The sequence below is a fragment of the Sphingobacterium bovisgrunnientis genome, from assembly GCF_009829085.1.
Taxonomy (GTDB): Bacteria; Bacteroidota; Bacteroidia; order Sphingobacteriales; family Sphingobacteriaceae; genus Sphingobacterium; species Sphingobacterium bovisgrunnientis.
Genome location: NZ_WUQY01000025.1, coordinates 1 through 57,671, shown reverse-complemented (window position 1 = coordinate 57,671; position 57,671 = coordinate 1). Strand labels below are relative to the sequence as shown.

The following is a 57,671-nucleotide window of genomic DNA, read 5'->3' as shown; positions in this document are numbered from 1 at the left end:
ATATATTTCCCATACCTAAATAGCCAAAATTACCAGTAAAAGAAAGTGAAGGATAATAATTAGAAACAATGGATTTACGATTTAATTCTAATAATTCACTTTGTTTATTCAAAAGTGCAATTTCAGTACGGCTATTTACATCGGCAGTCTCATAAATTTTCTCTAACGAAATATCAAAAGTCTCTTCTGGCAACACAACATCCTTTGTGATTTCCATACCAATTGCAAATTTCAACGCATTCTCTTGCAATTCTAATGCATTCAATACTTGCTGTCTTTGTGATTCTAAATTGTTTACAGCTACCGAAGTACGATCCAAATCAATTTTCTTACCAAGACCTGCATCTACCAAACCTTTAATTACATCGCGTGTCTTCTTTGTGCTTTCAAGGTTTATATCTAATGTTTTCAGTTGCAATTGTGTCTGAAATACTTGGTAATAAGAATTCGCTACCTTTTCGATAAGATTCTCTTCTGTAAGCGTATTATTTATCTGATAAAACTCACGAGTAGATTTAGCGGCCTTTAAGCCTGTGAATAAAGATTGGTTAAAAATCTGTTGTGATACAGATACTGCAGCGTTTGTTTGCCATTTCTGACCGAATGCTACCATTATTGTTTCACCTGGCTCCCCTCCAAAAATTTCTGCTGGTAAAGCGCTCTTTTGTAATAATGGATTATAAGTAAGTGTTCCGCTAGCATTGACCTGCGGTAATGCACCAGCACGCACTTCATCAATCAAATATTCGGAATTCTCTAATTCCAAAGCTGATTTTTTAGCATCGGCTTTGTTTTGCAACGCATATTTTATAGCATCTTGTAAAGTCAAAACCTCTTGCGCACTTGCATAAGAAGCACTGAACAGACCGGCTAATAAAACAGCTATTATTCTGATCCTTTTCATTTTATATATTAGTAACAATTCGTTCTTCAAAAATTAAATTGACAGCCTTCTTCTGACTATCTAATATTTTATTGATATTATCAATGTTTGGAATTCCACAAACAATATCCCTTACCGTATGATTCAACGCTAAGCCTTTTATTACACTGCGCAAGATAGCGGTAGACTCGTCCACATTTTCCATCTTTAAGCTTCCATCCAAGACAGCTTTGTTCATGAGCGATTGCAAAACTTCCAAATCTCTACATTCAATTTTCTCAATAAATTCTGTAAATGATTCATCTCTTATCCAATCAAGATTCTCGTTGATATACAACATGTAATGTTTACGCATATGCTCTGCACGAAAATCTAATAATGCAAATAAGCTACCCAAAAGGTCGCCATCGTAACTTTTAACTATCTCCTGTTCTTTTGCTAATAACGTATTTGAAATCGAGCAAATCACATCTTTTATTAAAGCAATCTTGTCAGGATAATAATAATACAGATTCGCTTTTGTGATTTTTACGTCATCCGCAATCTCATTCATGGTAGTTTTTGAAAAACCATAATGCGAAAAACGACGTATTGCAACCTCAATAATTTCCTCTTTTCTTTTATCCATTTTATATTTTTAACTTTTGACTTTTACAAAAGAATGTTCAAAAATACAAAAGGTTTAAATAGAATGTAGCATTGCATTAAAAAAATACAATTCCTTGACAAAAAAGTTTTGTTAAGTTTATAAACTGTTAGGTAAACAGTTTCAAGAATTTACGTTTATCCAGTTTGTATAATCTGGCAGCGCGATAGGAAACGCCCGTTTGAAATTCTTCTAATTCTTTGAGATAACCCAAATTGCTCATACGCTTTCTAAAGTTACGTTTGTCCAACGTCTCCCCTAAGATAGCTTCGTATATTTGTTGCAACTGTGTTAAAGTAAATTTTTCGGATAATAATTCGAATGGTGCTGTAGAGTAATTCAAATTACGTTTCAGTTTCTTAAGACCCAAACTTAGGATGTCATTGTGGTCAAAAGCTAATTCTGGGACATCATTCACATCAAACCATTTAGCTTGACGCATGTAATTTGTGACTGGCTTCACCTTATTCTTGACATCATCATAGCGAACTAATGCCATATACGCCACGGTAAGAATACGTCCTTCAGGGTGACGTTTTAGTCCTGCCATGGCAGCCAATTGCTCCAAGTAGATGTTTTTTAGTCCCGTATGTTCGTAAGCAATACGATTTACAGCCTGTTCCATCTCTTCTTGTTTGTCCACAAAATAACCAGGCATAGCCCACCAATCACGGTAAGGATATTCATTTCTTTCATTCAATAAGACCTTCAATTTACCTTCATGAAAAGTGAAGATCAAACAATCAACTGTAAAAAATGATAACATGATTTGCCCTATTAATTATTACAATTATAAATGGCGATTTATATGAAATCGACTCACTTACATTATTAAATTTTAATTCCTAAATACTGTATAATAAATAATACAGTGAAAGTTAATCACACATATTCTTCATAGGATAATCTTGATTAACAGCGACAAGATGAATAAAAATTGCCAAACAAACAAAAAAATATCCATAAATATTTAATAGTGTAAAAAATACACATTATATTCGTGGGAACTTAATCTAAATTACTTTGAAAAATATTAAAAGAATTGGAGTTTTTACATCAGGTGGTGACGCACCTGGCATGAATGCCGCAATCAGAGCGGTAGTGAGAACTGCTATTTATAACAATATAGCTGTTACTGGAATTTATCATGGATATCAAGGCTTAATCGATGGTTCTTTTGTAGACATGAACCGTCGCTCAGTAAGTTCAATCATACAAAAGGGCGGTACAATATTAAAATCAGCTCGTTGCTTAGAATTTAAGACCAAAGAAGGTAGACAAAAGGCTTACGAAAATCTTAAAGCAGAAGGAATAGATGCTTTGGTGGCTATCGGCGGTGACGGTACTTTTACTGGTGCAGATTTTTTCTCTAAAGAATTTGACATTCCTGTAATGTGTATACCAGGAACTATTGATAACGATCTATACGGCACAGATTATACATTAGGATACGATACTGCAAATAATACCGTAATCGAGGCTATTGACAAAATTCGTGACACAGCGTCCTCGCACAATCGCGTTTTCTTCGTAGAAGTAATGGGTAGAGATTCGGGATGTATTGCATTGAATGCCGGTGTAGGTGGAGGAGCAGAATCCATCTTACTGCCTGAATTAAATTCGGGTATCGACAACCTAATAGAAGAATTGGAGTTTGCGGAAGCACGCCAAAAAACATCTATGATCGTCATCATCGCAGAAGGTGATAAAAATGGTGGTGCATACAACGTAGCAAAAATTGTAAAAGAAAAAATTAATCATCTTGACATAAAAGTTAGTATCTTAGGGCATTTGCAACGTGGAGGTTCTCCATCGAGCTTCGACAGAGTACTCGCTACACGCATGGGATATACTGCTGTAAATGAATTGTTGAAAGGCAATACGCGTGGCACTATTGGTATCCGTGGCAACCAAATGATAATAACTCCATTAGAAGAAGCGTTAAACAATAAAGAGTTCAAATTGGACGATGAATTGTTAGAAATCGCAAACATTATGAACAAATAATATTCCATATGATTTTAGTAATTTTCACTGGATCGAGATATGCTGATTGGCGACTTGCCGAAAAAGGAAGACTGTTACACGGTTTTCGAACTGCTGGTATAAACTCGTATATTCAGGATGAAAATTTTATCAATCAATTGTTGAATAAAAACACAGATTTGCTTTATAACGCCGAAAAGATTCGAAAAATATTCTTTTTCGGTGCTGGGGCATCTTCCAAAGAGCGACAAGATAAGATAGTTCGCGTCTTTTCTAATTTTTTCAAAAATGCAAAAGTAAAAGCAGCGCATGACTTGGATGCCTCTGCCCTATCTACTTTTGGCGATGAAAAAGGCATCGTAGCAATTATGGGTTCTGGATCAAATGCGGCGTACTACACAGGCAAAAAAATTATACCCAACAATTATGGATTGGGTTATATTTTGGCTGACGAAGGATCGACAAACTGGATCGCGCAACAAGTATTACGCGATTATTTGACAGACGCAATGCCTCAAGGTTTTCGCGAAAAAATAGATGATAAATACAATTTGGATAGAAAGTACATTTTAGAAAAGCTGTATAATAACCCTAATCCGAATATTTTTCTGACATCGTTTGCGGATTTCTTCTATGAAAATCGCTATGACACGTACTTATCTAACATCATTAAGCGCGGCATAGATCTCTTTATCACTACCTATATATTGCCTTTATTGGATCAATATCCTGATTCTCCGATAAGTTTGACGGGATCTGTAGCCCACAATTACCAAGAGTGGCTTATGGAATTTGCGAAAGAGTACCATTTAAATATTCAAACAATAAATAAAGAACCTATACAAAATCTAATAAAATATTACATTAATAAAAATTAAGAAAATGAAAATTGGAATTAACGGATTTGGCCGTATTGGTCGTTTAGCTTTCAGAGCTGCTGTGAATCGTGCTGATATCGAAATCGTAGGTATCAACGATTTAGTAGAACCAGATTACATGGCTTACATGTTGAAATATGATTCTACACACGGTAAATTTGATGGCACTGTAGAAGTAAAAGATGGCAACTTAGTTGTTAACGGTAATACTATACGTGTGACTGCTGAAAAAGATCCAGCTAACTTAAAATGGGACGAAGTAGGTGCTGATGTTGTTATCGAATCTACTGGTCTTTTCTTAACACAAGACACTGCGCAAAAACACATTGATGCAGGTGCGAAAAAAGTTATCATGTCAGCTCCAGCTAAAGATGATACGCCTACATTCGTAATGGGTGTAAACCACAAAGAATTGACTGCTGATCAAAATATCGTTTCTAACGCTTCATGTACTACAAACTGTTTAGCGCCTATCGCTAAAGTATTGAATGATAAATTCGGTATCATTGAAGGTTTGATGACTACTGTTCACGCAGTAACTGCTACACAAAAAACGGTAGACGGTCCTTCAGTGAAAGACTGGAGAGGTGGACGTGGTGCTTACCAAAACATTATCCCTTCTTCTACAGGTGCTGCTAAAGCAGTAGGTTTAGTATTACCAGAATTGAAAGGTAAATTAACTGGTATGTCTTTCCGCGTACCTACAGCTGACGTTTCAGTAGTAGATTTAGTAGTTCGTTTAGAAAAAGGCGCTTCTTATGAAGACGTTAAGAAAGCGATGAAAGAAGCTTCTGAAGGCGAATTAGCAGGTATTTTGGGTTACACAGAAGATGAAGTTGTTTCTTCAGATTTCTTAGGTGATGCACGTACTTCAATCTTTGATGCTCAAGCTGGTATTTCATTGAATGACAACTTCGTGAAAGTAGTATCTTGGTACGACAACGAATGGGGTTACTCAAACAAAATCATTGACTTAGCGCAAGAAGTTGGTAAATTTATTAAATAAGTAAACCAGTCTTTACATACAAAAAGCATCTGAAATTCAGATGCTTTTTTGTTTAAAATAATTTAAACTTATAATTTATTGGTAGTAGCGTTTTAAACTATTCAAACCTACGAATAAAACCACAAGCAAATAATACCAATGAATAGGTATTTTGACTCTATAAAGCGTATCTAAGCCCCAAAGTGAACCATCGCTTCGGCATCACAACAGCTCCTGATTCTTGGTATGAAGCATTTGCAATATTCGTAATATCTGTATACACGTTCCACTGCTTCAACTTGTAACCTAATCTTACATCCGATACAAAATAGGGATCATTTAGTTCCCGTTTAATCCAACGATTACCCGTACTAAACTCCCAATATGGCGCACTATAGATTATTCGAAGCAAAGCTTGATGTTTCAAACTCTCTAGCACATATTTCGAAATAATTCCAGTTTGATACGTCAACTCTTCCGGCGATAGATTATTGTAACCCAAACTATACTTAAGTGTTCTGTCTTGTTGTAAAATATACGTACGACTTACAGAAACACTGACACCATGCATCTTCTGATTTCCTAAATTTGAAGGTTGAAATGGAATTTTACTGACTTCAGTAGGATCAGTAGTATTTCCAGCATTCTTAGTCCAGTCTACAAAATCATTAATATCACGGTAAAAGTAACGTATTTCCAATTGCGTTTCACCTATTTTACCTTGTAAGGATGACTCATACTGCCACGCATATTCCGATCGTAATTCAGGATTCCCAATATTAGCTGGTTGCTTGAGGTACAAATCCGTAAAAGATGGTACACGCTGACTTTTGCCAACATTTACATTCAATTTCCAATTCGGAACAAATTGATAACCTACATCTACCCCCGGAAATAATTCCCAACCATACTGACTGTTATAATTACTGTAAGTACCCAAATGCAACGTAATTTTCGGAAGCAATGTAGTTCTGTATTCTAAATAAGAACCAAAATTTTCGCGATCGTGATTCCCCAAATTCGTACTTTTAATATCCTCGTCTCGTACTTCCAATCCTAGTCCAAAATCACCAATATCCGTAGTCAATCTACTATTCAACTCGAATGACAAAGCGTTGTTCTTATGTTCTGAGCGCGCTTTACTCAGATCATTTCGGAAATAACGGTAATCGTCTGTGTTATATCGATTAGAAACGCGTGGGCTGATGTAAAACTTCTCACCTATATAATGTTTTGTGGAAAAATGAGCCATAAAAGTCTTCACCAATTCATAGGATTCCTTGTCGCCTGGCGCAGCATAATAACCATTTGCTCCAAATTCATTGGCAATATAACCAGCTGACCAATCTAATGAATTTGATTTATTTACCTCAAATGCACCTTGGTAATAAGCACGTATATCTTCTGTGGAACTATTATAACGCTGTCCATTGGATTTTTGGGTGGAGAAAGAAATCAGATTGTGGAATTGCTCATTTCCGACTTGACCAACGACTTGAGCTCCTCCACCCCAATACTTCCCTGTCCCATCCCCCTCTTCTTTATTTTCAAAAGAAGAACCGCTTTGTAAATGTACAGACAGCGAATTATTCGTGAAAGATTTCGTCACGATGTTAATCGCGCCCGTAAGCGCATTAATACCATATACACGCGCCATAGGTCCACGCAATACCTCAATGCGCTTGATAGCATCCAAGGCTACCGGAATATTCATGGTATGATGACCAGTCTGCGGATCAGAAATTTTTATGCCATTCAGCAAAATTAAGGCTTGTTCAAATGTTCCGCCGTCAATACTTATGTCCGCCTGCGTACCAAAAGGTCCACGCTGGCGGACATCCACGCCATTCATATAGGCAAGCACCTCATTTACAGATTTCACAGAAAGTTTGGCAATTTCTTCTTTCGTAATGATTTCTATATTCTTATTTCTTTCGTTAAATGGAATTTGTAGCCTATTTTCTGCTATTACAACTTCGGAAATAGAATCCGTTCGTAAAACTTTATTTTCCTGACCAAAGGAACTTTGTGCTAACAAAACGCTACAAAGAATTAAACTCGATTTATACATTTGCATATAGCTAATAATTATTTTTAGTGCTGCAAAAGTGCTATCTTTCGAGTCAAATAACTTAGTCCAGTTTAAATATAATGATTAGTCCAGTTTTACAAAGTATACTCACTTTTATAAAATTAAATAAACAAGATTCCACAGCACTTTATTTACAAATTTCGCAGGGAATCATTAATGCCATTCATACCAAAGCGATTAAAACTGGTGAAAAACTTCCAGGAACTCGGACGCTAAGCGAAAAACTGTATGTTCATCGCCAGACTACAGTAGCTGCATACGAAGAGCTTTCCGCTCAAGGTTGGGTAGATATTATACCTCAAAAGGGTGCTATTGTTTCGTCGAAAAAGATAAAATCTAAAACACAGCAACTCATAGAAACAACCAACACTCCTACAAAAACTGCATTCCCTGTAGAGACAAATTATGTGTTGGACTCACCTTATCAATCCATACAGACGGATTTGTATTTTACCGACGGAACTCCGGATTATAGATTAAATAATTTGAAAAGTTTAAATCAAATTTTCAGTGCAGCTTCTAGCAAAAAAAGAACTTCCAGACAGCTAAACAAAGATTTATTTACAGAAAGTAAGAGTTTGAAAAATCAAATTCAAAACTACTTATATATTACAAAAAGATTAGCCATTCAAACAAATCAAATTGTCACTTTTCAGAATAATCAACTGTCTATTCAAAATATTTTTCACACTCTCCTTAGATCAAACGACAAAGTTATTGTCCCTCAACTTGGCAATTTTGAAGTCAATATGAAGTTAAAGGAAAGACCGGTGGACTTAATCACAGTCAAGACAAATTCGCAAGGAATTGATATACATCATTTGGAAGAGATTCTCCAAAACGAGACAATTCGTGCACTTTACATTCAAACAAATAGCCTATACCCAACGACAACTGCTCTATTACAAACCAATAAAAGTAAGCTGCTGACCTTGTCTCAACAATATCAATTTGCAATAATTGAAGATGACAATAATACGGATTTCGTGTACACAAAGACGCCGCCAAACACCTTAAAAAGTATAGATGCACAAGGTTGGGTTATTTATGTAAATTCTTTTAAGAATTTATTGCCACATCCTTATGATCTCGGATTCGTTATTGCACCAGAAAATTTGATTACGGAACTTTCAAAAGTTAAAAAAATAAGTCAGTCCACATCAACTTACTTAATTGACGAAACATTAGCAGAATTCATCAAAGAAGGATTTCTACTACGACAACTCGAAAAATTGACTAAAATATACCATAAGCGTCGGGATAATTTTTCTTTGCTCTTGGAACAATATCTAGAAAAAAATCTTCAGTTTGAAAAACCAGAAATGGGATTGGCATTTTGGATTCAATTTAGTAAGCAAATACCATTATTATCTATTGCTAAATATTGTCTATCGAAAGGCCTTACTCTTCCAAATTATTTATTGTACCAAAATCAAAATTTAACGGGAATGCGCTTGGGGTTTGCACATTTAACAGAAACTGAAGCGGAAGAAGCAATAAACTTATTGAGTAAAGCTATTTATGAAGATATATATAAGTAAAAACTGTCTGCTATCCAAAATAGATTCCATAATAAAATCGAAATCACTTTATAATATAGCAGACAGTTAAAATATTTTATTTTCCTTCTAATGCAGAAAGCAATCCAGCTCTATACGAAGCGTCCTTTTCACCTATTTCAAAAGATCTTTTGTACAAATCCAGTGTTGCAAACACTTCAGCTGGTTCAGCTACAGCATTGTCAAAGAATAATTTAAAGCTATACGTAGACTTTGTACTTAAATCTACAGCTACTGTGTTCGACGAAAATACTGTTGGTAAGATGGTTGAACTCGCGAAAGCTCCAGCTGATTGCGCTCCAAATATTGTTGCTAAAGATTTCACTAAAGCATCCGATTCTGCGCCAATTGAAGACAGTTTGATCGCACCTTTTACAAATCCATCTTCTACAGGTCTACCTTGTCTATTCACACCTGGTGTGATATTTTTGAGAACTTCGACTTGCAAACCTACCGTATCTTGCTCAAAAACTGATTTTGCAACATACACATGTGACGAATCTGTTTGAGACTCATCCACAATACGTAAAAACAACTGTTGCTTGACTGCAGCCTTGTCGTTTGTTAATTTCTCTAAAGAAGGGGCTGTATTGCCAGACTTCTCTGAATTAGTGGAATTACCACAACTCGATAAAATCAAAGCAGTGATTACGCCTGTTGCAAATATGGATTTTATAGCTTTCATAGTTTTACTTTACTAGTTAAAGCATTCAAATTACAATAAAGTTTTATTTAATTAAAGCATTATATAAAATTTCAACTGGATGATATGATTTACGCGCTGCACCATCTTTAATTTGGTGACGACACGAAGTACCTGCTGCCGCAATAATTGTATCCGCATTCGCTGATCGAACTGCTGGCAACAATACCAATTCCGCTACTTTCATCGAAATATCATAATGCTCCTTCTCGTAACCGAATGATCCTGCCATACCACAACAGCCCGAAGGAATTACTTCCACCGTGTAATTTGAAGGAAGTGATAATACCTTTTCGGTATATCCAACCAAATGAAAAGCCTTTTGGTAACAGTGACCATGTAGTTTTATATGTTGCTTTTCTGCCGAAAATTGCTCCGCATGAATGTGACCTTTATCGATTTCTTGCGCTAAAAATTCATCTACCATGAAAGTATTAGCTGCAATTTTTTGTGCATCAATTTTCAAATCTGCGTCTACCAACGTCAAATACTCATCACGGAAAGTTATTATGGCTGAAGGCTCAACGCCCAAAAGTGGCGTCTCTGCCGATATTTTATCTTTCAACATCGACACATTCGTGTTTGCCAGTTTTTTCGCGGCTTTCACGAAACCTTTTGATAAATACGTACGTCCACTTTCTTTGTGTGGTGCAAATAAAACCTCATAACCCAAAGCCGTCAATAGCTTGTAGGCTGTTTGTCCAATACTAGTGTCGTTATAATCCGTAAATTCATCACAGAACAAATACACTTTGCGCTTAGATGTCGGTGTATTTTGTTTCTTCAACCACTGTTTCAATGTAGTGCCCGAAACTTCAGGCAATGAACGATAAGGCGCAAAACCAACAACTTGCTTGATGATACCTGACGTAAATTTATTTTGTGAGAAAAAGTTGTATAAAGGTGATACTAATGAGCCCAATTGTTGGGATTTCGTAAAATTAGCAATGACTTTCGAACGGAACGGCGCGCCATTCGCATCGTAATAATGCTGTAGAAATTCCGCTTTCATCTTAGCAACATCCACACTCGAAGGACATTCTGTTTTACAACCTTTACAGCTCAAACACAAATCCATCACTTCCTTTATCTCTTCGTGATCAAAACGATTTTGTTTTGTCGAATTTGTCAAAAACTGACGCAACATATTGGCACGTGCACGTGTCGTATCTTTCTCATTACGTGTCGCCATGAACGAAGGACACATTGTACCACCTGAAATTTCAGTCTTACGACAATCTCCAGAACCCGAACACTTCTCTGCTAAACGCAGAATGCTTTCATCTTTTGTGAAATCAAAATATGTTTTGATTTCTTTACCATCCACGACTTTATCATAGCGCAAGGACGTGTCCATTGGTGGCGTATTGACAATCTTATTGGCGTTGAAAATTCCTTTAGGGTCGAAGATATTTTTCACATCCTGCAACAAGGCGTACACCTTCTCACCCAATACTTTTCCGATGAATTCACCGCGCAAACGTCCATCGCCATGCTCACCACTCAATGAACCATTGTATTTCACCACTAAATCTGTTGTTTTCTCCAAAATCGAGCGAAATTGACGACGACCTTCTGGAGATTTTAGATTAACAAAAGGCTCAATATGCAATTCGCCTGCTCCTGCATGCGCATAGTACGAAGCATGAACACCCTCGTCCTTTAATAATTGCTGTACATCAGCGACATAGGCTGGCAGATCCGACGGAGACACCGCACAATCCTCTATTAAATTGACAGGTTGCTCATCTCCAGGGAGATTACGTATCAGACCAAGCCCAGCTTTACGGACATCCCATACCAAATTCGATTGCGTAGCACCCAATACCAATGGATAAGCATAGCCTAATCCTTTGCTGATTAGATCTTGTTTCAGAGCATCAGCCAGACGAATAATTTCTTCTTCAGAATCCGCTCTGAATTCTATGATTAACAACGCTTGCGGATCGCCTTGAATGAAAAAGCGGTTATATTGATAGGTTGGATGTCCTACAGTAAAATCTAATATATATTTGTCGACCAATTCTGATGCTTCGGGATTATGCGATAATGCGACAACATTCCCGTGCATACATTCCACCATATCTGCAAAATGCACGCACAACAAGCCGATTTCTTTTGGCGGTAACGGTCTTAATTGAATCTTGGCTTCCGTGACAATACCAATTGTCCCCTCCGAGCCAGCTAACAAATTACACAGGTTAAAGGGTTGGTTCGTATCTACCAAGTAATCTAGCGCGTAGCCTGTATTTCGGCGGGTAATATCTTTTTTTGGATAGCCCGAATTTATAAGTTCAATATTTTCTTTGTTAGTGATGATGTCGTTCAGTTGACGATAAATTTCGCCTTCACGATCTTTTTGAGCTAACTTAGAAAAATATTCTTGAGGATTTAACTCTCTGAAAATAACCTCTGTACCATCATTCAACAAAACATTTGCTTCCAATAGATTTTCTCGTGTATCGCCCCAGACAATTGAGTGCAAACCCGATGAGTTATTGCCGATCATTCCCCCCACCATTGCACGATTTGCAGTAGAAGTTTCAGGACCAAACATTAATCCAAAAGTTTTCAAGTAAGCATTCAAATCATCACGAATAACGCCTGGTTGTACGCGCGCCCATTGTTCCTTTTTGTTAACTTCTAGTATTTGGTTGAAAAACTTAGATACATCCACCACAATGCCTTTTCCGACCACTTGTCCCGCTAGTGAAGTTCCAGCAGTACGCGGAATCAAGGTCATATGGTTTGCATTTGCATAAGCAATTAATTTAAGCAAATCTGTTTTGGTATGTGGTATAGCTACGGCTAATGGTTTTTCTTGATACACAGAGGCATCTGTTGAATAAGCCACTAATATAGTTTGGTGTTTAGGATTGTTTTCTTGAAAATACAACTCCCCCTCTAATTCAGTATTCAGTTTTTCTAAAGACAGTAACATACTTTTGGTAAAAAATGAGCAATAACATAACAAATCTACATAAAGTATGTTATTTTTGATAGTATTTGCATGTAAATATTTATGTTTTTTCGTGTTTATTTATAAATAACGCACAAAAACGCATTGACAATTATACAACTACTTATTGCAGATCAATAAAAACATTTCGCCTACCACTGAATTATATTCTTAATTTTAAATTATAATTTGAATTATATTCTGATATTTAGTAAATTTGCAGAATTATGGGAAAATTAGAAATTTCACTCGATAACATTGATTACCAAATATTGCGCATTATGCAAAACAATGCCCGTACAAATAATGCGGATATTGCGCGCGAATTGGGCATGGCGCCTTCAGCTATTTTGGAGCGTGTTAAAAAATTAGAACAAAAAGAAGTTATTCTACAGTATAATGCAAAGATCAACCCATCTGCATTAGATCAAAATTTACTTTCTTTCATCTTTATCAAAACTTCGGATATCATTGGCGAGCAAGGTGTCGCTTACACCTTAGCCGAAATTCCAGAAGTACAAGAAGTACACGATATCGCAGGTGATGATGGTTACCTAATTAAAGTCCGCACAAATGACGCTGCTGGCTTAGTGGATTTAATGCGTAATACGTTGGGAAAAATCGAAGGTATCATATCCACACGCACCACGATTGTGTTAGAAACCGTAAAAGAAGAACAAAAATTAGTTATTCCAAATCCAAACGCATAATGGAAGAAAAAAAAGCATCCTTAGCCAAAATTATAGCAGCCTACGCGATTGTATATATCGTATGGGGTTCTACTTTTTTCTTTATTGAGGAAGCTTTACGCTCTTTTCCACCATTTGTCTTGGGATCTATACGATTTATAATAGCTGGTACATTTTTGATGGGCTATTGCAAATTGCGAGGCTATACGATTTTCAACAGAGCTGAAATCAAGCAAGCCGTTTTTATTGGATTCTTATTGCTTTTTGTGGATATGGCAGCTATTATCTGGTCAGAGCAATATATATCTAGTGGCATTGTATCTATCCTATCCGCCGCTACTGCGATATGGTTTATTGTTTTGGACAAGCCAAAATGGAAAGAAAATTTCTCTAGTATACCCACATTATTGGGGCTCGCTTTCGGCTTCGCAGGGGTAGTTATGCTTTTTGCGGAACAACTAATGACAAACACCATTCCTGCCGAAGAACGATCTCAGAATATCACAGCCATGGTTGTATTAGTTCTTGGCACGATTGGTTGGACGATTGGATCTTTGTATTCTAAATACAATCAAAAACCAAGATCTGCCGACCAAAAGAAAGAACCATCACTAAATGTAATGGTCAAAACAGCTTGGCAAATGGTGACGGCAGGTATTGCGTTTACGCTAGTGGCATCCATAAAAGGCGAATACAGCACATTTGATTATACACAGGTACATTCCGCTGATTGGGGCGCTATGATTTATCTCGTGTTGATGGGATCAATTTTGGCATTTAGCTCCTATATTTGGTTATTGCAAGTAAGACCAGCAACAGAAGTTAGTACTTATGCTTATGTCAATCCAATAGTAGCACTAGCGTTAGTTTACTTTTTCTCGGATCATCAAGTCACCATCCTTCAAATCGCAGGTTTAGGCATTGTGCTGGTGTCTGTATTACTGATGAACTGGAACTTGTACAAAGATAATCGAACATTTAGGGCTATTCGCTACCGCAAAAAACTCAAAAAATTACGCCATATGGCGCCAAAGAGCAGTATTCCGCGAATTATAGAGGTCGCAGACTTTCAACGAAAAGAGAAAGAAAAAGCACAGAAAAAAGAGAAAAGCATTTCATAAGAAATGCTTTTTTTTATTGAAATGCTTTTCATTGAACTCTCCAGCATTTATAAAACTGTACTAGATATTGCGGCATAAATCTCTTTTGTAGATATATAATTATGTCCAAATAACTTTTGAATATATAATTTTATGCTTACCATCAATAGATTAAAAAATAACAAGGCGAACAAATAATTGTTCGCCTTGAAGCACTATTATAAATTATGAAAAACTACTTGTTAAGGTAGTAACACCTGATCTATTAAATGAACAACACCATTACTTGCCATAATATTTACTGATGTAATTGCTGATGCAGTCGTATTTGCCTTACCTTTAATTGTGGCAGTCGTTCCCAATGCTACAGATAATGTACCGCCATTGACAGTAGTCAGACTTTGTCCATTCGTAAGATCAGAGGAGAAAGCACGCGCAGACAGAACATGATATGTCAAAATACTAGCTAAAGTATTAGGATCAGCAGCCTCAATAGCTGCTATCGTAGGAAATCCAGCATTAATGAACGCTTGATTTGTTGGAGCAAATACAGTAAATGGTCCTGCTGATGTTAAAACTTGTGCGACATTTGTTGTGCCTTGACTTGCCCTCAAAACAGCTGCAACCAAATAGCTAAGGTTAGCGTTTGCCTGCGCGACTTCTACTAAGTTCCCTGCAGCAGGCATCAACACACGTTCTAGAGAATGTATAACCCCATTGCTCGCCATAATATCAGCTTGTTTAACTTTCCAGCCATTTACAAATACACCATTACTATTTTTTGTGATGTACACGTCGTCACCATTAGCAGTTTCTACTGCGATATTCGATCCTGTTTGAATACTGGCAGAATTAACTTTTGAGCTCAAAGTATGATACAATAAAATTTCTTTAAGCTGATCTGATGATAAATCCTGAATAACACTTGAGGTAACCCCAGAAGCGTTAAAAGCTTCATTATCTGGCGCAAATACTGTAAATGGCCCATTTCCATTCAGAACTGATGATAAATTAGCTTTTATTACAGCTGATTCTAATGTAGAGAAATTAGCAGACCCAACCACTACATCAACAATTGAACTATTCTCCTCAACAATAATCTCATCATCCGAACATGAAACTAGAAATGAAGATAATCCAACCATAGATACTGCTAAAAAGCGTTTTGAAAAATTTAATAAATTGAGTTCCATATTAAATGTGTTTTATAAAAGTAAATTAGTATAATATTATACAATTATAAATTATTTTAGTTTTTAAAAACACAAATAAATTGTCAAAAAATTGTAATATGGTATATAATTATACTAAAAATGTATTTATACAAATTTTTCCATGAAATTATTAAAAACTATATCTTACATATTGTTTTAAAAAACAAGCATTAATTTTATTTTGTTATAAAGAGTTTGAAACAAAAAATAATACTAGTACTACAATTCCTTTGTTGCAAATCAAGTCATATAAATTGATAAATTTTAAATTTAGTCCTTTATAAAACTCTGTTAATTTTTACTATATTGAATTACAAAACCTAAGAATTACCTATTGAAATTTATCTAAAAAATGCAGGTAAGTTTGAGTAATTTTGTTTGTTCAAGCGAGGAAGAGTAAGAGATATGTATATAATTTTTGATACCGAGACAACAGGTTTACCAAAACGTTGGGATGCGCCTATCACAGATACAGACAATTGGCCTAGATGTATTCAGATAGCTTGGCAATTGCATGATGAAATGGGTAATCTAATCGAACATCAAGATTATTTGATCAAACCCGATGGATTTAATATACCATTTGATTCTGAGAAAATTCATGGTATTTCGACAGAATTAGCTACAGAACAAGGTGTACCTTTACCAGAAGTATTGGTAAAATTCAACGAAGCATTAGCCAAAGCTAAATTTGTAGTAGGCCAAAATATTGGCTTCGATTTGAACATCATGGGCTGTGAGTTTTATCGCTATGCTGTGGATTCGCCGATGTCCCAGATGCCGGTTCTTGACACCTGTACAGAGGTTACCGCTGAATTATTAAAGTTACCCGGAGGACGTGGTGGCCGATTTAAATTACCGAACTTAACAGAACTTCACTCCTATTTGTTTGGTGTTCCATTTGCTGAGGCACATAATGCAACAGCCGATGTGGAGGCGACTACACGTTGTTTTTTTGAGTTAGTACGTCGTGAAGTCTTTACGGCCGAAGAACTGCAAGTTGATACAGGTTATTTTGTAGATTTTAAAAAACATAATCCTTCTGTTATTCCTACAGTTGGACTAAAACATGTAAACCTCAAAGCAGCTTCAGATGCTATCCGTAGCCGAGAGAAATCTTCTTCTATTATTGAAGTAGATTCTGAGACATTAGAAGCATTACAAGAAGCAGCATTTGCACATTTGCACAACCATTCACAATTTTCTGTATTGCAATCAACCATTTCTATTGGTGATCTAGTTTCTGCAGCAGCGAAACACAATATGCCAGCTGTAGCGTTGACTGATCATGGAAATATGATGGGGGCATTTCATTTTGTAAGTAAAGTTCTTGGTCACAATAAAGAGGTAGAGGCTAAAAATCAAGAAGCAATTGAAGCTGGTGAAGAACCAACGGCCAAACCAATAAAGCCAATCGTAGGTTGTGAATTTTTTATTTGTGAAGACCGTAAAGATAAAACTCGTAAGGACAATGGTTATCAAGTTGTGTTCTTAGCTAAGAATAAAGCTGGATATCATAACTTAGCCAAAATGGCTTCCATCGCATATACGGAAGGATTTTATTACGTCCCACGTATTGACAAAGCAGTTGTGGAACAGTATAAGGAAAATTTGATTGTACTTTCCGGAAATTTGCAAGGTGAAGTGCCAAATAAGGTATTAAATATTGGCGAGAATCAAGCCGAAGAAGCTCTTCTTTGGTGGAAGGAACAATTTGGCGATGATTTTTATATGGAGATCATGCGTCACGGTCAAGAAGATGAGAACCGTGTGAATGATACGCTTATTTCACTTGCTAAAAAACATGATGTCAAGTTAATCGCTACCAATAATACTTATTACGTAAATAAAGCTGATGCACACGCACATGACATTTTATTGTGTGTAAAAGACGGTGAAAAGCTCACCACACCAGTAGGTCGTGGTAGAGGGTTTCGCTTTGGTTTACCAAACCAAGAATATTATTTCAAATCTTCGCATGAAATGAAAAAGGCATTTGCAGATTTACCTGATGCCATAATCAATATTCAAGAAGTAATTGATAAAGTGGAGATTTATTCACTTTACCGCGATGTACTTCTACCGAAGTTCGAAATTCCAGATGAATTCATACACGCTGAAGATGATGTTGATGGTGGAAAAAGAGGAGAAAATGCTTTCCTTCGCCATCTAACATACGAGGGTGCCAAAAGAAGATACAAAGAATTAACTGCAGAAATTACAGAACGTTTGGACTTTGAGTTAGAAACAATCGAACGTACTGGATATCCCGGTTATTTCTTAATTGTACAGGATTTCATCGCAGAAGCTCGAAGAATGGGCGTTTCTGTAGGTCCAGGACGTGGCTCAGCGGCTGGTTCAGCTGTAGCGTACTGTTTGGGTATTACAAACTTAGACCCTATTATGTACGATTTACTTTTTGAGCGTTTCTTGAATCCAGACCGTGTATCGATGCCCGATATTGATATTGACTTTGACGATGAAGGTCGTGGTCGTGTGATGCAATATGTAATTGATAAATACGGTGCATCTCAAGTTGCGCAAATAATTACGTATGGTACAATGGCTGCCAAATCATCGATTAAAGATACTGGACGTGTACTAGATTTACCGTTGGCTGATACCAATGAAATTGCGAAGCTTATTCCAAATTTAAAGCTAAACAAAATCTTTAATATGGATGAGAAAGCGCTGAAGGAAGTGCTTCGTACGGAAGAGTTTGAAGCTGTAAATAAGCTGAAGTCGATGGCAGATGGTGCTGGATTGGAAGCAGAAATCATCAAGCAAGCGCGTGTATTAGAAGGCTCGATGCGAAATACGGGTATCCACGCCTGTGGTGTAATTATTACACCAGATGATATTACAAACTTTGTTCCTGTTTCACTAGCGAAAGATTCGGATTTATACGTTACGCAATTTGACAACTCAGTCGTTGAAAGTGCGGGATTACTCAAAATGGACTTTTTGGGGTTAAAAACATTAACCCTTATCAAGGATACTGTTGCAAACGTTCGTTTGAGACATGGTATAGAATTAGATCCTGACAACTTTCCTATCGACGACGAATTGACTTACGAACTTTTCCAGCGTGGTGAAACAATCGGGGTATTCCAGTACGAATCTCCGGGAATGCAGAAATACATGAAGGAACTTAAGCCAACTGTATTTGCCGATTTAATCGCCATGAATGCCTTATATCGTCCAGGCCCGATGGAGTACATACCTTCGTTTATTAAGCGTAAACATGGAATTGAGCCTATTACCTATGATTTAGATGCTTGCGAAGAGTACTTAAAAGAAACTTACGGTATTACGGTTTACCAAGAGCAGGTAATGCTTTTATCCCAAAAATTGGCTGGCTTCTCCAAAGGTGATGCCGACGTTTTGCGTAAAGCAATGGGTAAAAAGCAAAAAGTGGTTTTGGATAAAATGAAGCCTAAATTCGTAAATCAAGCAGCTGAAAAAGGGCATAGTCCAAAAGTCTTAGAAAAAATTTGGACCGACTGGGAAGCTTTTGCGAGTTATGCTTTCAACAAATCACACTCTACGTGTTATGCTTGGGTTGCCTATCAAACTGCGTATTTGAAAGCACATTATCCTGCGGAATATATGGCTGCTGTACTATCGAATAACATGAACGATATCAAGCAAGTGACCTTTTTTATGGAAGAGTGTAAGCGAATGGGCTTAACAGTATTAGGTCCAGATGTCAATGAGTCACATTATAAGTTTACAGTAAACGAAATTGGTGCAATTCGATTTGGTATAGGTGCGGTTAAAGGTGTAGGTGCTGGTGCGGTCGACACAATTGTGCAGACACGCAGCGAAGGCCCCTATAAGTCCATATTTGACTTTGCTAAACGTATTGATTTGCGTGCAGCCAATAAAAAAGCTTTTGAGTCATTGGCCTATGCCGGTGGATTCGATGGCTTTACTGATACGCATCGTGCACAATATTTCTTCAAAGATGGAGACAACACAACTGGAATTGAAAAAGCGGTAAAGTTTGCGCAACGTTTTAAAGAAAATGAAAGTTCAGCACAAGCTTCATTATTTGGAGGTGGTGCAGCAACAGCATTGCCAGAACCAGTTTTAGCACCTTGCCAACCGTGGGGACTGATTGAAAAATTAAAATACGAAAAAGATGTGATTGGTATTTACCTTACCTCTCACCCACTCGACAATTACAAATTTGAAATAAATCATTTCTGTCAAAATAGAGTGTCAGAATTACAATTGATAAATAAAGTTAAAGCTTCTGAAGTCGATGAAGAGGTATTATTGGAATTTAACAAGATCAAAAATAAAGAAATCGTAATTGGTGGAATCATTGCAAATGCAGCACATCGCGTCTCAAAAGCTGGAAAACCTTTTGGATCATTTATTATCGAAGATTATTCAGACTCTTACGATATTGCTGTTTTTGGTGAAGATTACGTGAAGTTCAAAAGTTATTTGGAAGATGGCTATTTCGTTCAAATTCGTGGCTTAGTACAAGAGCGTTTCCGACAAGTTGGCAACTGGGGTTTTGAGCTTAAAAGCATTCAACTTTTGTCTGAATTGCGAGACAAGTTCGCAAAAGATTTCACTATTCAAATCGCTTTACATCAACTTAATGATGAAATGATTCACAAGATTCACGACCTCGTCGAATCAACTGTGCCCGAAGGTGAAGTTGCCACGTGTTCATTGAAATTTATGGTGGTTGATGTCAAAGAAAATATCATGGTAGAAATGCCTGCGAAGTCTAAAAAAATTAAAATCACCAACGAATTACTTGAAACCATTGAAGAAATGGAAGGCGTTAAATATAAATTAAATTGATAGGGTATAGATTTTATTACAATTGCATTACGGTTTATATTCCCTTCAAATAGCTATATTTGTTACTGAATAAATTTAAATAGAGTATTATTATGGCATTAGAAATTACAGATAGCAACTTCGAAGAGCTTGTATTAAAAGCAGATAAACCAGTGTTGATCGATTTTTGGGCAGAATGGTGTGGTCCATGTCGTATGGTTGGTCCTGTGGTTGACGAAATTGCTAACGAATACGAAGGTAAAGCAGTTGTAGGTAAAGTAAATGTGGACAACAACCCAGATATTTCAGTTCGTTTTGGTATCAGAAATATCCCTGCATTATTGTTCTTCAAAAACGGTGAAATCGTTGACAAACAAATTGGCGCAGTGCCTAAATCTGTTTTAACTGAGAAATTAGACAAACAATTGTAATCAATATAGTTTGATACAAATACAAAGGGATTCCAAATGGAATCCCTTTGTATTTGTATACTATTTTAATTCAAAAATATCGGAAACTCCCAATATCTTTCGAGCTGTAAAACCTTCTGCAAAAGGAACTTGTATATTTCTACCAAACTCGCGACCTCTACCCCTTGTTGATTCCATAAAATCTGGTGATGAAATATACGTTTGGGGTTCATCATCTTCTCCTGATGAGTTAAACTGAGTTTTATAAGCTAAAATTGATTTTTCTTTTATATCCCAATATTTGGTCACATCCAAGACAATATCTGGCTGAATGTATTTGTCTTGAATCAATTGCAGTTGCAATCTTGGTCTAAAAGCTTCTTGTTTTAAACCATCCAATTCAGTTTCAATTCTTCGCAAGCCAGCCAAAAACAAAGCATCATTCACCAATTTACTAGCACGTCCATGATCTGGATGACGATCGTCAAAGGCGTTTGTAATTACAATTTCGGGCTGATATTTACGTATTGTTTTAATAATAACTAATTGTGATTCTTCATTATTTTGAAAAAACCCATCACGAAGCTCAATATTTTCGCGTACTGCAACACCTAAAATGCGAGCTGCTTCGGCCGCTTCTTCAGCGCGAGTCATAGCAGTACCTCGTGTTCCTAACTCACCACGCGTCAGATCAATTATACCAACCTTTTTACCTTCAGCAACATATTTTGCAATGGTACCACCTGCACCCAATTCAGCATCATCAGGATGCACAGTCATTACCACTAAGTCTAATTTCATAGTCCTAATTTTTTTTCAAATATACAGAATAATGAAAGACTTACTTTTCTAAAAGAGATTCGATTTGTCTGTTTATTGTAGAAGATGTTGGACTGGTAAATGGATAATAGAAGTCCACGACTTTACCTTCCTTGTCCACCAAATATTTATGAAAGTTCCATAAGGGAACACTGTCCACTACACCATTCTCTGATTTATGTGACAGAAATTTATACAGAGGATCCACGAAATCTCCCTTCACATGTATTCGCTTAAATACAGGAAAAGTAGCCCCTTCCTGAATGCGACAATAGGTCTCCAAATTTGAGCCTGTACGTGGTTCTTGATTTGCAAAATCATTGGATGGAAAGGCTAAAATTTCAAATCCTCGATCCTTATATTGGTGATAAAGTTTCTCTAAAGTTTTGAATTGTTTCCGGAAATAACAGCCACTTGCCGTGTTGACAATCAACAATACTTTTCCTCTATAATCCGATAACGACTTATAATTACCAGAAAATTCTAGAACTTTAAAATCATATATCGTATTTGTACTCATAGTTGACTATTATTGAAATGGTTTATTAATAGGTCTTATGACCTCGTATTCACGTATTATATTCTCGATTTCAAACTCTTCCTGTGCGTTATAGACACTTTTTAGATTATGACCAAAAAGACGAGCCATACCTTGATATACGGAAGCAGTAATACTCCCTTTCATATCTTTGAGTAATTCATAACTTGTATTACCCGTTTGTCGCTCTATGAGTTTGATTAATATTTTCCCTTGAGAGACAGACAATTCTTTTACTTCGTTATTAATTTTCTCTTTAATCTCACGTTCACAAGCTTTGATTAGAGCGCGTTCCTCCTTCTTCGAATTGGCTAACGCAAGTTCTCTGTCCAATTGCTCATAGCGTTTCTGCGCATAGATGGCGTATGGTAATACACGTAAAACATTACGTTTAAGACGCAAATAACGCTCCTTATCTGCTACACTTTTCCATTTGCGTTCTGCATAGACAAACACTGTCTCAATAGGAAACCATGGTAACACTTCTCCTGTTTCGAGTTTTGTAGTTCCGTAATATGCTAATGTTTCGCCTGTTCCCTCACCATAATGAGGTACAGTCAATGGAGTCATAGCTTGTTGCCCATTACATACAGTATGTAATAGCAAAATAAAAAATAAACTCAAACTTATCTTTTGTAGACGAAACATTAACATTTTCAATTTTATCTCAAACAATAAAAGAATTAATCTTTATATTTAGACATGAATAAGAGTCTTTTTATATAACTTATTCATTATGTTATAAAAATAACTTTTTTGAGGGAGATTTCGAAATTTTTAAGAGGTTCTTATGGAAGAATATGTGATTGATATTGAAGCGGAAAACAAAGAAATAAGAAAACGATACAGAGCATTACTAAGAGCTTGTAAACCAACACTACAAAAGGGCGACAAACAGGAAATAAGAAAAGCTTTTGATTTAGCATTAGAAAGTCACAAAGATATGCGTCGCAAATCTGGCGAACCGTATATCTATCATCCTATAGCTGTTGCCCAAATAGCGGCTGAAGAAATTGGACTAGGGACGACTTCTATTGTATGTTCCTTGTTACATGATGTAGTCGAAGATACCTCAATTACTCTCGAAGAAATAGAAGCACAATTTGGGAAAAAGGTCGCAAAGATTATTGATGGACTCACGAAGATATCTGGCGTTTTTGACCCGAATAGTTCTATTCAGGCTGAGAATTTTCGTAAAATGCTATTGACATTAGCAGATGATGTGCGCGTAATCTTAATCAAACTAGCAGATCGTTTGCACAATATGCGTACTATGGAATTTATGGCACGCCATAAGCAATTGAAAATAGCTTCTGAAACAAGTTACCTGTACGCTCCTCTTGCACACCGGCTTGGATTGTATGCGATTAAATCTGAATTGGAAGATTTGTCGATGAAATACACGGATCCAGATACGTACAAATTTATCGCGAAAAAACTCAACGAGAAGAAAGCGGAACGCGAAAAGTTTGTAGCTGATTTTATTGCTCCTGTCAAAGAGTTTTTGCTCGAACAAAACATAAATGCCACTGTTTTTGGCAGACCAAAATCCATTCATTCTATTTGGAATAAGATGCGTAAGAAATCTATTCCATTTGAAGAAGTGTATGATTTGTTTGCCATTCGTGTCATAATCGACACCGAATACGAGAAGGAAAAAACCGAATGCTGGAAAGTATATTCTATTATTACGGATCTGTATCGTCCAAATCCAGATCGTTTGCGCGACTGGGTCTCTACACCAAAAGGTAACGGGTATGAATCCTTGCACACAACGGTAATGGGACCTCGCGGCCAATGGGTGGAAGTGCAAATCCGTACTAAACGTATGAACGAAATCGCAGAAAAAGGTTTCGCAGCGCATTGGAAATATAAAGAATCTTCTTCTGATAATGGTTTAGATCAATGGATTCAAAAAGTACGAGACGTACTAAGTAATCCAGAACAAAATGCATTGGATTTCTTGGATGACTTCAAAATGAATTTATTCTCGGATGAAATATTTATTTTCACGCCAAAGGGTACTTTAATTCAGCTTCCAAACAGTGCGACAGCTCTAGATTTTGCTTTCGAAATCCATAGTGATATTGGTGCAACCTGTATTGGCGCCAAAGTAAATCACAAGTTAGTGCCACTCAGTCACCCTTTACAAAATGGCGATCAAGTAGAAATTATCACTTCGAGTAAGCAAACACCGAAAGAAGATTGGCTAAATTTTGTTGTCACAGCCAAAGCGAAGTCTAAAATTAAATCTTCTTTGAAAGAAGACAAGAGACGTGTGGCTGAAGATGGGAAAGAAATTTTAGAGCGAAAAATGAAATCGCTTAAGTTGACGTATAATACGGATAATATCAACAAAATTGCTAATTTCTTTAAGTACCCAAGCTCACAAGACCTTTTCTACAACGTTGCGAAAGGTATAATTGACATTAAAAACTTAAGAGAATACGTTGTTAGCGAAAAAACGCACGAATTAACATCAAATCATTTTAATTCGCACATAACTGGACTGGTTGAAAAAATAGACAAAAAGAATGCAGATACAATTTTAATTGGCGACGACTTACAAAAGCTAGATTATACCTTAGCGGCATGTTGTAACCCTATACCTGGCGATGATATATTTGGATTTTTGACAGTCAATGAAGGTATAAAAATACACCGTACCTCCTGCCCTAATGCATCAAAATTGATGGCAAATTATGGCTATCGTATATTGAAAGCTAAATGGGTATCATCACTTGTTGAACATTCGTTTATTACAGGTATACGCATTATTGGTATTGATGATGTAGGATTAGTGAATAAATTAACCAATGTCATATCACAGGAATTCAATGTAAACATTCGTTCCTTAAGCATCACGAGTAACGATGGTATTTTTGAAGGTAATATTATGGTGAACATCAATAATATTGAACAATTGGAAAGCTTAATAAACCGACTAAAATTGGTATCTGGAATAACGAGCGTGACGCGTTATGAATCGGAGAATTAATAATTTAATTCTCACAATTCGCAAACATTCCGTTATTAATATTTTATTTGGTAAATTTGCTTAGGAGCAAAAAACAATATGAATCAGGGAGAAAACTACGAAACCGTAAAAAAAATATTTGAGGCTTACTTAGAGAACAAAAACCTAAGAAAGACTCCTGAGCGTTATGCCATCCTAGAAGAAATCTATTCACGTACGGATCATTTTGATGTGGAGTCTCTATACATCCACATGAAAAACAAAAAGTACCGTGTGAGTCGTGCTACAGTATACAATACCTTAGAATTATTAGTTTCTTGTGATTTGGTGACTAAACACCAATTTGGAAGAAATATGGCTCAATTTGAAAAATCATATGGTTATAAACAACATGACCACGTGATATGTATTGAGTGTAATAAAGTGGTTGAATTTTGTGACCCTCGCATTCACCAAATTCAAAGTATGATTGGTGATTTATTAAAATTCGATATTAAACACCACTCTTTAAATCTATATGGCATCTGTGCTACGTGTCAAGCAATGAAGGGTTCGGAGAAAAGAGAAGATCTACACGAAGTAATTTAAATTTAATTCTCTATACTTTACTAATAATAGTAAATTTGTTCGGAAAATGGATTAACCTATTTCCGAACATTATTTTTTTAATAGAATTTGTACAAAATTTCAATCATAAATTCAAAATAATACGCTATGCAAGTTGATGTGCTATTGGGCTTACAATGGGGCGACGAAGGTAAAGGTAAAATTGTGGATGTATTGTGTCCACAGTATGATTTGATCGCTCGTTTCCAAGGGGGTCCTAATGCCGGACACACGTTAGAGTTTGACAACAAGAAATTTGTTTTAAACACTATTCCTTCAGGTATCTTTAATAAAACGACTTTAAATTTAATTGGTAACGGTGTAGTAATCGACCCTATTATTTTAAAAAGAGAATTAGACAATCTTAAAGCTGCAGGTTTCGATCCTGTAGGTGACGGAAAATTAGTGTTAGCACGTAAAGCGCACTTAATTCTTCCTACACACCAATTATTAGATGCTGCTTCAGAATCTAAAATGGGCGCTGGAAAAATTGGTTCTACTTTGAAAGGTATCGGTCCTACTTATATGGACAAAACTGGACGTAATGGCCTACGTGTGGGTGATACTACATTACCTGACTTCCAAGAACGTTATGAGAAATTGAAAGCTAAACACTTAGAAATCCTTTCACACCACGGTGAAATCGCAGATTTCCAAGAGCGTGAAGATGCTTTCTTAGCTGCTATCGAATTTATCAAATCTATTCCACATGTGGATTCAGAGCACTTGGTAAACCAATATTTAAAAGAAGGCAAAAAAGTATTAGCTGAAGGCGCACAAGGTACATTATTAGATATCGACTTCGGTTCTTATCCATTTGTGACTTCTTCGAATACAACTACAGCTGGTGCTTGTACAGGTCTTGGTATTGCTCCAAACAAAATTGGTGAAGTATTGGGTATCTTCAAAGCATACTGTACTCGTGTAGGTGGCGGTCCTTTTCCTACAGAATTGGACAATGAAGTGGGCGAGCAATTACGTCAATTAGGTCATGAATTCGGAGCTACTACGGGGCGTGCGCGTCGTACAGGCTGGATTGATATTCCTGCATTGAAATATGCTATTATGTTAAATGGCGTAACGGAATTGGTGATGATGAAAGCTGACGTATTAGATACTTTCGAAAAAATCTATGCTTGTACACATTACAAATATGATGGACAAGTAATCGATTACATGCCATACGACATTAATTCTATCAAACCTGAGCCAATCTTAGAAGAGATCGAAGGCTGGAACCAAGATTTGACTGGTATTCGTACGAAAGAAGAAATCCCTACTGCATTAGCAAACTACATCGCATATTTAGAAAAAGCATTAGAAGTGCCAATCAAATATTTGTCTGTAGGTCCGGATCGTACACAAACTATTGTATTGAAATAAGACATGGCAAAAGCCATTTTTGAAGTACATATTCCAGATTTTGAGTCTAAAGCGTTAGCTTGGGCACAACAGTTTGAACAAGTTTGTTATCTTCAATCAAATGGTTATCAAGATGAATTTTCTTCTATTGAAGCTACTCTAGCTGTAGAAGCTACATATATTTTCGAAAGTGATACAAATACTTTCGAAGAACTTGAAAAATTTAAAACCAAACATCCTAAGCAGTGGATGTTTGGTTTTTTTGGTTACGATTTAAAGAATCAGATTGAAGATTTAACGACATCATTCCCAAATCCACTCCAATTTCCAAATTGCTATTTCTTTATTCCCAAAACCCTAATCAAGTTTTTAAAAAATTCAGTAGAAATAGACGCTGATTCTCCAGAAATAATCTTCAATGCGATTTTGGATTTTAAAAGTGATATAGAGACTCGTGTACCATCTTCAAAACTTAACATTCAACATCGCTTTTCAAAAGAAGAATATTTCGATGCTTTTGAGCATATGATTTCGCATATTCGTCGAGGAGATATTTACGAAGTGAATCTGTGCCAAGAATTTTTTGCAGAGAATGCCGTAATCAATCCATTTGATGTTTATCAGAAATTAAACACGATTTCTCCTACTCCATTTTCCACTTTTTTTAAGCTCAACGATAAGTTTATTTTATCTGCTTCACCAGAACGCTTTTTGGCAAAAAGAGAAAACACTTTGATTTCTCAACCCATAAAAGGAACAGCACCTCGCGGAAAATCTATTAAAGAAGATCAACAAAACATCGAACAACTACGCAACAATCCCAAAGAAATTGCAGAAAATGTGATGATTGTAGACTTGGTTCGTAATGATATGACACGATCCGCTCTTCCTGGAACTGTAGCGGCTGAACGAAAACTTGAAGTCCATAGTTTCAAGCAAGTACATCAACTCATCTCAACTATTACTTGCACTATAAGTAATGAGATAAATGATGTCCTAGCAATCAAAAATATATTTCCCCCAGGATCTATGACGGGCGCGCCAAAGATCTCCGCAATGAAATTATGTGACCGATACGAAAACTCTCGTCGTGGTGTTTATTCAGGCACTGTTGGTTATTTTTCGCCTTCAGGAGATTTTGACTTTAACGTTATTATTCGCACTATTTTATACAATCAAAGCCAGCAATATCTATCTTTTCATACTGGAGGTGCCATTACAATTGATGCCGAAGCAGAAAATGAATACAACGAGTGTTTGCTAAAAGCTTCAGCTATTATCCAAACATTACAATCCTAATTATAGTCTTTCTTACCAGCATCATTGTTATTTCAAAGCTAATTTTAGTATATTCATCAAAAACTATTTATGTCAATTGTGAGAATGCTTGATAACTCTTACATTTACGATGAAATACATATTTTATGGCCTTAAATTACGTCTGGATTGCCTTTTTTATTATTGCTTTTATAGTAGCCTTAATTAAACTTATATTTTTTGGTGATACAGAAATCTTCTCAAACCTTTTAAACGGATTATTTGATAGTGCTAAAACTGGAGCTGAACTTTCCATTGGCTTAGTTGGTATCATGACCTTTTGGCTTGGCATCATGAAAGTCGGTGAAAAAGCCGGAATGATTTCAGTTTTCGCCAAAGGCGTTTATCCATTTTTCGGAAAATTATTTCCCGGAATTCCGAAAGGTCACCCTGCTAATGGGTCCATTATTATGAACTTTTCAGCAAACATGCTGGGACTTGATAATGCGGCGACGCCAGTAGGTTTGAAAGCCATGAAAGAATTGCAGGAATTAAACCCAGATAAAGAAACAGCGACCAATTCTCAAATTATGTTTTTGGTGCTGAATACTGCTGGAATTACGCTGATTCCAACATCTGTAATTGCTTTGCGTATGGCAGCCGGTGCAGAGAATCCAGCAGATATATTTATTCCCGCACTGATAGGTACATTTATTTCTTTCTTGTCTGGTATGCTAGCAGTGGCTGCTTTTCAGAAAATCAATTTATTTAAACTCCCAATACTCGTTTTCCTAAGTATCTTCATAGGGTTGATGTGTGTATTGTACTTTGGCTTGAAAGACCTCCCTCCTGACCAGATGCAAAAAGTAACGGGATTGATTGGAGGCTTACTAATCTTTTCTATTATTATTTTGTTTATAGCCTATGGCGCAGCAAAGAAAATAAATGTATATGATGCATTTATTGACGGAGCAAAAGAAGGTTTTTCTACTGCTGTGATGATTATTCCGTTCTTAATAGCTATTCTAGTCGCTATATCGGCATTTCGTACGACTGGCTGTATGGATTACATCGTAAACGGAATTGGTTCATTAGTTGCTGCTCTAGGATTAGATACACAATTTGTACCTGCTCTTCCCGTTGGATTAATGAAGACATTGAGTGGCGGCGGTGCAAGAGGTTTGATGGTTGATGTCATGCAAACGTATGGTGTTGATTCTTTTCAAGGCAGATTGGCAAGTATCATTCAGGGCTCTTCAGAAACAACATTTTATGTCTTAGCGGTATATTTTGGATCAGTAGGAATCAAGAACACCAGACACGCATTGGTATGTGGATTAATCGCGGATTTGGTCGGTTTGATTGCGGCCATCGTACTTGCTTATTTATTTTTTGGATAAAACCTAAATCAATTATAATATGAAAACGATAGCAATAATAGCGCACGACGGAAAAAAAGCGGAAATGGTCGGTTTTGTCAAAGATCATATCGAATTTTTGAGAAAAGCACATATCGTAGCTACAGGAACTACAGGTTCGTTGATTCTTCAAACAGGATTAGAGGTAGAACTTAAATTAAGCGGTCCTAAAGGAGGTGATGCGCAAATTGCAGCAATGGCAGCTGAAGGTAAAATAGCTGGGATTATATTTTTTAGAGATCCACTTGGCAAACACCCACATGAACCTGATATTCAAATGTTAATGCGTATTTCGGACCTATACAATGTGCCATTAGCGACCAATCCAGCGACAGGTTCTTTGATTATTGAAGGCCTTTTGGACTAATTTATATACTAAAACTTGCCATAATATTTACCGCAAGGTCGTATATTTGCCGCAATAAATAAAAAGACTAATGTCATTCATTCAAGAAGAAAAAATATTGAGTAGTCCGTATCAAGAATTTGATAGAGAAGAGTGGAAAGGGCTGAATGGACACTTCAATCATAGTTTGAACTCAAATGATCTTAGTCAAATGCATGCGGTAAATGAGCCGTTAAATACGGAAGAAATAGAAGAAATATATTTCCCGTTGGCTCATTTGATCGAAATTCACATCAAAAATTACGATGAAATACGCAATGCAAGTAATGCTTTTTATCAGCGCAACCAGCAAAAGTTACCATTTATAATCGGAATCGCAGGTTCTGTTGCAGTCGGTAAGAGTACAACAGCGAGAGTTTTACAAAAAGTACTTTCCTTTCTTCCGAGCAAACCCAAAGTATCTTTAGTCACAACTGATGGTTTTCTGTACCCCAATAAAATATTATCAGAACGCGGGATTTTAAATCGCAAAGGTTTCCCGGAAAGTTACGACACCAAGAAACTATTAAATTTTCTTACTGCTGTAAAATCTGGTATAACAACTCATATTGTTCCAGTGTATTCCCATTTGGAATACGATATTTTGCCTGACGATACTTTACTAATTCAAAATCCTGACATTTTAATCGTGGAAGGTATAAACGTTTTACAGGTAAATTCACAAAAAGGGCAAAGTAACAAAGTCTTCGTTTCTGACTTCTTTGATTTTTCTGTCTATGTGGATGCCAAAGAAGAAGATATTATCGAATGGTATATCAGTCGTTTTGAGTCTCTACGAGCTACTGCATTTCAGGATCCTTCTTCCTATTTTCATAAGTACGCGAACTTGACATTAGAAGAAAGTAAGCAGATGGCATTTCAGATTTGGACTGAAATTAACAAGCCAAATCTTCATAACAACATTTTGCCTACCAAATATAGAGCAGATTTAATTCTTCAGAAAGGCTCTCACCACTTCGTGGAAAGTGTGAAAGTTAGGATGATTTAGTTCGAGAATGTTCGAATATCAGTATTTCGCGTAAGATTTCGTTTTCAATAACACGGTGTAATTTATTGCTCGCACTTACTGCATACAATTCTATTTTATAACGAACAAAGTCCTTCCCTATTTCTACTACGTGCAAAGATGGAGGATTGTCTTCATCAAGATTCGGGTGGTTTAATAAGGTCTTTTGAATTTCCTTTTCCAACGTTTCCACATCTGTAGCTACATGCAATGGCAATTCAAATTTAACAGTGAAAAGATTTGATCTATGTGCAGAAAGATTCACCATCGAATTGGTAAAAACCATATTATTAGGTACCATCACAATATCATCCTCTTCATTCTGTAAAATAATATTAGCAAAAGTTACATCTACAATTCGACCTCTGTGTTCACCAACTTTAATCCTATCGCCAACGGATAATTGTTCAGAAAACATTATAAACAAACCACTTATCATGTTGGTGATATAATCTCTAAACAACACAGCGATAGCCATGGCAACAATTGTCAAACTTGTTACGAATTCAATTGGATTTTTTCCAAAAGCGACCATAACGGCAATGACAAACAAAACAGCATTGATCATAGCTGTCAAGCGGTTAATTCCTAGGACAAAATTTCCTCTAACAGAGCGATTTGCATGGCGCGCATTATAGAGTGAAATAATTAAAAATCGAAGAATAGATAAAATGATACTGGGCACTAAAAATGAGTTCAAACCTGTGACCATTTGTGTTAGTATTTCTCTATCCTTTATTTCAGGAAACATAATGAATATCGTCAATGAAATAACGACAGCGATGATTTTTAATATAAAGACATAAGGAATATTCATTCTTTTTTTCTCCATGGTGCTCATATAGACATTTTCCAGCAAAATGCTAAACTACTAATTTTTTAACAATCCAAACTATTAACTGCAGCTTGAAAAACTGTTTTAATTTAACTAAAAAATACAGTAACTTAGCCAGAATAAACTACAGTGTTATTTTATATGAATACGTCATTTGATTTTGAAAAGCCGATTGCAGATTTGCAAACACAAATAGAAAAAGTTAATCAGGTAGCTGAGAAAACTAAAGTGGACATGAGTGCTACGGTACGTGAGCTGGAGGAAAAACTAGAGCAAACAAAAATAGATATATACAAAAATATGACTGGGTGGCAAAAAGTACAGATGTCAAGACATCCAGAAAGACCACAAACTTTTGACTATATCGAAATGATCTGTGATGAGTTCGTAGAATTACATGGTGATCGTACTGTAAAAGATGATAAAGCTATCATTGGTGGATTTGCGTCTATCGGCGGACAATCTGTAATGGTAATCGGCCATCAAAAGGGAAAAAACACCAAAGAAAGACAATACCGTAACTTTGGTATGGCAAATCCTGAAGGATATAGAAAAGCCTTGCGATTGATGAAGATGGCTGAAAAATTTAATAAGCCTATTGTTACTTTAATTGACACAATGGGTGCTTATCCTGGATTAGAAGCTGAAGAAAGAGGTCAAGGTGAAGCTATTGCGCGCAACCTATTGGAAATGTCTGTGTTGAAAGTTCCTGTAATCTGTATCGTAATCGGTGAAGGTGCATCGGGTGGTGCATTAGGTATTGGTATCGGGGATCGCGTATACATGATGGAAAACACATGGTATTCGGTAATCTCACCAGAATCATGTTCTTCGATATTATGGAGAAGTTGGGATCATAAAGAACGTGCTGCAGAAGCATTGAAGTTAACGGGTAATGATATGTTAGCAAACGGCTTAATCGATGGTATTATCCCTGAACCAATGGGTGGCGCACACCAAAATCCTGAAGAAGCAGCAAACAATGTAAAAGCTCAGATTTTAGCAGATTTAACTATATTAAGTGCTAAAGATTCGGATACATTGGTTACAGAAAGAATAGATAAATTTAGTAAAATGGGTGTTGTAAACGAATAAAAGTAAGTTTACCACTTTACATAGAGCACAAAAGCCTTCAAAAAATTTTGAAGGCTTTTGTGTTTTGTAGAAAACAGGCATTTGATTTTGGATCATTGCGGATAACTTCACGAATTATTTGACCAAAAAAATGCGGAGTTTGAAGATCCGCATTTTTGGTATTAAGATGTGTCTTATTAGTTACTTTCTTCGGGTAGAAGAATAAATTTAAACAAACGATCTTCTTTTAAATATTTCTCAGCAACAGCTTTGACAGAAGAAACACTCACTTTTTTAACAGCTTCTAAATATTTTAAAACTGCAGTAGGATCCTCTTTCAATCGGTAAGCTCCAGAAATTTCACCCATCCAGTAGTTATTCTCTTTCAAATCCAATTCATACTGACGAGTTTTTTCAATAATGAATTTATCTAAATCGACTTGAGTAGGACCATCTTTTTTGATTTTGTTTACTTCGTCAAGTGCTGAATTAATCAAAGCTTGGTATTTGTCTACACTTGTTCCGAAACCAATATTGAACGTATATCTGCCCGTTGGAAATTTAGAATATGAAGCTGAAGCCCCAGTACCGTAGACTCCACTTTCATCCTCGCGTAGACGCTCCAACAATTTGATTGTAAGAACAGATTCTAAAGCGTCCATGCTATTGTTTTCGTCCTCAGAATAGCTGTAATCGCCCATGAAAGCCATGCTTACTTGAGCTTTTGCTTCTTTACCTTTCTTAACAACTACCTCAAGACCTTTTGCTGGTGGCAATATCTTCAAATCTCTAGCTTGTTCTACATTATTCGATGCAGGCAATGATGCTAAATACTGTTCCAAATAAGGTTTGATTTCTTCTTCGGTAAATGAACCTACGATGGTGAAAGTAAAACCAGAAGCATCAGCAAATCTTTCTTTGAAAATCTCTAAAGTTCTTTCTTTAGAAATAGATTTGATTTGTTCAGGTGAAGCATTGTTTTTGCGAATATTATCACCATACAGCGCCTTGTTGATTGCAGTTCTATAAACGAATGCTGGATCGCTGTCTCTATTTTCCATAGATGCCACTGTTTGCGCAATTATACCCTGGAAAATATCCTCATCAAGACGAGGCTGCGTGAAATAACCGTGAATCAGTTCAAAAGCAGTTGTTAAACCTTCTTTGTCTGTACTTCCAGAAATACCCTCAAATCTTTCATTGATATATGGCGAAATACGAACATTCTTGCCTGCAAGGTATTTACGTATTTCAACAGCGTTCAATTGACCTACTCCCGATGCACTCACAATGCCCGATGCATTAGATGCATTGAAATAATCTTTGTCATCGTATAACGAATGACCACCTTCGCTGAAAGCTGAAATAAGGATTTGGTCATTTTTAAATGTTGTAGGTTTTAAAACCACTTTGACACCATTATTCAATGTCAATTCTTTACTTCCGATTGCATCGATAGCTTTTGTAGATTTAACAGAGCCTTTCGCTGGAACTGCTGATAACAGAGGTAAATCAGAAACTTGATCTTCATACGCCGTTAATGACTCTTTGCCTACAGCATCAAACCAATTGGTTACAATAGATTCTGTCGGCATTTTATCTTTATCCTTCTCTGGACCAACAATTATAATATCACGGTTGGTTTCTGCATAATATTTATTACCTATTGCTTCTACTTCTTTCAAAGTCAACGTTGGCAACAATTGCTTTGTTAAATGATATTCATCCTCTACGCTCAACGCAGCATCTCCTTTCAAGAAATGACTCAAGTAATTGTTTACATATGTATCAGATTTTACTTTATCACGTTCTTGATAAGACATTTCATTGCTTTTACTGTACATTGAAATAGCACGTTGGAATTCTCCTTCTGTAATACCAAATTTTTCAAATCGCTTTAATTCACGAACCACCGTCTTCATGCTCTCTTCCAATTTCTCTGGCTTCGGAACAACGGCAAGCGTCATGCTGTGAAACAGATTCATGAAATCATCAATTGATATAATAGACTGTAAGAAAGGAGCATCAGGTTTTTGCGCAATTTCGCGCAATCGTGCATTGATGACCTGATTGAAAACACCTTCTAAAAGTGAAGTGCGGTAATCAGCAACCGTTCTAACCTTGGTATCGGGATGTTTGATGATAATACGTGCCACAGTTTGTGGCATTTCTGCGTCAGTAATTACTTTGAATTCATTTTTGTTTAACAAATCAATTCCAAAATCCTTTCTTTCAACAGGTTTTTTAACCACTTTCATATCCGAAAATAAGCGTACCACTTCCTTTTCGATTGCCTGCGGATCGATATCTCCTACGATAATGATGGATTGCAAATCCGGTCTGTACCAACGGTCTTTGAAATCGCGAATGAGTTGGTGATCAAAACCAGTAACCACTTCCTCTGTTCCAATAGGCAAACGTTGCGCATACAATGACCCATTAAACAACAAAGGCAACATCTGGTCTTGAATACGTTGACCAGCACCACGGCTACCACGCATTTCTTCCATAATAATACCACGCTCTTTGTCTATCTCGTCTGATTGCAACATAGCATCCTGTGCCCAATCGCGCATCACCTGTAAACCATTTTTTAATAATTCAGGATCATCCGATGGAATTGGCAATTGGTAAACAGTTTCGTTGAAACCTGTATACGCATTTAAATCAGATCCAAAACGAACACCTGCTTTTTGTAGATAGTTTATTAATTCATTTTTCGGAAAATGTTTAAGACCATTGAAATTCATATGCTCTAAAAAGTGCGCCAACCCTCTTTCTTTTTCCGTTTCCAGAATTGAACCAACTTTAATACCTAAGTACATAGTTACACGTTTTTCAGGCTCAGTATTTTTGCGGATATAATATGTAAATCCATTCTTTAATTTACCTACCTTCACATCCTTATCAAATGGTAAAGGTTCAGACCACGCTAACGTGTCTTGACTTAATATGCTTCTTACTTCCTTTGAAAGCGTTGCATTAAAATTAGATTTAGCATGCAACGAGCCAAATGTGGCAGGCAATAAAAATGCTACTGCTAGAGGTTTTAAAAATTTCATTAATTTAGAGCGTTAAATATTATACAAATTAAATATTAATAATTGGTAAGAAAAACTTTAACATATATTTTTTACATTTTTTAAGAATTTTGGATGAATTGGAATAGTTTATTGAGAGATTTCAAAAAATTTTTAGCATTTGAACGCAATTTGTCGAAAAATTCTATTGTCGCGTATATTAACGATGTGGAGAAATTAAAAATATATTGTGAAGACAACGTTATCTCCATAGACAAACTAACGACTAAAGATTTTCAAAACTTTCTTGTTTGGATCAATGCATTCAATATTTCCCCTTATTCTCAAGCGCGTATTATTTCTGGACTAAAATCTTTTTTCAATTTCTTGCAATTGGAATACAATTTCGAAAACAATCCAGCCGCGTTAATTGAAACACCTCGTCTTGAGCGTAAAATACCTGATGTATTGGATGTAGCAGAAATTGACAACCTAATAAACGCCATTGACCTTTCGCAAGCTGAAGGCACACGAAATAAAGCCATGCTCGAAGTTTTGTATGGTTGTGGTCTTCGTGTTAGTGAATTAATTAATTTAAAGATTTCTAATCTGCATCTTGAAGTCGAATTTATTAAAATAGAAGGTAAGGGAAATAAAGAGCGCTTAATCCCTATCGGACACCAAGCCCGAAAATATCTTAAAATATATTTGGAAGAGGCACGCCCTGACCTACCTATCAAAACTGGCAATGAAGATTTCGTCTTTTTAAATCGTCGCGGCGCACCTTTATCACGTGTGATGGTATTTATTATCATCAAAGATTTGGCGGCTAAGATAGGCTTGAATAAAAAAATAAGTCCGCACACATTCCGGCATAGTTTCGCTTCGCATTTGGTCGAAGGTGGAGCAGATTTACGCGCTGTACAAGATATGCTGGGTCACGAGAGCATTACCACTACAGAAATCTATACACATATAGATAAAGATTACTTACAATCCATCATCATACAATACCACCCAAGATCCTAATACAAAAAAAAAGCACCTAGTAAATACTAGATGCTTTGCTGTGCACTCCAAGGGAGTCGAACCCCTAACCTTCTGATCCGTAGTCAGACGCTCTATCCAATTGAGCTAGGAATGCTTTTACCTTGACTTTCTGACTCTGCGTCTTTCCGTTTTGGTGATGCAAATATGAGGAGATTTTTATTTATTTCAAACTTTTTCTCATATTTTTTCTACTTTAGACGCACATTTATTGGTATATTGTTGATACATAAATAAATAATTTTCACTTACATTTATATGGCAGAGCGCACAATTCGATCTGGAAAAGCTCAGATTCACGACATAAACATTTCATACTATATTAAAAAGGCTACAGAACCCGAAGAAAAGGTCATAATATTTATACATGGATTTCCTTTCAACAAAAATTCATGGAAGTATCAACTCGAATCTCTCGAAGATAATATCACAGGTATTGCCATCGATGTGCGGGGGCATGGGCTGAGTACGGCTGGCCATGGATTTTTTAGCATTGATGTATTTGCCAAAGATTTGGAAGCTTTCATTGACAAACTCGAATTGCAAAAGGTGATACTTTGTGGCGTGAGCATGGGTGGTTATATCGCATTACGTGCTTATGAACTGTTCCCCGAAAAAATTGCAGGATTAATACTTTCGGACACGCACCATAGAGCCGATGACAATGCAGGCAAACAAAAACGTTTTGATAGCATACAAGCGATTTTACGCTATGGTCGTAGACCATTTGCCATTGCTTTTATAGATAACCTCTTTACGAAGAAAACCATTCAAGAAAACGAAGAGGTCATAGAATTAATCAAAAGCAGTATTCGTCGTAATTCCGTGCGCAATATCTGTGCTTCACAACTGGCTCTAGCCTCTCGCACAGATTCTACCGAACTTCTTTCTAAAATAACCATTCCAACCCTAGTTATCCGCGGTGAACAAGACAAAATCACACCTAAGAACCTATTGGAAGAGCTACATCAAGGTATTAAAGACTCAGTCTTCGTTGAAATACCAAACACCGGACATCTTCCAAATTTGGAAGATCCTTTAGCTTTTAATAGAGAAATGAATGGATTTTTGTTAGAAATGTAAATAAAAAAAAAGATAAGCATCTAATAAGCAACAACCCCCAAATAGCTTTAACTATTTGGGGGTTGACTTATAAAATCTAAAAAATATTATAATAACTCTTCTACCGTCAATGCGCCTACCGTAAGGTTATTGCGTGGATCGATAATAATACCACGTGCATTACCTGGAAAATCACGGTTTAAATCAAAAACAACTTCCTCAGCAGCTTTAACGGATACACGACCAATATCATTTAAACGGATATCTTCATCGTAGATGCGTTCTTGCGTATTAACATCAAATTTGTACTGCACTTCAGGAATTTTGATTTTAGTGACTTTGGTTTGATTTTGTAATAAATACACTTGATTTGTATCCAAAGCTTTATTTTCAAACCATGAGATATTTGCTTCAAATCCGCGTTCGGCATGAGCAGGTTTATTCGCAGACACAATAAAATCACCACGCGAAATATCTACATCATCTTTAAGATGCAATACCACCGATTGACCATCATGTGCAGCTTGTAATTCATTTTGATCTAATTCTATGCGTTCAATGGTTGTTTGTACACCGCTAGGCAAAATCACCACAGACTCTCCTACTTTTACGCCTTCACCAATCACACGTCCTGCATAACCACGGTAATCCGGATAATCTTCCGACTGTGGACGGATTACCCATTGCACCGGAAAACGCCACGTATCGACATTGCTTTCCTCGAATTCAACTTGCTCTAGGTATTCCAACAAAGTTGGTCCCTCATACCAAGCAATACGGGAAGATTTGTCAACGATATTATCCCCTTTCAATGCCGAAACTGGTATGAAATCAACATTTTCCAACTTAAGGTTTTTTGCTAATTGCAAATAGTCAGCTTTAATAGTTTCATATACATCCTCCGCATAATCCACCATATCCATTTTGTTGACACAAACCAATACTTGTTTTAGCGATAAAAGCTTCGCAATAAAAGAGTGACGTTTCGTTTGTTCGATTACACCTTTACGTGCATCAATAAGGATAATAATTAAATCCGAATTGGACGTTCCCGTGATCATGTTACGTGTATACTGGATATGTCCTGGCGCATCCGCAATGATGAACTTACGATTTTCCGTTTGGAAATATTTGTACGCCACATCAATGGTGATACCTTGCTCGCGTTCGGCTTTTAGACCATCGGTCAAGATTGCCAAATCCACAGTTCCATCATCGTTCTTGCGATTCGCCTTTTGGATAGCCTCCAATTGGTCATCTAAAATCGAGTTGGTATCATATAGCAAACGGCCAATTAAGGTACTTTTTCCATCGTCAACAGAACCAGCCGTGATAAATTTTAGAATATTCATAGTTATAGTACTACAGTATTTAGATTTTAGTATTTAGATTTTAGAAAGCTTAGTCTCAACAAAAGTCTCTGTACTAAATACTTTCTACTAAATACTCTTTTAAAAATAACCTTGTTTTTTACGTTCTTCCATCGCTGCTTCGGATACTTTATCGTCCATACGGGCACCACGCTCACTCACAGTTGAAGCTTTGATTTCTTCGATAATATCGTCTAATTCTGTAGCAACAGAACCTACAGCAGCTGTACATGTCATATCTCCTACTGTCCTGAAGCGTACAGATTTATGTTCAACCAAATCATCCGAATCAATATTTAAACACTCAGCTGCAGCCATCCATTGCCCATTGCGCCACACTACATCACGCTCGTGACTGAAATAGATTGAAGGCAACGCGATATTTTCACGTTTGATGTAATTCCATACATCCAATTCCGTCCAATTAGAGATTGGGAAAATACGAACATTCTCTCCCTTATGAATTTTACCATTAAAGATATTCCAAAGTTCTGGTCGTTGACGCTTAGGATCCCATTGTCCAAACTCATCACGAACCGAGAAAATACGTTCTTTCGCTCTTGCTTTCTCTTCATCACGACGTGCACCACCGATACACGCATCAAAACCATTTTTCTCAATAGTATCCAAAAGTGTAACCGTTTGTAAAGCATTTCGGCTTGCATTTTTACCTTTTTGCTCGATTACCTTTCCTTGATCAATACTTTCTTGCACCAAACCGACAATTAACTTTTCACCCAATTGCTCCACCAACCAATCTCTATATTGTATGGTTTCTGGAAAATTGTGCCCCGTATCTATATGTACCAACGGAAAAGGGAATTTGCCTGGTCTAAAAGCTTTCTTCGCTAAATGAACTAATGTAATACTATCTTTTCCACCTGAAAACAAAAGTGCAGGATTCTCAAACTGCCCTGCAACCTCTCGCAGAATATAAATGGCTTCCGCCTCCAAATGATCTAAATAATCCATTCTTAACCCTTAATCGTATATATTTTCTATCTTATGTATCTATTTTATTTGCTGGTAACATGCAAGCCACATTCTTTCTTGCTCTTATCTTCCCACCACCAGCGTCCAGCACGAAAATCTTCACCAGGTGCCACAGCACGTGTACAAGGCTGACAGCCAATGCTTGGAAATCCTTTGTCGTGCAATGGATTATAAGGAACATTATACTGCTTTAAATGAGATTCCACATCGCTTAATGTCCATTGGAATAATGGATGAATCTTTATAATTTGATTCGCTTCATCCCACTCAATAAAATCCATATCTTCACGGTTAGCTGATTGCTCTGCACGAATACCTGTTACCCAGATTTCGTAACCTTGAATCGCACGTTTTAATGGCTCAATTTTGCGAATGAAACAACATTCTTTTCTATTCTCTACACTTTCGTAAAAGCTTGATGGTCCTTTTTTAGTGACCATTTCCTCTACTAAAGCCGATTGCGGATAATACGCCTTTATCGGTAATTTGTAACGTTCTAAAGTTCTGTTCCACACATAGTAAGTTTCTGGAAATAAACGTCCAGTCTCCAAAGTGAAAACATCGATCTTCCCACCTGCATCATCAATTAACTGCGTCAGCACCTGATCTTCTATACCGAAAGATGTTGAAAAAACAGCTCTATTGCCATAATTATCCGTGATATATTGGATAATTTGTGCAGCATTCAAACCTTTTAAACTTGCTCTCAAATGATCAATCATACCCTATTTCTTACTTACTATTTCTTGTGTATGCGCATTTAACTGCTTAATCTTATGTTCCAAATCACCACGCAATTGATTTCTATATTCTTGCAACAACTCCAATGTTTCGTCAATTTCTTCTGGCAATATCTCATTAAAAAATTCTTTTAATCGTTTTGCCATTGTCGGTGATTTACCATTTGTTGAAATACCAATTTTTAAGTTTCCTTTTTGGACGATAGATCCCAAGTAGAAATCACATAAATCTGGTTTATCCGCTACATTCAACATAATATGGCGTTTAGTAGTCAAATCACGAATCTGCTTATTTAATTCAGGATTGTTACTCGCTACTACAACCAAATCCTTTCCATCCAAATCCGACTCTTGAAAGCTACGTCGCTCTAATTGAATTGTTTCTTTATCCGCAATGAATTCAAAAACTTCTGGGATAATTTGTTCCGCAACAATCTTTACTTTCGCTAATGGAGAACTACGAAATATAGCTTGCAATTTCTCCAAACCAACCGGTCCAGCCCCCACTAAAAGGGTTTGAATCTGGTTCATTTTAACGAAAATTGGAAACAGCGTATTCATTTAAGCTTCTAAATGTTGGATCTCTTGTTTTAACTTTTGGAAAGATTGGTGCTTTGCAACCACTTCACCCAAAACAATAATTGCAGGCACACCTAAAAGATTTTTATGAACTTGTTCCATAATGGTATCTATCGTACCAATTGCTAAACGCTCATTTTCTAACGAACCATTTTGAATCAATGCTATTGGTAAATTACCTCTACCATTTTCTTGATATAATTCAATGATTTTTTGCAACTTAGAATAACCCATCAGAACTACTACTGTAGCATTAGTTTTAACAGCATGACGTAAATCTTCCGACAAAAGTCCATCTGAAGTTGAACCTGTTATCACCCAAAAACTCTCACTTATGCCGCGATAGGTCAATGGAATTTGTTGCAAACCAGTCAAACCTACCGAAGAAGAAATCCCAGGTACAACAGCCGTTGGAATATCAAATTGACGAATATAATCTAACTCTTCTCCACCACGTCCAAATACAAATGGATCTCCACCTTTCAACCTTACGACATGACCATGCGTCAACGCATAGTCAACTAATAATTTATTGATATAATCTTGTGAAGTAGACATCCGTTCTGCACGTTTACCTACATAAATCTTTGTACAAGATTCTTTTGCATAATCTAATAATTCTTCATTTACCAAAGCATCGTACAGAATTACATCAGCTTCTTTGATGGCTTTAATACCTTTTAATGTAATCAAATCGGGATCACCTGGACCAGCTCCGACTAGTGTTACAAATGGTTTCACTTCACTCATTCTACCTCTCCTTAACTGTTTACTACGCGTAATGACTCTCTACGTTCTGCAGCTTCATAAGAAAAAGCTGTTGCTTGCTTGATGAATACTTCAGCAAACTCTTTAGAAGGTTCATATTTATTTATTTGCAAGACGCGCTCTGCGAATGATGTAGGGAAAGAAAAAAGTCCTTCTTGCACATAGCGTGCATCAAACTCATTGATAACTGCAGTTTGCGTACTTGCATTTACACCTTTATCCAATAATAGAGCTTTTGCAGTCCACACAAATGCACTGTAGGCATGGTAAATTGCATCTGCATATTGACTATTGTCAAAAGCTTTGTTCGCCCATTCAATTTTTTCTTCTGATTCTAATAAAAGTGTAGCCACTAAGTCGATAACCACACCAGCACATTCTCCTACACCAATAGCGGTTGCGAATGTACCTTCATGACCCCAATCAACAAACTCATCTGCCGTCAATGTAGTCAAATCAGAAAGTGGTTTTAACAAGCGATAGAAATAGTCTTTTCCTTGACGATCATAATACGCATGAAAGTTTTCTTCTCCTAATCTATTTTGTTTGTAATCAACTAAAACCAAGTCAACCACTTGCAACACACGCTTTGTCGGAACCTTGATAACACGCTCTGCGACACGACCTTTACCATCACCAATTGTACCTCCACCTAACATAACTTGTGCTGCCGGAACTACTTTTCCTTCAGCTTTTACGGAGCTACCATGAAAACCAATATGTGCCAAACCATGTTGACCGCAAGAGTTCATACAACCCGAAATCTTGATTTTCAAATCTTGCTCGTACACAAATTCCTCATGGAATTCATGGATATATTGCTCAATAACGCGCGCCATTTCGGTAGAATTTGAAATACCCAAATTACAGGTATCCGTACCAGGACAAGTCGTTACGTCTGCTGTACTATCAAAACCAGCATTTGCTATGCCTAATTGTGTAAACAAATTAAACAAGTGTGGCAATGACTCCTCACGTACATATTTGAAAAGTAAATTTTGATTTTGTGTAATACGAATATCATCTGCAATGTGATCGCGGATTCCAGCAACTAATTCTCTCGCTTTTGAAGTCGGAATATCACCAGTCAAAATTTTCACATACACACCAAAAAAACCTTTTTGTTTTTGTTCAAAAACATTAGTGGCGCGCCATACTTGATATTTTGCGGCATCAATTGGTTCTACAGGTGTCACTACCGAAGTTGGCGCTGCAGGCTGCTGTATAGCTTCTCTGTTTACAACAACAGATTTATTTTTGATAGCTACTTTTTCTTCTTCAATCAAACGCAATACTTCTTCCAAACCTAATTTTTGAACTAGGTATTTGAAACGCGCTTTATTACGGTTATTGCGTTCGCCATGACGATCAAATACACGTAAAGTCGCTTCCATGTAAGGAATAATTTGATCTTCTGCTAAGAAATCAAAGATTTCGTGCGCCAATAAAGGCTGTGAGCCTAACCCACCACCAAGCAATACTTTGAAACCTCTTACCTCTTCTCCATTTACAATTTTCACTTTCGGAATAAATCCAAAGTCATGTATATAAGAGAATGCTGTATCTCGGTCTGAACTAGAAAAGGAAATCTTAATTTTACGTCCCATTTCGGCACAAATCGGGTTTCGTAAGAAATATTCGAAAGTTTTATGCGCATATGGTGATACATCAAATGGCTCTAATGGATCGATTCCTGCTGTAGGCGATGCTGTCACATTACGAACAGTATTACCACATGCCTCACGCAGCGTAATATCATCTTCTGCTAATTTAGCCCACAATTCTGGTGTTTTATCTAAACTAACGTAGTGTATTTGTATATCTTGACGTGTAGTCAAGTGCAAATTTTTGGAAGCATATTCATCCGAAATATCTGCAATTTTTAATATTTGCTTAAAAGTAACTTTACCAAAAGGTAATTTAATGCGCACCATTTGTACCCCCGGTTGGCGCTGTCCATACACTCCTCTTGCCAATCGTAACGAACGAAACTTCTCATCTGGAATTTGTCCTTCCTGATAAGCTCTAATCTTACGCTCGAGTTCTATAATCTCTTGCTCTACAACTGGGTTTTCTAATTCTGTTCTAAAACTTTGCATGGTTTAAAGTAAGTAGCATTCCTCGTTTAAATCTCTTCTACTGTTACTTTTTCAAATAACACGGTACAAAGGTAAAAAATAAAAGCTATAAAAGCTATATATTCTACCAATTTAGTATATATTTGTAGAAATATTTTATTTTATAATATTCGTAAATATAATTAATGAAATTAACAAAATCATTAACTAAAGTATTAATTCTTTCAATTATATGCAGTGCATGCGCACCTAAAGTCAAAGAGGGTTATGATGAAAAGACTGGATTTGTGGGGACAATCTCCATTTCTGGGGCATTTGCATTATACCCGATTGTTGTATTATGGGGGGAAGATTTCAAAAAATTACATCCTAACGTACGTTTTAATATTTCTGCAGGTGGTGCAGGAAAAGGAATAGCCGATGTACTTACGAATATGACCGATATAGGTCTAGTGTCTCGTGATTTGCATCCACAAGAAGTCGAGAAAGGCGCTTACCCAATTTTCGTAGCTAAAGATGCTGTATTGGGGACTTTCAACTCAAGCCATCCCAACGCAAACTTAATCAAAGGAAGAGGTTTGACACAAGAAGAGTTAGAGAAAATCTTTATACATTCGAGATATAAAACTTGGAAAGCTATCGATAATAGATTTTCACATTCTCCTCTAGGAGTTTATGTACGCTCTGACGCGGCTGGAGCGGCAGAAACTTGGGCTAAATTTTTCGATAAAACCCAAGAAGATCTTAAAGGTGTTGGAATATTTGGTGATCCGGGCGTAGCACAAGCAATTAAAGATAGTCCAAATGCGATAGGTTTTAACAATATTAATTATATATATGACCTTCAAACCAAGAAAACCACGGCTAATATTGAAGTGATCCCGATCGATCAAAACAAGAATGGCAAAATTGATCCAGAAGAAAATTTCTATGCAGATCTCGATGAACTGACGGAAGCTGTCGCTTTGGGTAAATACCCTTCTCCTCCTACGCGCGAGCTTTTATTTGTCATCAAGAATGATAATAATAGTAAACTAATAAAAGAATTCATTCGTTTCATTTTGGATAAAAATCAACAAGGCTATTTATTAGAAAATGGATATGTGCCGCTCACAGATCAACAACGCGCACACGAATTAGATAAATTAAACAGATAATGAAACTTAGATTACTAAAAGATTCTATTGCCAAAAATCTGTCGCGGTCACTTTTAATCATATCATTATCTGTGGTCGTATTAATTATTATTGGTTTAGCACTGAAAGCTTCTCCTTTACTTGACAGTGTGAATTTATTCTCCATCTTAACCGAAAAAGTATGGTCACCGCAAAAAGGAAATTTCGGTTTCCTTCCTTTTATCATGGGCACATTGTGGGTTACCTTCATATCATTAATCATATCAGTTCCATTATGTATACTAGCTGCAACCTACTTGGTCGAATATGCTTCTGATAGATTGCGCAAATCCGTATTGCCATTAATGAATGTATTGGCAGCAATTCCTCCAGTACTTTACGGTGTATGGGGGGTATTGTTTGTTGTTCCATTAATTTCAGAATGGATTGCACCGATATTCAATGTAAGTACCACTGGTTATTCTGTTCTTGCAGGAGGCATTGTGCTGTCTGTAATGATATTTCCGATAATGATTAGTATTATGGTGGAAGTTTTAAAAACTATCCCTAATGAACTAAAGGCAGCATCCCTATCCTTAGGTGCAACAAAATGGGAAACTATCCAAAAAGTTGTATTGCGCAAGGCGAAACCTGGAATTATAGCCTCTATCGTGTTAGCAGTCTCACGTGCGTTCGGTGAAACGGTTGCCGTATTGATGGTTTGTGGTAATATACCTAAAGTACCTCAATCCTTATTTGATGCAGGTTATCCAATCCCCGCTTTGATTGCTAATAATTTTGGTGAAATGATGTCAATTCCATTGTATGACGCGGCGTTAATGTTTGCAGCATTGCTCCTATTTGTAATTATTTTTGGGTTTAACCTCATTTCAAGAATTATTTTAAATAGATTGGAGGAACACGCTTAATGTCAAATATTAACAGAAGATTAAGAAGCGAAAAAATCGCTAAGATATTGATGCAAATTTCGGGCATCAGTATTACAGGTTCTTTATTTCTAATCATTGGAATTATCCTGTACAAAGGATTGCCCTACATCAGTTGGGAAATGATTTCTCAATCTCCTCAAGGTGGATTTTACATTGGAAAAGGTGGTGGAATTTTTAATGCTATTTTGGGATCTTTATATCTTGCAGGTCTTTCTACAGTTTTAGCAACAATAGTAGGTATCCCAATCGCTTTGTACCTAAATATGTACGTTAAGAAAGGTTCATTTCTTGAAAAGTCTTCCAAATTATTATTCGATGTATTATTTGGTATACCATCTATTGTTTACGGAGCTATAGCTTTTAGTATTATGGTTTGGCTTGGTATACGTGCCTCTTTGTTGGGTGGCGTAATCACCATTACATTATTAACAATTCCTATCGTTGTACGGACACTAGATGAATTATTGAAAACTATTCCTATTGATTTAAAAAATGTAACAAAATCTTTGGGTGCTACCACTTGGGAAACTGCTAAAGTATTACTCAAATATATCAAACCAGGAATTTTTACGGCTATATTATTGGCATTCGGCCGTGCTATAGGCGATGTTGCAGGCGTACTATTAACAACAGGTTTTTCGGATAATCTACCAAAATACATTGATGAACCAGCAGCAACTTTACCATTAGCCATATTTTTTCAATTAAGTAGTCCTATTCCAGAAGTACAAGGTAGAGCCTACGCTTCTGCTTTAGTACTTACATTGATCATTCTTATTATTGTCATATGCACGCACATTCTAGCATCGAAACAAAAGAAACACAAAATATAGTCCTTCCCAATACACCACATATTCAAATCAAGGATTTGAATGTACATATCGAAGGAGCACATATATTAAAGAATATCAATCTTGATTTTCCCAATAATTCAATTACTTCTATTATTGGTCCATCAGGTTGTGGTAAAACTACATTACTGAAAACATTAAATCGTCTGATGGATGATTCCAAAGAAGTGAATGTTACAGGTTCGGTTTTGGTAAATGGTGAAGATATTTACGCGAAAGATGCTGAAGTCACACATATACGTAAGAAAATGGGATTGCTTTCGCAAAGACCATTCCCTCTACCCATGTCTATTTTTGAGAATGTAGCTTATGGTCCTAAAATTCATGGCGAGAAAAACAAAAAGGTTTTGGAGCAAATTGTAGAGACTCAACTCCGAAATGTGGGACTTTGGGATGAAGTAAAAGATCGTCTTGATAGTTCGGCAACAGGATTATCCATTGGTCAGCAACAAAGATTGTGTTTAGCACGTGGATTGGCTGTTCAGCCCGAAATAATACTTGGTGATGAGAGTACTTCAGCATTGGACCCTATATCCACACAAACTATTGAAAACCTATTAATCGATTTAAAGAAAGATTATACAATCGTACTAGTAACACATATCCTTCGTCAAGCACGTCGTGTCTCAGACTATATAATATTCGTTTATAACGGTGAGGTAGTAGAATTTGGAAAGACCGAAGATGTATTGATGAATCCTCAAAATCCAATAACTCAGCAATACGTAAAAGGATATATAAGTTAATAAAAGGTGCCAATCAAATTAAGATTGGCATCTTCATTTTAAATGTATTATAACTAATCATTAGAGATAATACAACTAATATCTCAAAAAGTGTTGGATATATCTATCAAAAACCATAATCTATTTTGATAGATAAAAATTTCGAATATAATTAGGATGCAGACAGGAAAATTTCTTCGTCTCCAACAGCATTTACATTTTGAATACTATCGAAGGCCATTTCAATATTCTTACAAAGCTGCATTAATTTTAAAATATTAACATCTGAAGAATTTTCAAATTGATCCATTTCAAAATCGTAATAATCACCTTCCTCAAATACATCCAAAATTTCTTTTAACTCTCCATCTGAGGCAATATTTACAATCTGTGTAAACAATTGATTCCTAATTTCGCCTAATAATTGCAATGATTCAATTACCCTGATTCTGTAAGCTTCCATAAGCGTAAGTTTAAAGTTGCGTTAATAATTAAATTACTACCACAACAATGTCTTTTGCTAAGAACATTAGGTAATAATTACAACACAAATAAACAACATAAATACATTTCAAAAGCCTATATAAACATTTTGATAACTAATTGGAGTGATTCTTTTACAACGATTAGAGTTTATTTATTTTCCTAAAAAACAATACTTTACAAGAAAGAAAAGCTTATTCACATTAAATTATATAATTTTCACAAGTATTAGATTTATGAGCTTTAGCGGTCACAAACATATTAATCAATAAGAAACAAGTTTTTATAAAAAAATGTGATTATCATCACATAATTAAAGTCAATTGTAACAAGAAAATATAAAAAAATATCTTATCTACAAGTAAGCCAACATTTTATATGTTGGCTTACTAAATTTTTTATTATGTTTTTGATTAAATGACACCAGCAATAATTAATTCCTTTTCCATTTCTTGTTGTAATTTAATAGCCTCTTCGCGTGCCTTTTCAGCATAATCCTTTCCTGAGGATGCATAAATAATTCCGCGTGTACTGTTTACTAATAAGCCGCAGTCCTTATTCATTCCATACTTACACACTTCGTGCAAGGAACCTCCTTGTGCACCTACACCAGGCACTAATAAAAAATGATCAGGCGCATGTTTACGAATCTCTAAGAAAGCTTCACCTCGGGTAGCTCCTACCACGTACATAAGATTTTCTATACTACCCCAACAGTTTACTTTATCAATCACTTCTTGAAAAAGCTGCTTTTCATTTGAATTGATGAAATTTTGAAAATCTTTAGAACCTTCGTTTGAGGTCAAAGCCAACACAATAGCCCATTTTTCGTCGAAATCCAAAAACGGTGTAACCGAATCCTTCCCCATATAAGGTGCTATAGTGATCGAATCGAAGGACATTCCAGATTGCGCTTGATCGAAAAATGCTTGCGCGTACATTTTTGAAGTATTTCCAATATCACCACGTTTTGCATCAGCTATACTAAAACAATTCTTGGGAAGAATTTGCCATGTCTTTTGTAAAGAATGCCATCCTTGTACGCCATAGCTCTCGTAGAAAGCAATATTCGGTTTATAAGCCACACACAAGTCTTCCGTTGCTTCAATAATTGCTTTATTAAACGTAAATATAGGATCTTCTTCCCCCAAAAGATGTTCTGGAATTTTTGTTATATCTGTATCAAGACCTACACAAAGGAATGAACGTTTCTCCTTGATCTGCTCGATAAGTTCTTGTCTTGTCATAAAATTTTATTGATTTATTAGATTTTGAATAAAATCTTCAATTGATTTTGCACTGTAATCACGCATACCTTGCTCTCTTCCAGCTAATTCACCATTTTTATCTAAAATTATGGTTGTAGGAATAGCTCCCGAAAGCCACTCATTAGGTATACTACTATTTGGATAAACGATAGGTAGATTAAGATTCTGTTGCTGCAAAAATTTGTTTGCCCCTTCTATATCATTTTCAATTTCTACAAGCAAAAATTGAACCTTATCGTTTCCTTTGAATTTATTGTATAATGTTTCAATGGAAGGCATTTCAGCTTTACAAGGCGGACACCAAGTCGCCCAAAAATTGATAAATAATACTTTACCTTTTAGCTCATCAACATTATATAATTTACCTGATTCATCCTTAAATGATACCCTTCCTAATGATTCAGAAGTCGGTTGACTTGAATTCTGTTCTGAAGCAGGTTTATCCACATTTTCCAATTTAGGCTTAAAAAAACCTAATTTCATTAACTGTTGCTGAATAAAAATGCGACTACTTGGCAATAATATAAGACCAAATAAAATAGCCCATATCACATAATTCCAAATCCGTCTTTTACTACGTTTATTTTCCATAGTTTAAATCTAAAACTTAAGAATCAAATTTCTCCAATTGTTTAAGTAAAGTAGCAAAATCTTTTGGATACTCAGCTTCGAATGCATAGTGCTTGCCATCGATAGTAAAATCAACTTTTTTGGAATGTAAAGCAAAACGTTTCATAATTGGTAATTCTTCTTGTTCTTTTCCCATTGTGAAACCACGTTTTTTGATTTGAGAAAGATAAACTGGCTTGCCACGGTACATCGCATCCCCTACAATGGCAGCATGCTGCGTCGCTAAGTGAATACGTATCTGGTGCATACGTCCCGTGATTGGTCTACATTCCACTAAGGTAAAATGTTTAAAATAAGTCAAGCTATTAAAGATCGTCTCCGCTGGTTTACCATTTGCTCTATCTATAGAAACATTTTTATTTCCTTGATTCAAAATAGGTAAATCAACTTTTAAATCATTGAAGACATGCGTACCTTGGATAATAGCATGATATATTTTATTGACACGACGTTTTTCAAATTCAATAGAAACCAAACGGTAGGTTTCAGGATTTTTGGCAATCAATAACACGCCCGAAGTATCTTTATCTAGTCGGTGACAAACTTGTGCGTCTGCATGGTACTTTTTTGCTAAGCGCAAAATATTGATTTCACCACCCTCGCGTTGATCCAATGATGCAATAAATGGAGGTTTATTAATTACAATTAGATTGTCATCCTCGTGAATAATAAGTTCTGCGAACTTCGGAAATTTAAATAAACGGTTTTCGTTTTGCGTCATATTGCAAAAATAACAAAACAATACGAGTATTTTGGATATTTGAGGTTTTTACAATATTATGAAGGGATAGCTATTTTTATTTATAATTTTGCAACTAAACTAAGAGAGAACATGTCTGTACACAAACCCATAAAACGTATCACTACCTCTGCATTACGCGATATGAAATCCAGAGGCGAAAAAATCAGTATGCTTACAAGCTATGATTATTCTATGGCGCGAGCATTGGATGAAGCAGGAGTTGACGTTATTTTGGTAGGTGATTCGGCGGCGAATGTGTTTGCTGGCTATGAAACGACACTTCCCATCACATTAGACCACATGATCTATCATGCCGCTGCTGTAGCGCGTGGTGCAAAAAGAGCGATGGTACTGGCTGATTTACCTTTTGGAGAATACCAAGGATCTACCGAAAAAGCTTACGAAGCTGCTGTGCGAATGATGAAGGAATCAGGAGCGCATGCACTGAAATTGGAAGGTGGCGAAGAGATTATTGATAATATCAAAAAGATTGTGAATGCAGGCATTCCAGTATGTGGACATTTGGGTTTGACTCCTCAATCAATCTATAAGTTTGGAGATTTTGGTGTGCGCGCAAAAGAAGAAGCTGAAGCCGAACGTTTAAAAACCGATGCTCTAGCCTTGCAAGAAGCTGGATGTTTTGCTATTGTATTGGAAAAAATTCCAGCTAAATTAGCAGAAGAAGTTTCGAAGTCCTTGCAAATCCCAACAGTAGGAATCGGTGCAGGGAATGGTTGTGACGGGCAGGTATTAGTAGTCAATGATATGTTAGGTATGACAAAAGATTTTAAACCAAAATTTTTGCGTCAATACGCGAATCTATTTGACACTATAACCAATGCTACAGCGCAATACGTAGCGGATGTTAAATCAAAGGATTATCCAAACGAAAAAGAACAATATTAAAAACACTGGATGATAAAAATCATCATTATAGTTGCCCTTATTGCTATGCTCATCTTTTCAATTGTGCGTAAGCTAAATCTTTTTGGATCATGGAGTACGACTCAACGATTGTCCTCTCCTTCCGAAATTATTGAAATAAGTGCCCCTTTATCCATCTACAAATCTGCTGTAAAGAAAACACTTATTACAGTTGGCGTTGGTATTTTACTATTATTAATTACCATTATATTGGCTAGTAAATTCAAAATTGCCTTAATAATGCTCCCTGTAAGTCTTTATTTGATTGGTCAATTTTTCATTTTGAACAATCATCTGAAAGCAAGTAAAAATCAACGCATGATTTACAACAGCCTAACTCATGAAATTCAAGTTGAAGACAACAACAACAAAGTTCAGTCTTTCAATTTATTAAACGACGTAAAAAGAGTTTCGGAAGTAAAATCTGTGCAAAAGAACAATGGTGTATTATTTGGCTATTACATATTGCATACGCAAGCGGAAAACTACTTTATTCCTTATGTAATCGCACAAAATCCGCAAACAAAGCCTTTCTTCGACAAGTTGCAATTATTTGATCGAGAGATTGAAACAAAATTATTCCCAATAATTTAATTTTAATATATTTGATTTAATCACTTACATTAAAATCAATTATACGCTATATGCGCTACATACTACTATTTGCACTTATCACACAATTTATCATCTCTTGTAATTCTTCGAAAAAAGAGAAAACACCCGAAGAGATTGAAAAAGCTAAACAAGACAGTATTGAAAATGTACGCAAAGAGCAGGATGAAGCCGAAAAAAAACGTCCAAGAACTGCTGCGGATATAAAACTCAAAAAAGAGCTGAAATACGACAAATACACCCTTGAGGACCAATATGAATACAATGACACGTTCCGCGTTTTTCAATGGGAAAAGATCAAAGAAAAACTAGCTTATATCGAGAATTTTCAGCGTGAGCACAATCAATATGGATTGGTTTCAAATTATAAGAACAAACATGGAGAAGCACCAACAGTAGCGAATTTCAAACGAAATGCGTACAAAAGGGTGTCAGACACATTGGGCACAGAACGTTATCAGTCTGCTCCTTTATACCAAGTTGGCGAGACTAAACTTCCCTCCATATATGGTCGCGATGGCTCATTAGTTAAAATTTTATCTAGCGATACGCTCAAGATGGTTCGTGTCAAAGGTTTAAGTAATTTTGAAGGTGAATGGGATATTCCAAATCGATATGTAAAGGCTTTAGGAGACACATTATCATTCAAGCATATAGTGGTAGTTGATGTGACCAATCAAAATATCTGTGCGTTGGATCATATTGATGACACGTGGTACATCCGTAGCATGAATAAAGCAACCACAGGTAAACATAACCCTCCATATGCAATGGAAACTCCTGTAGGAATGTTTTTGGTACAAGAACAAAAAGCGAAGATGTTTTATTACAAGGATGGTACGACAAGTATTGAAGGATTTGCGCCTTGGGCATCACGTTTTACAAATGGAGCATATATACATGGTGTGCCTGTTAATAATCCCAAAGGACAGATAATTGAGACTAGTTGGAGTCTAGGTACAGTGCCGCGTTCACATATGTGTGTGCGCAATGCTTCCTCACATTCAAAGTTTATTTATGACTGGGTGAAACCTTTTTCTTCATTAGTAATTGTCATAGATTAACCATAAGTTAAGGATTTAACATTTCTTAACGTTTTTATAAATAATTGATAACGAACTTTGTACATCACGAAAGGATAAAGTGCGCTTATGAGAAAAACAAAAATTATTACTTTAGTAACAACCTGTATAGGACTTGTCACTATAATCAGTCAAACCGCAGCAACCTACCTTCAACCGCAAGAAACGGCGAATATTCCACATAATATTAAAAAAGATTCCGCTTATGTAGATACGAGATCTGCATCTGAGATCTTATATGAGGAAATTGGTTTAGATGGTAAATTAAAATTCGAAGCCTTCGATAAAGCGATGATAGGTTACGAAAATTTGGAATTTAAAAACAAGGATATTATCACGGTTATAGACTTTACACTACCATCTACAGAAAAACGCATGCATGTCATCGACATGAAAAATAAGAAAGTATTGTATAATACAATTGTATCTCACGGCCGAAATAGTGGCGAAAAATATGCTACTTCGTTTTCAAATAGACACGGTTCGTTTCAAAGTTCTTTAGGGTTCTATACGACAGAAAATACCTATATGGGTGGAAATGGTTATTCATTGGTGTTACACGGTTTGGAAAAAGGAATTAATGATCAAGCTAAACCAAGAGCAGTAGTCATACATGGTGCGGATTATTGCAGTCAATCTGTAATCAATGCCACAGGTAGATTAGGGAGAAGCTACGGTTGTCCTGCTCTGCCAAGAGAGCTGAATAAACCTATCATTAATACTATAAAGAACGGAACTATGGTGTTTATTTATGCTGAAGATCCATCATATTTAGCCAGCTCAAAAATATTAAAGAAATCAACGAATACGCTATTGGCTCAAAGAGATGTTGTCAATGACATTGATAGTGCTTATTCTACTTATTAAATATCCAATCTCATAAAATTTATAATTGTTTTAATAGCGCCAACATTTAGGTAAATGTTGGCGCTATTTTTTTTGTGCTACCATCTATTTTTATCAGTACAACGAGTTATAAAATAATTTTGCATAACATCGCTAAAATTAATTTTATGATAAAAAAGTGTTTATATTATATTGCAATTATAGTAACAATAGCATTACGCTTTTATTTATTTAATCTATAAGATAAAATTATTACTTTTTTTAGAGAGCCATTTTTATAATCAACATAACAACATTATGAGTAAACAAAAATCAACCAATCTGAATGCTTTTGTTTCAAAATTTGGATTTAGTCTTCTTCTGATTTTTACAATATCTTTCCATTCAAAAGGCCAAGATATTGTGATTGAAACGCAAAACTCTGCGCTAGTATTTCGTGTAAGTTCAGCCAAAACTTTACATCAAATATATTTGGGTGAAGCCTTATCTAATAAAGGAGATTATCAGCAATTGCTAAATGCGGAAATTGACACATGGATAACAGGAGGAATGTACATTGTTCGAGAGCCAGCTTTACAGATAAAACAAGCAGATGGTAATACTTCCTTAGATTTGGAGTATGTTTCACATCAAAAAGCAGCTGATGGGAATGTGACAACGACAACAATTGAATTGATAGATCCAAAATACTCTATCCAAGTAAAATTATTTTTCAAGGCATTCCAAAAAGAAAATGTGATAGAATCCTGGTCCACGTAACTTAATAAAGAAAAGAAACCTGTGGTATTGGAAAATTACGCTTCAGCCGCATTGCAATTGAATGTAGAAAAGTATTATTTGCAACACTTTTACGGCGATTGGATCAATGAAATGCGCAACGAAGAGGTTTTACTTCCGCAAGGAATTCACCGAATAGAATCAAAATTAGGGACAAGAGCTACAAACTTTGATTTACCATCATTCTTATTATCTGTTGACAAACCCGCAACAGAAGATGAAGGAACTGTGATTGCAGGTACTCTCGCTTGGTCAGGAAATTTCAAATTGACTTTCGAAAAGGTAAAATACAGTGAAGATTTAGTTATTTACTTCAAAGCCTTCCTGGTATCAACAACTATTCTTCTGCATATAATTTGGCTGCAGGCAAAGAATTTAAGACCCCATCATTCATCTATACCTTTACGACGAAAGGTAAAGGTCAAGCAAGTCGTAATTTACACAAATGGGCTTTGGACTACGGTATCTAGAAAAGGTCGTGAAAAGAGAACAACATTGTTAAATAACTGGGAAGCCACCTATTTTGACTTTGATGAGAAAAAACTAGATCATATGTTTGGCGATGCTAAAAACTTGGAATTGATTTATTCTTGCTAGACGATGGATGGTTTGGTAACAAATATCCTCGTAATAATGACCATACAAGTTTAGGTGACTGGGAACCAAACAAGGAAAAATTGACAATGGAATTGGGCATCTCGTAAAATTAGCGCATGATAAGTTGTGAAATTTGGTATCTGGGTAGAACCAGAAATGATTAGTGCAAAAAGTGAGTTGTACGAAAAGCACCCTGACTGGGTATGGAAACTTCCAAATCGTGATATCCATGAGCGTAGACAACAATTGGTATTGGATATGACCAATCCAAAAGTCCAGGATTACGTATATAATGTATTGGATAAAATCATGCAAGATGGCAAGGACATCGCGTACATCAAGTGGGATTGTAATCGCTACATGACTAACCAACACTCACCTTACCTGAAGGATAATCAGAATAATCTTGTTGTAGACTATGTGAATGGTTTATACAGTGTTCTTGAGCGCTTCAGAAGCAAATATCCAGAATTAGAAATGATGTGGTGTAGCGGTGGTGGCGGTAGAGCAGAATACGGTGGTTTGAAGTACTTTCAAGAATTTTGGCCAAGTGATAATACTGATGGATTGCAGCGTGTGTACTTGCAATATTCGTACTCGTACTTTTTCCCTTTCGCAGCACAGTGTGCACACGTAACATCTTGGGGTAAACAGCCCATCAAATTCCGTACAGACGTAGCAATGAGCGGGAAATTAGGTTTTGATATCGAATTAGAGAAATTTAGCGGAGACAAATTAACTTATTGCCAAGAAGCAGTAAAGAATTTCAATAGACTACAAAAAGTGATTGGTCAGGGTGAAATTTATCGTTTATTATCTCCTTACAACAACAATACTGCAGCATGGATGACTATTTCTGAGGATAAATCTAAAGCTGTATTGTTCAATTACAACCTGAATATACTTTCTGGTGATGTGTTTAGCAAACTAGTCTTGAAAGGTTTGGATCCGAATAAAAAACACACCATTAAAGAAATCAATTTGATGCCAAATCAAAAACCTCAATTCAATAGAAATGAACAGACTTTCTCTGGGGATTATCTTATGAAAGTCGGATTAGATTGGTACTTGAGAGGTAGTATAAAAAGTTCGATATTGGAAATTACGAGTATTTAAGAATACAAAAAAAACATTGTTGTCCGGTAAAACGGATATTTAATTTTATTTGTTAATTCTAATTCGTTTTATGGCTATTTTCTTACTTATT

50 protein-coding genes, 1 tRNA gene and 1 pseudogene (1 of these 52 running past the window's edge) are annotated in these 57,671 nt (G+C 36.1%); 29 read left to right on the top strand and 23 right to left on the bottom strand.

Going from position 1 to position 57,671, the window contains the following annotated elements; genetic code table 11:
- From GOQ16_RS12310 to GOQ16_RS12300, 3 genes are all read right to left on the bottom strand, one after another.
- A protein-coding gene (locus tag GOQ16_RS12310) for a TolC family protein (protein WP_160069554.1) crosses the window boundary here: on the bottom strand, positions 1-904 show its 5' portion. Its footprint begins 440 nt before the window's first position; the window shows 904 of its 1,344 coding nt (coding positions 1-904); the start codon lies at positions 902-904; its stop codon lies off the left edge, out of view.
- A gap of 1 nt (position 905) precedes the next feature.
- Positions 906-1,511 carry a TetR/AcrR family transcriptional regulator gene (locus GOQ16_RS12305; RefSeq protein ID WP_160069553.1) on the bottom strand — a complete coding sequence of 202 codons (606 nt, stop codon included), beginning with the start codon at positions 1,509-1,511 and terminating at the stop codon, positions 906-908.
- A 127-nt stretch (positions 1,512-1,638) separates the two neighbouring features.
- Entirely contained in the window at positions 1,639-2,295 is a 657-nt protein-coding gene (locus tag GOQ16_RS12300; RefSeq protein ID WP_160069552.1) for an NUDIX hydrolase, read from the bottom strand.
- Between the two features lie 257 nt (positions 2,296-2,552).
- On the opposite strand from GOQ16_RS12300, the gene pfkA reads away from it, so the two are divergent.
- Genes pfkA through gap form a run of 3 tightly spaced genes read left to right on the top strand, consistent with a single transcriptional unit; the run spans position 2,553 to position 5,399 of the window.
- The gene (gene pfkA, locus GOQ16_RS12295; protein ID WP_149915691.1) at positions 2,553-3,536 is read left to right on the top strand and encodes a 6-phosphofructokinase; all 984 of its coding nucleotides are present in this window, start codon (positions 2,553-2,555) and stop codon (positions 3,534-3,536) included.
- Between the two features lie 8 nt (positions 3,537-3,544).
- Positions 3,545-4,393, top strand: a complete 849-nt coding sequence (locus GOQ16_RS12290) for a hypothetical protein (RefSeq protein WP_149915690.1) — start codon at positions 3,545-3,547, stop codon at positions 4,391-4,393.
- A 4-nt stretch (positions 4,394-4,397) separates the two neighbouring features.
- Entirely contained in the window at positions 4,398-5,399 is a 1,002-nt protein-coding gene (gap, locus tag GOQ16_RS12285; protein ID WP_149915689.1) for a type I glyceraldehyde-3-phosphate dehydrogenase, read from the top strand.
- A 157-nt stretch (positions 5,400-5,556) separates the two neighbouring features.
- Here the strand turns inward: gap and GOQ16_RS12280 are convergent, their stop codons facing one another.
- Positions 5,557-7,416 (bottom strand): TonB-dependent receptor plug domain-containing protein, encoded by a 1,860-nt coding sequence (locus tag GOQ16_RS12280; protein ID WP_160069551.1) that lies wholly within the window; start codon positions 7,414-7,416, stop codon positions 5,557-5,559.
- A gap of 113 nt (positions 7,417-7,529) precedes the next feature.
- Here GOQ16_RS12280 and GOQ16_RS12275 point away from each other — a divergent pair, with 113 nt between their 5' ends.
- Positions 7,530-9,011: an aminotransferase-like domain-containing protein gene (locus GOQ16_RS12275; protein ID WP_160069550.1), complete on the top strand. Its 1,482-nt coding sequence runs from the start codon at positions 7,530-7,532 to the stop codon at positions 9,009-9,011.
- Between the two features lie 76 nt (positions 9,012-9,087).
- On the opposite strand, the gene GOQ16_RS12270 is transcribed toward GOQ16_RS12275, so the two are convergent.
- Positions 9,088-9,714 (bottom strand): hypothetical protein, encoded by a 627-nt coding sequence (locus GOQ16_RS12270; protein WP_160069549.1) that lies wholly within the window; start codon positions 9,712-9,714, stop codon positions 9,088-9,090.
- Between the two features lie 43 nt (positions 9,715-9,757).
- On the bottom strand, positions 9,758-12,673 hold the full coding sequence (locus GOQ16_RS12265; RefSeq protein WP_160069548.1) for an FAD-binding and (Fe-S)-binding domain-containing protein: 2,916 nt from the start codon (positions 12,671-12,673) through the stop codon (positions 9,758-9,760).
- A gap of 245 nt (positions 12,674-12,918) precedes the next feature.
- Here GOQ16_RS12265 and GOQ16_RS12260 point away from each other — a divergent pair, with 245 nt between their 5' ends.
- Positions 12,919-13,401: an Lrp/AsnC family transcriptional regulator gene (locus GOQ16_RS12260; RefSeq protein ID WP_149915684.1), complete on the top strand. Its 483-nt coding sequence runs from the start codon at positions 12,919-12,921 to the stop codon at positions 13,399-13,401.
- On the top strand, positions 13,401-14,501 hold the full coding sequence (locus GOQ16_RS12255; protein ID WP_160069547.1) for an EamA family transporter: 1,101 nt from the start codon (positions 13,401-13,403) through the stop codon (positions 14,499-14,501). The genes GOQ16_RS12260 and GOQ16_RS12255 overlap by 1 nt, the downstream gene beginning before the upstream one ends.
- A gap of 221 nt (positions 14,502-14,722) precedes the next feature.
- On the opposite strand, the gene GOQ16_RS12250 is transcribed toward GOQ16_RS12255, so the two are convergent.
- Positions 14,723-15,673: a fasciclin domain-containing protein gene (locus GOQ16_RS12250; protein ID WP_160069546.1), complete on the bottom strand. Its 951-nt coding sequence runs from the start codon at positions 15,671-15,673 to the stop codon at positions 14,723-14,725.
- 426 nt (positions 15,674-16,099) lie between these two features.
- Here GOQ16_RS12250 and dnaE point away from each other — a divergent pair, with 426 nt between their 5' ends.
- Together dnaE and trxA are read left to right on the top strand one after the other, a co-directional pair.
- A complete protein-coding gene (dnaE, locus tag GOQ16_RS12245; protein WP_160069545.1) occupies positions 16,100-20,518 on the top strand; it encodes a DNA polymerase III subunit alpha in 4,419 nt (1,472 codons plus the stop codon).
- Positions 20,519-20,610: 92 nt separating this feature from the next.
- Positions 20,611-20,928, top strand: a complete 318-nt coding sequence (trxA, locus tag GOQ16_RS12240) for a thioredoxin (RefSeq protein WP_149915680.1) — start codon at positions 20,611-20,613, stop codon at positions 20,926-20,928.
- Positions 20,929-20,988: 60 nt separating this feature from the next.
- Here the strand turns inward: trxA and bshB1 are convergent, their stop codons facing one another.
- From bshB1 to GOQ16_RS12225, 3 genes are read right to left on the bottom strand one after another with little or no spacing between them, the layout of a single operon-like run.
- On the bottom strand, positions 20,989-21,708 hold the full coding sequence (gene bshB1, locus GOQ16_RS12235) for a bacillithiol biosynthesis deacetylase BshB1 (protein WP_160069544.1): 720 nt from the start codon (positions 21,706-21,708) through the stop codon (positions 20,989-20,991).
- 40 nt (positions 21,709-21,748) lie between these two features.
- Positions 21,749-22,246, bottom strand: a complete 498-nt coding sequence (locus GOQ16_RS12230) for a glutathione peroxidase (protein ID WP_160069543.1) — start codon at positions 22,244-22,246, stop codon at positions 21,749-21,751.
- A gap of 9 nt (positions 22,247-22,255) precedes the next feature.
- Positions 22,256-22,912: a DUF4294 domain-containing protein gene (locus tag GOQ16_RS12225; RefSeq protein ID WP_240141033.1), complete on the bottom strand. Its 657-nt coding sequence runs from the start codon at positions 22,910-22,912 to the stop codon at positions 22,256-22,258.
- Between the two features lie 142 nt (positions 22,913-23,054).
- Here GOQ16_RS12225 and GOQ16_RS12220 point away from each other — a divergent pair, with 142 nt between their 5' ends.
- The 7 genes from GOQ16_RS12220 (at position 23,055) to coaA (ending at position 31,278) form a co-directional block, all read left to right on the top strand.
- Positions 23,055-25,262 (top strand): RelA/SpoT family protein, encoded by a 2,208-nt coding sequence (locus GOQ16_RS12220; RefSeq protein WP_160069542.1) that lies wholly within the window; start codon positions 23,055-23,057, stop codon positions 25,260-25,262.
- A gap of 78 nt (positions 25,263-25,340) precedes the next feature.
- On the top strand, positions 25,341-25,829 hold the full coding sequence (locus GOQ16_RS12215) for a Fur family transcriptional regulator (RefSeq protein WP_160069541.1): 489 nt from the start codon (positions 25,341-25,343) through the stop codon (positions 25,827-25,829).
- A 126-nt stretch (positions 25,830-25,955) separates the two neighbouring features.
- Positions 25,956-27,230: an adenylosuccinate synthase gene (locus GOQ16_RS12210; RefSeq protein WP_160069540.1), complete on the top strand. Its 1,275-nt coding sequence runs from the start codon at positions 25,956-25,958 to the stop codon at positions 27,228-27,230.
- Between the two features lie 3 nt (positions 27,231-27,233).
- Positions 27,234-28,508, top strand: a complete 1,275-nt coding sequence (locus tag GOQ16_RS12205; RefSeq protein WP_160069539.1) for an anthranilate synthase component I family protein — start codon at positions 27,234-27,236, stop codon at positions 28,506-28,508.
- A gap of 125 nt (positions 28,509-28,633) precedes the next feature.
- Complete coding sequence (locus tag GOQ16_RS12200) at positions 28,634-29,866, top strand: nucleoside recognition domain-containing protein (RefSeq protein ID WP_160069538.1); 1,233 nt, start codon at positions 28,634-28,636, stop codon at positions 29,864-29,866.
- Between the two features lie 19 nt (positions 29,867-29,885).
- Positions 29,886-30,251 carry a methylglyoxal synthase gene (locus GOQ16_RS12195; protein ID WP_160069537.1) on the top strand — a complete coding sequence of 122 codons (366 nt, stop codon included), beginning with the start codon at positions 29,886-29,888 and terminating at the stop codon, positions 30,249-30,251.
- Positions 30,252-30,321: 70 nt separating this feature from the next.
- Positions 30,322-31,278 (top strand): type I pantothenate kinase, encoded by a 957-nt coding sequence (gene coaA, locus GOQ16_RS12190; RefSeq protein WP_160069536.1) that lies wholly within the window; start codon positions 30,322-30,324, stop codon positions 31,276-31,278.
- On the opposite strand, the gene GOQ16_RS12185 is transcribed toward coaA, so the two are convergent.
- Positions 31,265-32,128, bottom strand: a complete 864-nt coding sequence (locus GOQ16_RS12185; RefSeq protein ID WP_160069535.1) for a mechanosensitive ion channel family protein — start codon at positions 32,126-32,128, stop codon at positions 31,265-31,267. The two genes, coaA and GOQ16_RS12185, sit on opposite strands and share 14 nt — an antisense overlap.
- 144 nt (positions 32,129-32,272) lie before the next feature.
- On the opposite strand from GOQ16_RS12185, the gene GOQ16_RS12180 reads away from it, so the two are divergent.
- Positions 32,273-33,226, top strand: coding sequence for an acetyl-CoA carboxylase carboxyltransferase subunit alpha (locus GOQ16_RS12180; RefSeq protein ID WP_160069534.1), 954 nt, complete (start codon positions 32,273-32,275; stop codon positions 33,224-33,226).
- A gap of 176 nt (positions 33,227-33,402) precedes the next feature.
- Here the strand turns inward: GOQ16_RS12180 and GOQ16_RS12175 are convergent, their stop codons facing one another.
- Positions 33,403-36,267 (bottom strand): M16 family metallopeptidase, encoded by a 2,865-nt coding sequence (locus GOQ16_RS12175; RefSeq protein ID WP_160069533.1) that lies wholly within the window; start codon positions 36,265-36,267, stop codon positions 33,403-33,405.
- Positions 36,268-36,360: 93 nt separating this feature from the next.
- Here GOQ16_RS12175 and xerD point away from each other — a divergent pair, with 93 nt between their 5' ends.
- Entirely contained in the window at positions 36,361-37,254 is an 894-nt protein-coding gene (xerD, locus tag GOQ16_RS12170; protein ID WP_160069532.1) for a site-specific tyrosine recombinase XerD, read from the top strand.
- Positions 37,255-37,295: 41 nt separating this feature from the next.
- Here the strand turns inward: xerD and GOQ16_RS12165 are convergent.
- Positions 37,296-37,369 (bottom strand) — tRNA-Arg (locus GOQ16_RS12165).
- Positions 37,370-37,530: 161 nt separating this feature from the next.
- Between GOQ16_RS12165 and GOQ16_RS12160 the strand changes: the two genes are divergently transcribed.
- Positions 37,531-38,355 carry an alpha/beta fold hydrolase gene (locus GOQ16_RS12160; protein WP_160069531.1) on the top strand — a complete coding sequence of 275 codons (825 nt, stop codon included), beginning with the start codon at positions 37,531-37,533 and terminating at the stop codon, positions 38,353-38,355.
- Between the two features lie 86 nt (positions 38,356-38,441).
- Here the strand turns inward: GOQ16_RS12160 and GOQ16_RS12155 are convergent, their stop codons facing one another.
- The 6 genes from GOQ16_RS12155 to GOQ16_RS12130 all read right to left on the bottom strand — a co-directional run bounded on the left by GOQ16_RS12155 (position 38,442) and on the right by GOQ16_RS12130 (position 44,883).
- The gene (locus GOQ16_RS12155; protein ID WP_160069530.1) at positions 38,442-39,686 is read right to left on the bottom strand and encodes a sulfate adenylyltransferase subunit 1; all 1,245 of its coding nucleotides are present in this window, start codon (positions 39,684-39,686) and stop codon (positions 38,442-38,444) included.
- A 99-nt stretch (positions 39,687-39,785) separates the two neighbouring features.
- Positions 39,786-40,676, bottom strand: a complete 891-nt coding sequence (gene cysD / locus GOQ16_RS12150) for a sulfate adenylyltransferase subunit CysD (protein ID WP_160069529.1) — start codon at positions 40,674-40,676, stop codon at positions 39,786-39,788.
- 44 nt (positions 40,677-40,720) lie between these two features.
- Positions 40,721-41,419, bottom strand: coding sequence for a phosphoadenylyl-sulfate reductase (locus tag GOQ16_RS12145; RefSeq protein WP_160069528.1), 699 nt, complete (start codon positions 41,417-41,419; stop codon positions 40,721-40,723).
- Positions 41,420-41,422: 3 nt separating this feature from the next.
- Positions 41,423-41,998, bottom strand: coding sequence for a precorrin-2 dehydrogenase/sirohydrochlorin ferrochelatase family protein (locus tag GOQ16_RS12140; RefSeq protein ID WP_160069527.1), 576 nt, complete (start codon positions 41,996-41,998; stop codon positions 41,423-41,425).
- On the bottom strand, positions 41,999-42,766 hold the full coding sequence (cobA, locus tag GOQ16_RS12135) for a uroporphyrinogen-III C-methyltransferase (protein WP_160069526.1): 768 nt from the start codon (positions 42,764-42,766) through the stop codon (positions 41,999-42,001). It lies immediately after the preceding gene.
- Positions 42,767-42,777: 11 nt separating this feature from the next.
- Positions 42,778-44,883 carry a ferredoxin-like domain-containing protein gene (locus GOQ16_RS12130; protein WP_160069525.1) on the bottom strand — a complete coding sequence of 702 codons (2,106 nt, stop codon included), beginning with the start codon at positions 44,881-44,883 and terminating at the stop codon, positions 42,778-42,780.
- A gap of 164 nt (positions 44,884-45,047) precedes the next feature.
- Between GOQ16_RS12130 and GOQ16_RS12125 the strand changes: the two genes are divergently transcribed.
- Genes GOQ16_RS12125 through GOQ16_RS12110 form a run of 4 tightly spaced genes read left to right on the top strand, consistent with a single transcriptional unit; the run spans position 45,048 to position 48,524 of the window.
- Positions 45,048-46,019: a PstS family phosphate ABC transporter substrate-binding protein gene (locus GOQ16_RS12125; protein ID WP_160069524.1), complete on the top strand. Its 972-nt coding sequence runs from the start codon at positions 45,048-45,050 to the stop codon at positions 46,017-46,019.
- Complete coding sequence (gene pstC, locus GOQ16_RS12120) at positions 46,019-46,906, top strand: phosphate ABC transporter permease subunit PstC (RefSeq protein ID WP_192922528.1); 888 nt, start codon at positions 46,019-46,021, stop codon at positions 46,904-46,906. Before GOQ16_RS12125 ends, pstC begins: the two co-directional genes overlap by 1 nt.
- On the top strand, positions 46,906-47,760 hold the full coding sequence (locus GOQ16_RS12115; protein ID WP_160069523.1) for a PstA family ABC transporter permease: 855 nt from the start codon (positions 46,906-46,908) through the stop codon (positions 47,758-47,760). The genes pstC and GOQ16_RS12115 overlap by 1 nt, the downstream gene beginning before the upstream one ends.
- The gene (locus GOQ16_RS12110; RefSeq protein ID WP_160069522.1) at positions 47,715-48,524 is read left to right on the top strand and encodes a phosphate ABC transporter ATP-binding protein; all 810 of its coding nucleotides are present in this window, start codon (positions 47,715-47,717) and stop codon (positions 48,522-48,524) included. Before GOQ16_RS12115 ends, GOQ16_RS12110 begins: the two co-directional genes overlap by 46 nt.
- Before the next feature lie 151 nt (positions 48,525-48,675).
- On the opposite strand, the gene GOQ16_RS12105 is transcribed toward GOQ16_RS12110, so the two are convergent.
- The 4 genes from GOQ16_RS12105 to GOQ16_RS12090 all read right to left on the bottom strand — a co-directional run bounded on the left by GOQ16_RS12105 (position 48,676) and on the right by GOQ16_RS12090 (position 51,605).
- Positions 48,676-48,966 carry a hypothetical protein gene (locus GOQ16_RS12105; protein ID WP_160069521.1) on the bottom strand — a complete coding sequence of 97 codons (291 nt, stop codon included), beginning with the start codon at positions 48,964-48,966 and terminating at the stop codon, positions 48,676-48,678.
- A gap of 433 nt (positions 48,967-49,399) precedes the next feature.
- Complete coding sequence (gene pyrF, locus GOQ16_RS12100; protein WP_160069520.1) at positions 49,400-50,233, bottom strand: orotidine-5'-phosphate decarboxylase; 834 nt, start codon at positions 50,231-50,233, stop codon at positions 49,400-49,402.
- A gap of 6 nt (positions 50,234-50,239) precedes the next feature.
- Positions 50,240-50,845 carry a TlpA family protein disulfide reductase gene (locus GOQ16_RS12095; protein WP_160069519.1) on the bottom strand — a complete coding sequence of 202 codons (606 nt, stop codon included), beginning with the start codon at positions 50,843-50,845 and terminating at the stop codon, positions 50,240-50,242.
- 16 nt (positions 50,846-50,861) lie between these two features.
- Positions 50,862-51,605 carry an RluA family pseudouridine synthase gene (locus GOQ16_RS12090; protein WP_160069518.1) on the bottom strand — a complete coding sequence of 248 codons (744 nt, stop codon included), beginning with the start codon at positions 51,603-51,605 and terminating at the stop codon, positions 50,862-50,864.
- 111 nt (positions 51,606-51,716) lie between these two features.
- On the opposite strand from GOQ16_RS12090, the gene panB reads away from it, so the two are divergent.
- The 7 genes and pseudogenes from panB (at position 51,717) to GOQ16_RS18045 (ending at position 57,580) form a co-directional block, all read left to right on the top strand.
- On the top strand, positions 51,717-52,532 hold the full coding sequence (gene panB, locus GOQ16_RS12085; RefSeq protein ID WP_160069517.1) for a 3-methyl-2-oxobutanoate hydroxymethyltransferase: 816 nt from the start codon (positions 51,717-51,719) through the stop codon (positions 52,530-52,532).
- Between the two features lie 9 nt (positions 52,533-52,541).
- Positions 52,542-53,144, top strand: a complete 603-nt coding sequence (locus GOQ16_RS12080) for a hypothetical protein (RefSeq protein ID WP_160069516.1) — start codon at positions 52,542-52,544, stop codon at positions 53,142-53,144.
- A 50-nt stretch (positions 53,145-53,194) separates the two neighbouring features.
- Complete coding sequence (locus tag GOQ16_RS12075; RefSeq protein WP_160069515.1) at positions 53,195-54,226, top strand: L,D-transpeptidase; 1,032 nt, start codon at positions 53,195-53,197, stop codon at positions 54,224-54,226.
- 87 nt (positions 54,227-54,313) lie between these two features.
- On the top strand, positions 54,314-55,111 hold the full coding sequence (locus GOQ16_RS12070; RefSeq protein WP_160069514.1) for a murein L,D-transpeptidase catalytic domain family protein: 798 nt from the start codon (positions 54,314-54,316) through the stop codon (positions 55,109-55,111).
- Between the two features lie 276 nt (positions 55,112-55,387).
- Positions 55,388-56,464: pseudogene (locus GOQ16_RS18100) on the top strand (glycoside hydrolase family 36 N-terminal domain-containing protein).
- Positions 56,458-56,571, top strand: coding sequence for an alpha-galactosidase (locus tag GOQ16_RS18050; RefSeq protein ID WP_204987475.1), 114 nt, complete (start codon positions 56,458-56,460; stop codon positions 56,569-56,571). Before GOQ16_RS18100 ends, GOQ16_RS18050 begins: the two are co-directional and overlap by 7 nt.
- A gap of 19 nt (positions 56,572-56,590) precedes the next feature.
- Positions 56,591-57,580 (top strand): alpha-galactosidase, encoded by a 990-nt coding sequence (locus tag GOQ16_RS18045; protein ID WP_204987474.1) that lies wholly within the window; start codon positions 56,591-56,593, stop codon positions 57,578-57,580.
- Positions 57,581-57,671 lie beyond the last annotated feature (91 nt).

Excerpts from the sequence above, each read along its gene's own strand:
- GOQ16_RS12305 (WP_160069553.1), bottom strand. The coding sequence starts at position 1,511 with ATGGATAAAAGAAAAGAGGAAATTATTGAGGTTGCAATACGTCGTTTT.
- GOQ16_RS12115 (WP_160069523.1), top strand. The coding sequence starts at position 46,906 with ATGTCAAATATTAACAGAAGATTAAGAAGCGAAAAAATCGCTAAGATA.
- GOQ16_RS12220 (WP_160069542.1), top strand. The coding sequence starts at position 23,055 with ATGGAAGAATATGTGATTGATATTGAAGCGGAAAACAAAGAAATAAGA.
- GOQ16_RS12210 (WP_160069540.1), top strand. The coding sequence starts at position 25,956 with ATGCAAGTTGATGTGCTATTGGGCTTACAATGGGGCGACGAAGGTAAA.
- GOQ16_RS12095 (WP_160069519.1), bottom strand. The coding sequence starts at position 50,845 with ATGGAAAATAAACGTAGTAAAAGACGGATTTGGAATTATGTGATATGG.
- GOQ16_RS12105 (WP_160069521.1), bottom strand. The coding sequence starts at position 48,966 with ATGGAAGCTTACAGAATCAGGGTAATTGAATCATTGCAATTATTAGGC.
- GOQ16_RS12265 (WP_160069548.1), bottom strand. The coding sequence starts at position 12,673 with ATGTTACTGTCTTTAGAAAAACTGAATACTGAATTAGAGGGGGAGTTG.
- GOQ16_RS12180 (WP_160069534.1), top strand. The coding sequence starts at position 32,273 with ATGAATACGTCATTTGATTTTGAAAAGCCGATTGCAGATTTGCAAACA.
- cysD (WP_160069529.1), bottom strand. The coding sequence starts at position 40,676 with ATGGATTATTTAGATCATTTGGAGGCGGAAGCCATTTATATTCTGCGA.
- GOQ16_RS12160 (WP_160069531.1), top strand. The coding sequence starts at position 37,531 with ATGGCAGAGCGCACAATTCGATCTGGAAAAGCTCAGATTCACGACATA.
- GOQ16_RS12230 (WP_160069543.1), bottom strand. The coding sequence starts at position 22,246 with ATGAGTACAAATACGATATATGATTTTAAAGTTCTAGAATTTTCTGGT.
- bshB1 (WP_160069544.1), bottom strand. The coding sequence starts at position 21,708 with ATGAAATTAGACTTAGTGGTAATGACTGTGCATCCTGATGATGCTGAA.
- GOQ16_RS12275 (WP_160069550.1), top strand. The coding sequence starts at position 7,530 with ATGATTAGTCCAGTTTTACAAAGTATACTCACTTTTATAAAATTAAAT.
- GOQ16_RS12300 (WP_160069552.1), bottom strand. The coding sequence starts at position 2,295 with ATGTTATCATTTTTTACAGTTGATTGTTTGATCTTCACTTTTCATGAA.
- GOQ16_RS12080 (WP_160069516.1), top strand. The coding sequence starts at position 52,542 with ATGATAAAAATCATCATTATAGTTGCCCTTATTGCTATGCTCATCTTT.
- xerD (WP_160069532.1), top strand. The coding sequence starts at position 36,361 with ATGAATTGGAATAGTTTATTGAGAGATTTCAAAAAATTTTTAGCATTT.
- GOQ16_RS12175 (WP_160069533.1), bottom strand. The coding sequence starts at position 36,267 with ATGAAATTTTTAAAACCTCTAGCAGTAGCATTTTTATTGCCTGCCACA.
- coaA (WP_160069536.1), top strand. The coding sequence starts at position 30,322 with ATGTCATTCATTCAAGAAGAAAAAATATTGAGTAGTCCGTATCAAGAA.
- GOQ16_RS12200 (WP_160069538.1), top strand. The coding sequence starts at position 28,634 with ATGGCCTTAAATTACGTCTGGATTGCCTTTTTTATTATTGCTTTTATA.
- GOQ16_RS12255 (WP_160069547.1), top strand. The coding sequence starts at position 13,401 with ATGGAAGAAAAAAAAGCATCCTTAGCCAAAATTATAGCAGCCTACGCG.
- gap (WP_149915689.1), top strand. The coding sequence starts at position 4,398 with ATGAAAATTGGAATTAACGGATTTGGCCGTATTGGTCGTTTAGCTTTC.
- pstC (WP_192922528.1), top strand. The coding sequence starts at position 46,019 with ATGAAACTTAGATTACTAAAAGATTCTATTGCCAAAAATCTGTCGCGG.
- GOQ16_RS12140 (WP_160069527.1), bottom strand. The coding sequence starts at position 41,998 with ATGAATACGCTGTTTCCAATTTTCGTTAAAATGAACCAGATTCAAACC.
- GOQ16_RS12195 (WP_160069537.1), top strand. The coding sequence starts at position 29,886 with ATGAAAACGATAGCAATAATAGCGCACGACGGAAAAAAAGCGGAAATG.
- GOQ16_RS12260 (WP_149915684.1), top strand. The coding sequence starts at position 12,919 with ATGGGAAAATTAGAAATTTCACTCGATAACATTGATTACCAAATATTG.
- GOQ16_RS12125 (WP_160069524.1), top strand. The coding sequence starts at position 45,048 with ATGAAATTAACAAAATCATTAACTAAAGTATTAATTCTTTCAATTATA.
- GOQ16_RS12205 (WP_160069539.1), top strand. The coding sequence starts at position 27,234 with ATGGCAAAAGCCATTTTTGAAGTACATATTCCAGATTTTGAGTCTAAA.
- panB (WP_160069517.1), top strand. The coding sequence starts at position 51,717 with ATGTCTGTACACAAACCCATAAAACGTATCACTACCTCTGCATTACGC.
- GOQ16_RS12110 (WP_160069522.1), top strand. The coding sequence starts at position 47,715 with ATGCACGCACATTCTAGCATCGAAACAAAAGAAACACAAAATATAGTC.
- cobA (WP_160069526.1), bottom strand. The coding sequence starts at position 42,766 with ATGAGTGAAGTGAAACCATTTGTAACACTAGTCGGAGCTGGTCCAGGT.
- GOQ16_RS12215 (WP_160069541.1), top strand. The coding sequence starts at position 25,341 with ATGAATCAGGGAGAAAACTACGAAACCGTAAAAAAAATATTTGAGGCT.
- GOQ16_RS12290 (WP_149915690.1), top strand. The coding sequence starts at position 3,545 with ATGATTTTAGTAATTTTCACTGGATCGAGATATGCTGATTGGCGACTT.
- dnaE (WP_160069545.1), top strand. The coding sequence starts at position 16,100 with ATGTATATAATTTTTGATACCGAGACAACAGGTTTACCAAAACGTTGG.
- GOQ16_RS12130 (WP_160069525.1), bottom strand. The coding sequence starts at position 44,883 with ATGCAAAGTTTTAGAACAGAATTAGAAAACCCAGTTGTAGAGCAAGAG.
- GOQ16_RS12185 (WP_160069535.1), bottom strand. The coding sequence starts at position 32,128 with ATGGAGAAAAAAAGAATGAATATTCCTTATGTCTTTATATTAAAAATC.
- trxA (WP_149915680.1), top strand. The coding sequence starts at position 20,611 with ATGGCATTAGAAATTACAGATAGCAACTTCGAAGAGCTTGTATTAAAA.
- GOQ16_RS12250 (WP_160069546.1), bottom strand. The coding sequence starts at position 15,673 with ATGGAACTCAATTTATTAAATTTTTCAAAACGCTTTTTAGCAGTATCT.
- GOQ16_RS12070 (WP_160069514.1), top strand. The coding sequence starts at position 54,314 with ATGAGAAAAACAAAAATTATTACTTTAGTAACAACCTGTATAGGACTT.
- GOQ16_RS12225 (WP_240141033.1), bottom strand. The coding sequence starts at position 22,912 with ATGTTTCGTCTACAAAAGATAAGTTTGAGTTTATTTTTTATTTTGCTA.
- GOQ16_RS12145 (WP_160069528.1), bottom strand. The coding sequence starts at position 41,419 with ATGATTGATCATTTGAGAGCAAGTTTAAAAGGTTTGAATGCTGCACAA.
- GOQ16_RS12090 (WP_160069518.1), bottom strand. The coding sequence starts at position 51,605 with ATGACGCAAAACGAAAACCGTTTATTTAAATTTCCGAAGTTCGCAGAA.
- pyrF (WP_160069520.1), bottom strand. The coding sequence starts at position 50,233 with ATGACAAGACAAGAACTTATCGAGCAGATCAAGGAGAAACGTTCATTC.
- GOQ16_RS12075 (WP_160069515.1), top strand. The coding sequence starts at position 53,195 with ATGCGCTACATACTACTATTTGCACTTATCACACAATTTATCATCTCT.
- GOQ16_RS12155 (WP_160069530.1), bottom strand. The coding sequence starts at position 39,686 with ATGAATATTCTAAAATTTATCACGGCTGGTTCTGTTGACGATGGAAAA.
- GOQ16_RS12270 (WP_160069549.1), bottom strand. The coding sequence starts at position 9,714 with ATGAAAGCTATAAAATCCATATTTGCAACAGGCGTAATCACTGCTTTG.